Annotated in this window: 59 protein-coding genes and 2 tRNA genes (2 of these 61 only partly in view); 27 read left to right on the forward strand and 34 right to left on the reverse strand. The window is 68.5% G+C overall.

All coding sequences use genetic code 11. The features are described 5' to 3' along the window. The 4 genes from TSO221_RS04800 to TSO221_RS04815 form a co-directional block, all read left to right on the forward strand. A protein-coding gene (locus tag TSO221_RS04800) for an amino acid ABC transporter permease (RefSeq protein ID WP_109117334.1) crosses the window boundary here: on the forward strand, positions 1-634 show its 3' portion. Its footprint begins 473 nt before the window's first position; 634 of the gene's 1,107 nt are visible here — the last part of the coding sequence; its start codon lies off the left edge, out of view; it ends in the stop codon at positions 632-634. 16 nt (positions 635-650) lie between these two features. After that, complete coding sequence (locus tag TSO221_RS04805; RefSeq protein WP_109117335.1) at positions 651-1,424, forward strand: amino acid ABC transporter ATP-binding protein; 774 nt, start codon at positions 651-653, stop codon at positions 1,422-1,424. Between the two features lie 110 nt (positions 1,425-1,534). Continuing rightward, on the forward strand, positions 1,535-2,620 hold the full coding sequence (gene hisC, locus TSO221_RS04810) for a histidinol-phosphate transaminase (protein ID WP_109117336.1): 1,086 nt from the start codon (positions 1,535-1,537) through the stop codon (positions 2,618-2,620). Beyond that, the gene (locus TSO221_RS04815) at positions 2,617-2,937 is read left to right on the forward strand and encodes an antibiotic biosynthesis monooxygenase (RefSeq protein WP_109117337.1); all 321 of its coding nucleotides are present in this window, start codon (positions 2,617-2,619) and stop codon (positions 2,935-2,937) included. The genes hisC and TSO221_RS04815 overlap by 4 nt, the downstream gene beginning before the upstream one ends. On the opposite strand, the gene TSO221_RS04820 is transcribed toward TSO221_RS04815, so the two are convergent. From TSO221_RS04820 to TSO221_RS04855, 8 genes are all read right to left on the reverse strand, one after another. After that, the gene (locus TSO221_RS04820; protein ID WP_109117338.1) at positions 2,934-3,578 is read right to left on the reverse strand and encodes a glutathione S-transferase family protein; all 645 of its coding nucleotides are present in this window, start codon (positions 3,576-3,578) and stop codon (positions 2,934-2,936) included. The two genes, TSO221_RS04815 and TSO221_RS04820, sit on opposite strands and share 4 nt — an antisense overlap. 17 nt (positions 3,579-3,595) lie before the next feature. Continuing rightward, positions 3,596-4,219, reverse strand: a complete 624-nt coding sequence (locus TSO221_RS04825) for a GNAT family N-acetyltransferase (protein WP_109117339.1) — start codon at positions 4,217-4,219, stop codon at positions 3,596-3,598. Beyond that, the gene (locus TSO221_RS04830) at positions 4,198-4,626 is read right to left on the reverse strand and encodes a GNAT family acetyltransferase (RefSeq protein WP_109117340.1); all 429 of its coding nucleotides are present in this window, start codon (positions 4,624-4,626) and stop codon (positions 4,198-4,200) included. Before TSO221_RS04830 ends, TSO221_RS04825 begins: the two co-directional genes overlap by 22 nt. Beyond that, on the reverse strand, positions 4,623-5,486 hold the full coding sequence (locus TSO221_RS04835) for a rhodanese-like domain-containing protein (protein WP_109117341.1): 864 nt from the start codon (positions 5,484-5,486) through the stop codon (positions 4,623-4,625). The genes TSO221_RS04830 and TSO221_RS04835 overlap by 4 nt, the downstream gene beginning before the upstream one ends. An 11-nt stretch (positions 5,487-5,497) precedes the next feature. Then, positions 5,498-6,205 (reverse strand): alanyl-tRNA editing protein, encoded by a 708-nt coding sequence (locus TSO221_RS04840; RefSeq protein WP_109117342.1) that lies wholly within the window; start codon positions 6,203-6,205, stop codon positions 5,498-5,500. Between the two features lie 47 nt (positions 6,206-6,252). Then, the gene (locus tag TSO221_RS04845; protein WP_109117343.1) at positions 6,253-7,251 is read right to left on the reverse strand and encodes a cysteine synthase A; all 999 of its coding nucleotides are present in this window, start codon (positions 7,249-7,251) and stop codon (positions 6,253-6,255) included. 113 nt (positions 7,252-7,364) lie between these two features. After that, positions 7,365-7,973 carry an NUDIX domain-containing protein gene (locus TSO221_RS04850; RefSeq protein WP_109117344.1) on the reverse strand — a complete coding sequence of 203 codons (609 nt, stop codon included), beginning with the start codon at positions 7,971-7,973 and terminating at the stop codon, positions 7,365-7,367. 57 nt (positions 7,974-8,030) lie between these two features. Continuing rightward, the gene (locus TSO221_RS04855) at positions 8,031-9,029 is read right to left on the reverse strand and encodes a S1C family serine protease (RefSeq protein WP_109117345.1); all 999 of its coding nucleotides are present in this window, start codon (positions 9,027-9,029) and stop codon (positions 8,031-8,033) included. 123 nt (positions 9,030-9,152) lie between these two features. On the opposite strand from TSO221_RS04855, the gene TSO221_RS04860 reads away from it, so the two are divergent. Together TSO221_RS04860 and TSO221_RS04865 are read left to right on the forward strand one after the other, a co-directional pair. Continuing rightward, on the forward strand, positions 9,153-9,341 hold the full coding sequence (locus TSO221_RS04860) for a hypothetical protein (RefSeq protein ID WP_109117346.1): 189 nt from the start codon (positions 9,153-9,155) through the stop codon (positions 9,339-9,341). 69 nt (positions 9,342-9,410) lie between these two features. Beyond that, positions 9,411-9,647, forward strand: a complete 237-nt coding sequence (locus TSO221_RS04865) for a hypothetical protein (protein WP_109117347.1) — start codon at positions 9,411-9,413, stop codon at positions 9,645-9,647. Positions 9,648-9,654: 7 nt separating this feature from the next. Here TSO221_RS04865 and TSO221_RS04870 read toward each other — a convergent pair whose 3' ends face one another. The 3 genes from TSO221_RS04870 to TSO221_RS04880 form a co-directional block, all read right to left on the reverse strand. Beyond that, a complete protein-coding gene (locus tag TSO221_RS04870; RefSeq protein WP_109117348.1) occupies positions 9,655-9,846 on the reverse strand; it encodes a hypothetical protein in 192 nt (63 codons plus the stop codon). A gap of 197 nt (positions 9,847-10,043) precedes the next feature. After that, positions 10,044-10,118: transfer RNA gene (locus tag TSO221_RS04875), tRNA-Asn, on the reverse strand. 88 nt (positions 10,119-10,206) lie between these two features. Further along, positions 10,207-10,280, reverse strand: a tRNA-Cys gene (locus TSO221_RS04880). A 220-nt stretch (positions 10,281-10,500) separates the two neighbouring features. On the opposite strand from TSO221_RS04880, the gene TSO221_RS04885 reads away from it, so the two are divergent. The 13 genes from TSO221_RS04885 (at position 10,501) to TSO221_RS04945 (ending at position 24,918) form a co-directional block, all read left to right on the forward strand. Next, positions 10,501-11,157 (forward strand): protein-L-isoaspartate O-methyltransferase, encoded by a 657-nt coding sequence (locus TSO221_RS04885; RefSeq protein WP_109117349.1) that lies wholly within the window; start codon positions 10,501-10,503, stop codon positions 11,155-11,157. Between the two features lie 123 nt (positions 11,158-11,280). After that, positions 11,281-12,696, forward strand: coding sequence for a TolC family outer membrane protein (locus TSO221_RS04890; protein ID WP_247877912.1), 1,416 nt, complete (start codon positions 11,281-11,283; stop codon positions 12,694-12,696). A 327-nt stretch (positions 12,697-13,023) separates the two neighbouring features. Then, the gene (locus TSO221_RS04895; RefSeq protein ID WP_247877913.1) at positions 13,024-13,494 is read left to right on the forward strand and encodes a DUF2497 domain-containing protein; all 471 of its coding nucleotides are present in this window, start codon (positions 13,024-13,026) and stop codon (positions 13,492-13,494) included. 35 nt (positions 13,495-13,529) lie between these two features. Beyond that, positions 13,530-16,178 (forward strand): valine--tRNA ligase, encoded by a 2,649-nt coding sequence (locus tag TSO221_RS04900; protein WP_109117351.1) that lies wholly within the window; start codon positions 13,530-13,532, stop codon positions 16,176-16,178. Between the two features lie 219 nt (positions 16,179-16,397). Then, a complete protein-coding gene (locus TSO221_RS04905) occupies positions 16,398-17,204 on the forward strand; it encodes a YdcF family protein (RefSeq protein ID WP_247877914.1) in 807 nt (268 codons plus the stop codon). 107 nt (positions 17,205-17,311) lie between these two features. Then, on the forward strand, positions 17,312-18,253 hold the full coding sequence (locus tag TSO221_RS04910) for an SPOR domain-containing protein (RefSeq protein WP_247877915.1): 942 nt from the start codon (positions 17,312-17,314) through the stop codon (positions 18,251-18,253). Between the two features lie 46 nt (positions 18,254-18,299). Beyond that, on the forward strand, positions 18,300-19,454 hold the full coding sequence (locus tag TSO221_RS04915; protein WP_109117354.1) for a D-alanyl-D-alanine carboxypeptidase family protein: 1,155 nt from the start codon (positions 18,300-18,302) through the stop codon (positions 19,452-19,454). Then, entirely contained in the window at positions 19,454-20,089 is a 636-nt protein-coding gene (tmk, locus tag TSO221_RS04920; RefSeq protein ID WP_109117355.1) for a dTMP kinase, read from the forward strand. Before TSO221_RS04915 ends, tmk begins: the two co-directional genes overlap by 1 nt. A gap of 30 nt (positions 20,090-20,119) precedes the next feature. Beyond that, on the forward strand, positions 20,120-20,566 hold the full coding sequence (locus TSO221_RS04925; RefSeq protein WP_109117356.1) for a DUF2147 domain-containing protein: 447 nt from the start codon (positions 20,120-20,122) through the stop codon (positions 20,564-20,566). 85 nt (positions 20,567-20,651) lie between these two features. Next, positions 20,652-21,770: a DNA polymerase III subunit delta' gene (locus tag TSO221_RS04930; RefSeq protein WP_109117357.1), complete on the forward strand. Its 1,119-nt coding sequence runs from the start codon at positions 20,652-20,654 to the stop codon at positions 21,768-21,770. 33 nt (positions 21,771-21,803) lie between these two features. Beyond that, a complete protein-coding gene (metG, locus tag TSO221_RS04935) occupies positions 21,804-23,354 on the forward strand; it encodes a methionine--tRNA ligase (RefSeq protein WP_109117358.1) in 1,551 nt (516 codons plus the stop codon). Further along, positions 23,354-24,151 (forward strand): TatD family hydrolase, encoded by a 798-nt coding sequence (locus tag TSO221_RS04940; RefSeq protein ID WP_109117359.1) that lies wholly within the window; start codon positions 23,354-23,356, stop codon positions 24,149-24,151. Before metG ends, TSO221_RS04940 begins: the two co-directional genes overlap by 1 nt. Continuing rightward, complete coding sequence (locus TSO221_RS04945) at positions 24,151-24,918, forward strand: MBL fold metallo-hydrolase (RefSeq protein ID WP_109117360.1); 768 nt, start codon at positions 24,151-24,153, stop codon at positions 24,916-24,918. The genes TSO221_RS04940 and TSO221_RS04945 overlap by 1 nt, the downstream gene beginning before the upstream one ends. 3 nt (positions 24,919-24,921) lie before the next feature. On the opposite strand, the gene TSO221_RS04950 is transcribed toward TSO221_RS04945, so the two are convergent. Beyond that, on the reverse strand, positions 24,922-26,112 hold the full coding sequence (locus TSO221_RS04950; RefSeq protein WP_158283990.1) for a lysozyme inhibitor LprI family protein: 1,191 nt from the start codon (positions 26,110-26,112) through the stop codon (positions 24,922-24,924). Between the two features lie 203 nt (positions 26,113-26,315). Here TSO221_RS04950 and mazG point away from each other — a divergent pair, with 203 nt between their 5' ends. Continuing rightward, positions 26,316-27,122, forward strand: a complete 807-nt coding sequence (gene mazG, locus TSO221_RS04955) for a nucleoside triphosphate pyrophosphohydrolase (protein WP_109117362.1) — start codon at positions 26,316-26,318, stop codon at positions 27,120-27,122. A gap of 12 nt (positions 27,123-27,134) precedes the next feature. Continuing rightward, positions 27,135-27,464, forward strand: coding sequence for a YnfA family protein (locus tag TSO221_RS04960; protein ID WP_109117363.1), 330 nt, complete (start codon positions 27,135-27,137; stop codon positions 27,462-27,464). A gap of 5 nt (positions 27,465-27,469) precedes the next feature. On the opposite strand, the gene TSO221_RS04965 is transcribed toward TSO221_RS04960, so the two are convergent. From TSO221_RS04965 to ccsA, 12 genes are all read right to left on the reverse strand, one after another. Then, the gene (locus TSO221_RS04965) at positions 27,470-28,282 is read right to left on the reverse strand and encodes an inositol monophosphatase family protein (protein ID WP_109117364.1); all 813 of its coding nucleotides are present in this window, start codon (positions 28,280-28,282) and stop codon (positions 27,470-27,472) included. Beyond that, complete coding sequence (locus tag TSO221_RS04970) at positions 28,279-28,830, reverse strand: hypothetical protein (RefSeq protein ID WP_109117365.1); 552 nt, start codon at positions 28,828-28,830, stop codon at positions 28,279-28,281. Before TSO221_RS04970 ends, TSO221_RS04965 begins: the two co-directional genes overlap by 4 nt. 88 nt (positions 28,831-28,918) lie before the next feature. Then, a complete protein-coding gene (gene hflX / locus TSO221_RS04975; RefSeq protein ID WP_247877925.1) occupies positions 28,919-30,181 on the reverse strand; it encodes a GTPase HflX in 1,263 nt (420 codons plus the stop codon). Positions 30,182-30,245: 64 nt separating this feature from the next. Next, positions 30,246-30,494, reverse strand: a complete 249-nt coding sequence (hfq, locus tag TSO221_RS04980) for an RNA chaperone Hfq (protein WP_109117366.1) — start codon at positions 30,492-30,494, stop codon at positions 30,246-30,248. 72 nt (positions 30,495-30,566) lie between these two features. Further along, positions 30,567-31,280, reverse strand: a complete 714-nt coding sequence (locus TSO221_RS04985) for an HAD family hydrolase (RefSeq protein WP_109117367.1) — start codon at positions 31,278-31,280, stop codon at positions 30,567-30,569. After that, positions 31,277-32,137 (reverse strand): D-amino-acid transaminase, encoded by an 861-nt coding sequence (locus TSO221_RS04990; RefSeq protein WP_109117368.1) that lies wholly within the window; start codon positions 32,135-32,137, stop codon positions 31,277-31,279. Before TSO221_RS04990 ends, TSO221_RS04985 begins: the two co-directional genes overlap by 4 nt. Positions 32,138-32,266: 129 nt before the next feature. After that, positions 32,267-33,667: a sigma-54 dependent transcriptional regulator gene (locus TSO221_RS04995; protein ID WP_109117369.1), complete on the reverse strand. Its 1,401-nt coding sequence runs from the start codon at positions 33,665-33,667 to the stop codon at positions 32,267-32,269. Continuing rightward, positions 33,657-35,975, reverse strand: a complete 2,319-nt coding sequence (locus TSO221_RS05000; protein ID WP_247877916.1) for a PAS domain-containing sensor histidine kinase — start codon at positions 35,973-35,975, stop codon at positions 33,657-33,659. Before TSO221_RS05000 ends, TSO221_RS04995 begins: the two co-directional genes overlap by 11 nt. A 159-nt stretch (positions 35,976-36,134) precedes the next feature. Next, the gene (gene ntrC, locus TSO221_RS05005) at positions 36,135-37,577 is read right to left on the reverse strand and encodes a nitrogen regulation protein NR(I) (protein WP_109117370.1); all 1,443 of its coding nucleotides are present in this window, start codon (positions 37,575-37,577) and stop codon (positions 36,135-36,137) included. Continuing rightward, the gene (locus TSO221_RS05010; protein WP_109117371.1) at positions 37,577-38,758 is read right to left on the reverse strand and encodes an ATP-binding protein; all 1,182 of its coding nucleotides are present in this window, start codon (positions 38,756-38,758) and stop codon (positions 37,577-37,579) included. The genes ntrC and TSO221_RS05010 overlap by 1 nt, the downstream gene beginning before the upstream one ends. Further along, a complete protein-coding gene (gene dusB, locus TSO221_RS05015) occupies positions 38,758-39,744 on the reverse strand; it encodes a tRNA dihydrouridine synthase DusB (protein WP_109117372.1) in 987 nt (328 codons plus the stop codon). The genes TSO221_RS05010 and dusB overlap by 1 nt, the downstream gene beginning before the upstream one ends. A gap of 122 nt (positions 39,745-39,866) precedes the next feature. Continuing rightward, the gene (ccsA, locus tag TSO221_RS05020) at positions 39,867-40,682 is read right to left on the reverse strand and encodes a cytochrome c biogenesis protein CcsA (RefSeq protein ID WP_109117373.1); all 816 of its coding nucleotides are present in this window, start codon (positions 40,680-40,682) and stop codon (positions 39,867-39,869) included. Between the two features lie 98 nt (positions 40,683-40,780). Between ccsA and TSO221_RS05025 the strand changes: the two genes are divergently transcribed. Further along, entirely contained in the window at positions 40,781-41,929 is a 1,149-nt protein-coding gene (locus tag TSO221_RS05025) for a bifunctional 2-C-methyl-D-erythritol 4-phosphate cytidylyltransferase/2-C-methyl-D-erythritol 2,4-cyclodiphosphate synthase (RefSeq protein ID WP_109117374.1), read from the forward strand. Between the two features lie 28 nt (positions 41,930-41,957). After that, positions 41,958-42,455, forward strand: coding sequence for a CinA family protein (locus TSO221_RS05030; RefSeq protein WP_109117375.1), 498 nt, complete (start codon positions 41,958-41,960; stop codon positions 42,453-42,455). 1 nt (position 42,456) lies between these two features. On the opposite strand, the gene TSO221_RS05035 is transcribed toward TSO221_RS05030, so the two are convergent. From TSO221_RS05035 to TSO221_RS05075, 9 genes are all read right to left on the reverse strand, one after another. Then, positions 42,457-42,921: a type II toxin-antitoxin system RatA family toxin gene (locus tag TSO221_RS05035; protein WP_109117376.1), complete on the reverse strand. Its 465-nt coding sequence runs from the start codon at positions 42,919-42,921 to the stop codon at positions 42,457-42,459. 19 nt (positions 42,922-42,940) lie between these two features. Then, positions 42,941-43,897, reverse strand: coding sequence for a lipoyl synthase (gene lipA, locus TSO221_RS05040; protein WP_109117377.1), 957 nt, complete (start codon positions 43,895-43,897; stop codon positions 42,941-42,943). Positions 43,898-43,958: 61 nt separating this feature from the next. Then, positions 43,959-44,444: a DUF29 domain-containing protein gene (locus tag TSO221_RS05045; RefSeq protein ID WP_109117378.1), complete on the reverse strand. Its 486-nt coding sequence runs from the start codon at positions 44,442-44,444 to the stop codon at positions 43,959-43,961. A 36-nt stretch (positions 44,445-44,480) separates the two neighbouring features. Next, on the reverse strand, positions 44,481-45,881 hold the full coding sequence (lpdA, locus tag TSO221_RS05050) for a dihydrolipoyl dehydrogenase (protein ID WP_109117379.1): 1,401 nt from the start codon (positions 45,879-45,881) through the stop codon (positions 44,481-44,483). A 13-nt stretch (positions 45,882-45,894) separates the two neighbouring features. Next, positions 45,895-47,223 (reverse strand): pyruvate dehydrogenase complex dihydrolipoamide acetyltransferase, encoded by a 1,329-nt coding sequence (locus TSO221_RS05055; RefSeq protein ID WP_109117380.1) that lies wholly within the window; start codon positions 47,221-47,223, stop codon positions 45,895-45,897. Between the two features lie 16 nt (positions 47,224-47,239). Continuing rightward, on the reverse strand, positions 47,240-48,628 hold the full coding sequence (locus TSO221_RS05060) for a pyruvate dehydrogenase complex E1 component subunit beta (protein WP_109117381.1): 1,389 nt from the start codon (positions 48,626-48,628) through the stop codon (positions 47,240-47,242). Between the two features lie 82 nt (positions 48,629-48,710). Further along, positions 48,711-49,739: a pyruvate dehydrogenase (acetyl-transferring) E1 component subunit alpha gene (gene pdhA, locus TSO221_RS05065; RefSeq protein ID WP_109117382.1), complete on the reverse strand. Its 1,029-nt coding sequence runs from the start codon at positions 49,737-49,739 to the stop codon at positions 48,711-48,713. 151 nt (positions 49,740-49,890) lie between these two features. After that, positions 49,891-50,280: a septum formation initiator family protein gene (locus TSO221_RS05070; protein WP_109117383.1), complete on the reverse strand. Its 390-nt coding sequence runs from the start codon at positions 50,278-50,280 to the stop codon at positions 49,891-49,893. Between the two features lie 332 nt (positions 50,281-50,612). Next, positions 50,613-51,005, reverse strand: coding sequence for an acyl-CoA thioesterase (locus TSO221_RS05075; RefSeq protein WP_109117384.1), 393 nt, complete (start codon positions 51,003-51,005; stop codon positions 50,613-50,615). Between the two features lie 114 nt (positions 51,006-51,119). On the opposite strand from TSO221_RS05075, the gene parE reads away from it, so the two are divergent. From parE to TSO221_RS05090, 4 genes are all read left to right on the forward strand, one after another. Then, positions 51,120-53,108 (forward strand): DNA topoisomerase IV subunit B, encoded by a 1,989-nt coding sequence (parE, locus tag TSO221_RS05080; protein ID WP_109117385.1) that lies wholly within the window; start codon positions 51,120-51,122, stop codon positions 53,106-53,108. Between the two features lie 34 nt (positions 53,109-53,142). Next, entirely contained in the window at positions 53,143-53,883 is a 741-nt protein-coding gene (locus TSO221_RS05085) for a hypothetical protein (RefSeq protein ID WP_109117386.1), read from the forward strand. A gap of 15 nt (positions 53,884-53,898) precedes the next feature. Continuing rightward, positions 53,899-54,453 carry a hypothetical protein gene (locus TSO221_RS34845; protein ID WP_146208709.1) on the forward strand — a complete coding sequence of 185 codons (555 nt, stop codon included), beginning with the start codon at positions 53,899-53,901 and terminating at the stop codon, positions 54,451-54,453. Between the two features lie 74 nt (positions 54,454-54,527). Then, the gene (locus TSO221_RS05090) at positions 54,528-55,070 is read left to right on the forward strand and encodes a hypothetical protein (protein ID WP_109117387.1); all 543 of its coding nucleotides are present in this window, start codon (positions 54,528-54,530) and stop codon (positions 55,068-55,070) included. On the opposite strand, the gene TSO221_RS05095 is transcribed toward TSO221_RS05090, so the two are convergent. Further along, on the reverse strand, positions 55,067-55,256 hold the 3' end of the coding sequence (locus tag TSO221_RS05095) for an alpha/beta fold hydrolase (RefSeq protein WP_247877917.1). It continues 512 nt past the right edge of the window; the window shows 190 of its 702 coding nt (coding positions 513-702); the start codon falls outside the window, past its right edge; the stop codon is at positions 55,067-55,069. The two genes, TSO221_RS05090 and TSO221_RS05095, sit on opposite strands and share 4 nt — an antisense overlap.

Here is a 55,256-nt window from a genome sequence, read left to right on the forward strand (position 1 = left end):
GGGTGGCCTGCCGCTGACGCTGATCCTCAGCGTGATCGGCCTCTCCGTGGCGTTCCCCTTCTCGATCCTGCTGGCGCTCGGCCGGCGGTCGACCATGCCGGCGATCAAGGCGATCTGCGTCGCCTACATCGAGCTGATCCGCGGCGTGCCGCTGGTCAGCCTGCTGTTCATGGCGTCGGTGATGCTGCCGCTGTTCCTGCCCACCGGCGTGAACATCGACAAGCTGCTGCGCGCGCTGGTCGCCTTCATCCTGTTCGAGGCGGCCTACATGGCCGAGGCGATCCGCGGCGGCCTGCAGGCCATGCCGAAGGGGCAGTACGAGGCGGCGGACGCGCTCGGCCTGAACTATTGGCAGGCGATGCGCAAGATCATCCTGCCGCAGGCGCTGGCGATCTCCATCCCGCCGCTGGTCAACACCTTCATCAGCACCTTCAAGGACACCTCGCTGGTGATCATCATCGGCCTCTACGACCTGCTCGGCACCGCCAAGGCGGCGCTGTCCGACCCGGCGTGGCGCGGCTTCTACCGCGAGGCGTACTTGTTCATCGGCGTCATCTACTGGTGCTTCTGCTTCTCCATGTCCAAGTACAGCCGCTGGCTGGAGCAGGACCTCAATCGCGGTCACAAGCGCTAAGGGAGTTTTTCAGGCCATGGCCACCACCATTCCACAGGCGCGCACCGCCGCGGGCGAGGAGATCATCCAGTGCCTGGGCGTGCACAAGTGGTACGGCGAGTTCCACGTGCTGCGTGACATCAACCTGTCCGTCACCAAGGGCGAGCGCATCGTGATCTGCGGCCCGTCGGGGTCTGGCAAGTCGACGCTGATCCGCTGCCTCAACCGGCTGGAGGAGCACCAGAAGGGCTCAATCGTCATCGACGGCATCGAGCTGACCGGCAACCTCAAGAACATCGAGCTGGTCCGCCGCGAGGTCGGCATGGTGTTTCAGCACTTCAACCTGTTCCCGCACCTGACGGTGCTGGAGAACTGCACGCTGGCGCCGATCTGGGTGCGCAAGAAGCCGCGCGCCGAGGCCGAGGCCACCGCCATGAAGTACCTGGAGCGCGTGCGCATCGCCGACCAGGCGCGCAAGTATCCGGGCCAGCTGTCCGGCGGCCAGCAGCAACGCGTGGCGATCGCCCGTTCGCTATGCATGAGCCCGAAGATCATGCTGTTCGACGAGCCTACCTCGGCCCTCGACCCCGAGATGGTCAAGGAGGTGCTGGACGTCATGGTGACGCTGGCGCAGAGCGGCATGACCATGCTGTGCGTCACCCACGAGATGGGCTTCGCCAAGTCGGTGGCCGACCGCGTCATCTTCATGGACCGCGGCGAGATCGTCGAGCAGGCGCCGCCTGAGGAATTCTTCGCGAATCCGAAGTCGGACCGCACGAAGCTGTTCCTGAGCCAAATTCTCAACCACTAACCGATAATCGTCGCCTTTTGCCGCACCGCGTCAGGACTCTGGCGCGGCGCGGCGGATTGCGGTTGAATGGCGCGCGGCATCGCACTTCAGACCGTCTTCGGAGTGGTTCCATGGAGCTTCTGCTGCCCCGGCCCGGCCTCGGCCAGATCAAACCCTACCGGCCCGCCCAGCCGCTGGGCGAGGAGCGCCCCTGGATCGACCTGTCGCTGACGGTCAACCCGCTGGGGCCGAGCCCGAAGGCGCTGGCCGCCTACCGCAACGCCGCCGGCCAGATCCATCGCTATCCCGACTCCCGCCAGGAGAGCCTGCGCCGCGCCATCGCCCGCCGCTACGACCTGGACGCGACGCGAATCGTCTGCGCCGACGGCTCGGACGCGATGATCCAGCTGTTCTGTCAGGCCTACGCAGGGCCGGGCGACGAGGTGCTGTGCCACGAGCACGGCTACCAGGGCTTCCTCAAGGCGATCCGCGTCAGCGGCGCCACGCCGGTCGTCGCCAAGGAGCGCGACATGGTGGCGGATGTCGATGCGATGATCGATCGCGCCGGGGAGAGGACCAAGATCTGCTTCCTCGCCAACCCGAACAATCCCACCGGCACCTACATCCCGCTGGAGGCGGTGCAGCGTCTGCGCGCCGGGCTGCCGCCGCACGTGCTGCTGGTACTGGACGCCGCCTACGCCGAGTTCGTCCGCCGCAACAACTACGACTGCGGCGTGGAACTGGTTGAGAACACCGACAACACGGCGATGGTGCGCACCTTCTCGAAGATGTACGGGCTGGCCGGCCTGCGGGTGGGCTGGGCGTACGGGCCGCCGGCGGTGGTCGACGCGCTCAACCACGTGCGCGGCGCCTTCAACGTCAGCGTCCCGGCGCAGGCCGCCGCCATCGCCGCGGTCACCGACGTCGGGCACGAGGAGGCGACCTACGCCCACAACAGCCACTGGCTGCCCTGGCTGACGCATGAACTGGAGCAGTTGGGCGTGCGGGTCTACCCGTCGGTGTGCAACTTCATCCTGGCGCGCATCCCGGCGGACCCGTCGCTGGGCGTGCAGCAGGTAATGGACCATCTGGCCCGGTGCAACATCCTGGTCCGTCCGACGCAGGACTACGGCCTGCCGGACTGCCTGCGCATCACCGTCGGCAGCGAGGAGGAGAACCGCGCCCTCGTCCGCGCCCTGGCGGAGATTCTCGCGTGAGCATCGCCAACACGCCAGAGCCGCCCTACTACGCGGTGATCTTCACCTCACTGCGCACCGAGGGTGACGACGGCTACGGCGCCATGGCCGCGGCGATGGTCGAACTGGCGAAGCAGCAGCCCGGCTACCTCGGCGTGGAGTCGGCGCGCGATGGGCTGGGCATCACCGTGTCCTACTGGAAGGACCTGGAGTCGATCGCCGCCTGGAAAGCCGATGCCAAGCACCTCGCGGCCCAGCAGGCGGGCCGCGAGCGCTGGTATTCCAGCTTCAAGACCCGCATCGCGCGGGTGGAGCGGGACTACGGGTTCGAGCGTTAGGAGCCCGCCGGCGGACGCCGGTCGGCCGGCACCAACGCGTCGTCGATCTCCTTCGCCCGTGCCGCCGCCGGCCGCGTCATGCAGCGTGCGACATAGGCTTCGAACGCCGGCCGCTTGTCGATGATGCCGAAGCCCATGGTCCAGCCCAGCATGGAACCGACGAACAGGTCGGCCGCAGTGAACTGGTCGCCGGTCAGGAACGCGTCACAGCTGACGGCGACCTCCAGCGTGTTGAGCACGTCGTTCATGCAGCCATAGCTGACCATGACCTTCTTCTCCGGCGGCACCTCGACGCCCAGCGCCTTGCCAGTGACCGCGCTGTCGAAGGGACCCGCGGCGAAGAACAGCCAGCGGTAATAGGAGCCGCGCCGCGGATCGCCCGACGGCGGGGCCAGCCCGGCCTCCGGGAAGGCATCGGCGAGATAGGCGCAGATAGCGGCGTTCTCCGTCACCACCGTGTCGCCGTGACGGATCGCCGGAACCTTGCCCATCGGATTGATGGCGAGGTATTCCGGCGCCTTCATGGTCGTGCCGTACTCGAGGATCTCGGTGCGGTAGGGTTGTCCGACCTCCTCCAGCATCCAGCGGGCGACGCGCCCGCGCGACCAGGGGTTGGTGTAGAAGACCAGTTCGCGGCTCATGAATCCCTCCCGTTTCGTTATCGGATGACCATCGGTACGTGTGGCGCCGCCGTGCGCGGCAGAACGCCGTCGGCGCGCGGGTCGCGCACCACGCGCGTGACGTGGCGGTTCGGCACGAAGCCCATGGACTGGTAGAGCGGCAGCGCCTTCGGGTGGTCGAAGGTGCAGGTGTTGACGACCAGCTTCGACGCGCCGCCCTCCCACGCCATGCGGATGCCCCGGTCGAGCAGCCAGGGGCCGAGCTTCAGCCCGATGAAGTCCGGGATCAGCCCGAAATAGGCGATGTCCGTGGCCTGCGCCTCGCGCCGGTCGATCTCGACATAGCCGGCCGGCGTGCCGGAGACGTAGAGCACCTGCACCTCGACGCGCGGATCGGTGACCGCTTCGGTCAGTTCGGTGTCGGACAGGCGCCGGCGCTCGTGCCACAGCCAGGGCTCGCCCACCGTGTCGTAGAGGTAGCGGTAGAACGACACCGTCGGCGGCGCCGCGCGCACCAGCGCCAGTTCGCCGGATGGCTGGGGCAGGGAGGCGTGGGCGGGCGGAGCGGTCATCTCCAGGTAGGTGATGATGACCTGGAGTTCGCCGGGGCGCGGGCCGGCGGGCACGCCGGTCCACCGGTTCAGGCTGAATTTCGGAGCCATTTCTGCATCATGGTGACGGGGGAGCGGGCGTAGCCGAGCCGTTCGTAGAAGCCCTGCACGGCGGTGTTCGTCTCGCGGACCAGCAGTTGCACCTTGGGCATGCCCTGCGCGACCAGCCAGCCCTCGGCGGCGGCCACCATGGCGCGGCCGAAGCCCCGGCCGCGGCAGTCCGGATCGGTGGCGAGGTAGTAGAGCCAGCCGCGATGGCCGTCCTGCCCGACCATCACGCTGGCGACCACCCGGCCCTCCAGTTCACCGACCAGCAGGGCGGCGGTCGCCGGCTTGGAGCGGCACAGTGCGATGTCGGACTCCGGGTCGTTCCACGGCACCACGAGATTGGCGGCGCGCCACAGGGCGACGACCGCGCTGCGGTCGCCGTCCGCATAGGGGCGGATGGTCAGGCTCACGGCTTGGCCGGCCCGGTCTCGATGGGAAGGTCGTGACGCAGCCCCCACTCGGCCCAGGAGCCATCGTAGACCGCCACGTCCTCCTTGCCCGCCAACGCGAGGCCGAGCGCCACCACGCAGGCGGTGACGCCGCTGCCACACGATGCGACCACCGGGCGCAACAGGTCGATGCCGGCCGCCTTCGCCCGCTCTGCGATCACCGACGGGGGCAGCATCACCTTGGTCTCGGGATCGACCAGATCGGAGAAGGGCAGGTTGCGGCTGCCGGGAATGTGGCCGCCGCGGCCGTTCGCCCAGGGCTCCGGCGCGGTCGCCTCGAAGCGCGCCGTGGCGCGGGCGTCCACGACCTGCTCGGAGCGGCTGTCCAGGTTCGCCCTGACGTCGTCGAGGCGGCGCAGCAGGTACGGGCGCAGCGTGGCGGCGAAGGGTTTGGGGGCAGGGGCGGGCGGCGTGCCGGATTCGGTGGGGCGGCCCTCGGCCAACCACGCCGGCAGGCCGCCGTCCAGCACCGCCACCTTGTCGTGGCCGAACAGGCGGAACAGCCACCAGACGCGCACGGCGGCGCCGGCCACGCCGCTGGCGTCGTAGGCGACGACCATGGTGTCGTTGCCGATCCCCAGCGCCCCCACCTTTTCGGCGAAGCGCGCCGCGTCGGGCACCATGTGCGGCAGCGGTGCGGTATCGGGCTGGGCGACGTCGTCGATGTCGAAGAACTGGGCGCCGGGGATGTGCCGGGCCGCGTGCTCGGCGCGCTGGTCCTTGTTCTGGATCGGCATGTACCAGGTGGCGTCGACCACGCGCACCGCCGGGTCGTTCAGGCGCCCGGCCAGCCAGGCGCCGGTGACGATGTGCTCCGCCATGTCGGTCCCTCTCAGTCCTTCAGCGCGACGACGACGCGCCGGTTCTGCTTGCCCTTGTTTTCGATCTTCACCACCTCGACCGGGCCGATCTCGCCGGTGTGGGTGACGTGGGTGCCGCCGCAGGGTTGCAGATCCACCCCGTCGATGTCGAGCAGCCGCACGCGGCCGTAGCCCGCCGGCGGCTTCACCGTCATGGTGCGCACCAGCTCGGGCTGCGCCTCCAGTTCAGCGTCGGTGATCCAGCGCGGGGCGACCGCGTGGTCCGCCTCGATCAGCCGGTTGATGGCGGCGGCGATAGCCTCCTTGTCCAGGCTCTCGGTGGGAACGTTGAAGTCGACGCGGCTGCGGTCGAAGCCGATCTGCGCCCCGGTGATCGAGCCGGGCACCACCGCGCACACCAGATGCAGCAGCGTGTGCATGCGCATGAAGCGGTGGCGGCGCTCCCAGTCGATCTCGGCCTCGACCGGTGCGCCCTCAACCGGCAGCCGCGCGCCCTCGGCCGGGACGTGGATGATGTCGTCCGGGCCGGCGTCGCCCTTGATGGTATCGACGATGGTCACCGCCCCGCCGGGGTAGCGCAGCACGCCGGTGTCACCCGGCTGGCCGCCGCTGTTGGCATAGAACACCGTGCGATCCAGCCGGATGCCGCGTTCGTCCACCGAGGTGACGGTCGCCGTGCAGGACCGCGCATAGGCGTCGTCGCGGAAGATCAGTTCCAAGGTTGCCCCTCCCGTCTTTCGTCGGGAGAGGCTAGCACACCGCGCGGCTACATCCAGTCCGGAAGCGGCAGGTTCTTCTCGCGCAGGAACTCCGGGTTGAACAGCTTGGACTGATAGCGCTGGCCGCCGTCGCAGAGGATGGTGACGACGGTGTGGCCTGGCCCGAGATCGCGGGCGATGCGGATCGCCGCCGCGACGTTGATGCCGGACGAGCCGCCCAGCACCAAGCCCTGTGTCTTGATCAGATCGAAGAGGACCGGCAGCGCCTCCTCGTCGGTGATCTGCAGCGCGTCGTCCACCGGAGCGCCTTCCAGGTTGGCGGTGATGCGGCCCTGGCCGATGCCTTCGGTGATGGACGAGCCCTCGGCCTTCAGCTCGCCGTGCTTGTAGTGATGGTACAGCGCGGCGCCCATCGGGTCGGCCAGCACGATGCGCACGGTCGGGTCGCGCTCCTTCAGCGCCATGCCGACTCCAGCCAGCGTGCCGCCGGAGCCGACGGCACAGGTGAAGGCGTCGATGCGGCCGCCGGTCTGTTCCCAGATCTCCGGGCCGGTGGTCTCGTAGTGGCCCTGGCGGTTCGCGACGTTGTCGAACTGGTTGGCCCAGATCGCGCCGTTCGGCTCGGTCTGGGCCAGTTCCTCGGCGAGGCGGCCGGAATAGCGGACGTAGTTGTTCGGGTCCTTGTACGGCACCGCCGGAACGAGCCGGAGGTCGGCGCCGCACAGGCGCAGCATGTCCTTCTTCTCCTGGCTCTGGGTCTCCGGCATGACGATGACGGTGCGGTAGCCGAGCGCATTGCCGACCAGCGCCAGACCGATCCCGGTGTTGCCCGCCGTGCCCTCGACGATGGTGCCGCCGGGGCGCAGCAGGCCGCGCCTCTCCGCGTCGCGCACGATGGCGATGGCGGCGCGGTCCTTCACGGAACCGCCGGGGTTCAGGAACTCGGCCTTGCCGAGGATCTCGCAGCCGGTGGCCTTCGACGGCCCCTCCAGGCGGATGAGCGGCGTGTCGCCGATGGTCCCGATGAAGCCGTCGCGCACGTCCACGGCGCCTCTCCTTAGCTTGCTGTGTTGTGTTAGCAACAAAGAAGTATCGGGATTGCCGCGCGCGGATCAAGGTCGCGCTGTGAAATGCTGGATTTCACGTTGCTGGGGCGTGGTTATCGCGTCCGCCAGCGTTCCCGCAAGGCATCGCGGTGCCGCGCCAGCCAGCCCAGCGCGATGATGGCGACCGAGTTGGTCAGACGGTTCTCGTCGAGCAGCCTGACCGCCTCATCGGTCGGCACGACGGAGACGCGGATGTCCTCGTGCTCCTCGGCGAGCCCGCCGCTGGTCCCGACGTTCGAAGAATCGACGCGGCCGACGTAGAGAGTCACGAACTCCGACAGGATGCCGGGGCTGGGGTAGAAGTCGTAGATCTTCTCCAGATCCCGGATGGTGCAGCCGGCCTCCTCCTCGGATTCGCGGCGGGCGACGGCCTCGGGCGTCTCGTCGCCGTCCAGCATGCCGGCCACCACCTCGGTCAGCCAGGCCGGGCCGCGGGCCGCCGCCGCGCCGACGCGGAACTGCTCGATCAGCACCACCGCGTCGCGGTCGGGATCGTAGAGCAGGACGCCGACGGCGTGGCCGCGCACGCACACCTCGCGCCGGGGCAACTCGTCGGTCCAGGTCCCGTCGAACTTCTTGTGCTTCAGCCGGTAGACGTCGACCTGCAGGTAGCCCTGGTAGCCGGTCTTCCGTTCGATCACCTCGATGTCGGGGTGGTCCATGCGCCTGCTCCTCCGCGTGTGGTGCGGATTGGGATGTAGCGCATCCGGCGCCGCCGGTCAGTAAGTGGGGTTGAGGCGGAGGTGCCTCAGGCGGTCGGCCGAGGTGACGGTGACCGGCTGCACCTGGGCGCCGCGCATCACCTCCAGCGGTACCGCGACGCCCGCCGGACCCAATGCCCAGAGCTTACGGTAGAAGTCGGCCAGCGTGCTGAAGCGCTGTCCGCCGACGCCGACGATCTGGTCGCCGGGCTTGACGCCGGCCGATTCGGCGGGGCTGCGCGGGGTGACACGCTCGACCAGCAGGCGGCCCTGCTCCTCGCGCACGTTGACGCCCAGCCAGGGGCGCGGCGTGTCCTGGCGGCGACCGTAGGCCAGCAGATCGCCGAAGATCGGCTCCAGTGCCGACACGGGGACGAACATGTTGCCGGCCATCCGCTGCCCGGGCACGGCGTCGCCGACGATCAGCGAGCCGATGCCGACCAGCCGTCCCGTCCCGTCCACCAACGCTGCGCCGCCGAACGCCGGGTGCGGCGGGTTGGTGAAGATCGCCTCGTCCAGCAGGTATTCCCAATAACCGGCGAACTCGCGCCGATCGACGACGCGGACGGGCAGGGCGGTGCTGCCCCCGGCGCGGCTGAGCACCACCGCCACGTCGCCGGTCTTCAGTGCGCCGGCGTTGCCGAGTCGCAGCGGCGGTGCCTTGAAGCCGAAGCCGGCGCGCACCATCCCGAAGCCGCTGATCTGGTCGTAGGCGACGAACTCTGCCGGGTAGCTGCGTCCCTCGGAGTCGGTGACCTTCAGCTGCGCGCCCTCCATGATCAGGTAGCCGATGGTCAGGATCAGGCCGTTGCCGTCGATCACCGCGCCGGTGCCGGCGCGCTCGGCGCCCAATGTGCGGGCGCTCTGCGAATCCGGCGGGGTGGTGACGTCGATGCGGACGATGGCGCGCATCAGCGCCGCGGCGTCGGGCTTCGCCTCGCCATCGGCGGCGCGGGCGGGAAGGGCGGTCAGGACCAGCAGAAGGAACGCTCCGACAATCCGCTGCACATCGCGCATGTCGCCCTCCACGGCGGTCCGCGTTGCCCTATCCAGGAAAGATGATGATGACACGGCGCGCATCAAGCGGTGGAAACCTTCGGCGTCGCCGATCTGTTCAGGAAGGCGACAAGGAGGGGACATATGCCCATCACCAACGAACGCGAGCTGGAACGCGCCGTCGCCGAGTTCCAGCGCCTCAACGAGACCCCGGCCGATTCGCCGGAGGCGCGCCGCCGCCGCGAACTGGATGCCGACATCAAGGACTACTACCAGCGTTGCTCCAACGAGATGCGGCCCGGGCGCCCGGTCTCGGATCCCAAAGGACACTGATGCGCGAATAGGAATCGACGCGCCGGGCCGCGTGTCCGATGATGGCGCCGCAACGAGTGGTGCCCAACGATGAAGCGACCCGATTCCTGCTACACCTGCCGCTACTGGGAGGGGCACGGCGTGCGCCAGCGCGGCCCGAAGGGCACCTGCCGGCGCTTCCCCCCGGTGGTGACCCCGCGCGATCCCGAGGGCAAGTTTCCGATCACGCTGTCCACGGATTGGTGCGGCGAGTGGAAGCGCGACGGCGGCCAGCCCATTGGGGCCGAGGCCGAGCCGCGCACCATCTATGACGATTTCGAGGCCTGAGCGCCGCTCATTTCAGGTGCAGCGGCAAGATCACCAGCGGCCGGGTGTTGGCGCTGAGCGCCAACGTCTCGTTCTCGGTGGGGCGGTTCCAGTCCATGCCCAGCAGCAGCGTCGCCACCATCAGTCCCACGGCGAAGACGAGCGCCGCCGCAAACCACCCGTCGTGCCGGTCGAAGCCGAGGTCGTCACGCACCGACATGGCACCCTCCATGACCGTGGGCCAAGCCGTTGATGCGCCTGCACCAACGTGGTTTCCGTGTCGTTAAGAATAATCCCGGCGGCGTGAAAGCGCATTCGTTCCAAGGGCAGGGAGGCAGCGTTCTTTCGCCACATCCACCATTGACCGAGGAAATAACGAAAAAGGCCAGTTCCCCTGGGAACTGGCCTTTTCGCAATTGGCTCCGGCGGTAGGATTCGAACCTACGACCAACGGATTAACAGTCCGCTGCGCTACCGCTGCGCCACGCCGGATCAGCGTGTGGGCGGCTATATAGCGGAAGGCGCCCTGGCTGCCAAGGCTTTCCGCAAGATTTTTTAAGCCGGGGAATTTTCAAAAGGATGGAGGCACGGGCGGGAATCGAACCCACGTACACGGATTTGCAGTCCGCTGCATCACCACTCTGCCACCGCGCCATCCGGTGCCCGCTCGGACGGTGCCGTCCGCGTCGGGAGCCACCGTATAGTCTCCTTCGACGGCGCGGTCAAGCCGGCCGAAACCGTTTTCCGCTTCGGTGCGGCGTCGGCCTCCCCTCGGCGTTGTGTTCGGTGCTGGTTGCGGATATATAGCGGCAGGCAGCAAGCCGGCCGCCCGGTTTGGCGCTGTCCCGTTTCAACCGCTGCGATTGCGACCGCCATGTCCGACTTTGCCGCCGCCCGTTTCCACATGGTCGAGTGCCAGATCCGTCCGAACAAGGTGACCGACCATCGTCTGGTCGACGCCCTGATGGACGTCCCGCGCGAGGTCTTCGTGCCGCAGGCGCTGCGCGGCGTGGCCTATGTGGACGGCGACCTCGCCGTCGCCCGCGGCCGCTACCTGCTGGAGCCGATGCTCTTCGCCCGCATGCTGCAGGAAGCCGGCGTGGACGAGACGGCCAAGGTCCTGGATATCGGCTGCGCCACCGGCTACTCCACCGCCGTGCTGGCCCGCATGGCCGACAGCGTGGTGGGCGTCGAAGCCGACGCGGGGCTGGCGGCGGCGGCCAAGGACGCGCTGGCCCAGGCCGGCGCCAACAACGCCACGGTGATCAACGCGCCGCTGGGCGAGGGCTACGCCGCGGGCGCGCCGTACGACGTCATCATCTTCGAGGGCGCGGTGGCCGAGGTTCCGCAGGCGGTGTGCGGGCAACTGGCCGAGGGCGGTCGCCTGATCGCCACTGTGCTGGGCGAACGCGGGCTGGGCGAGGTTCGCCTCTACCAGCGGTACGGCCGCGCGGTTTCCAGCCGCGTGCTGTTCGAGGCTCAGCCGCACCTGCTGCCAGGCTTCGAGCCGAAGCCCAAGTTCGAGTTCTGATAGCATGCGCCGGACGGGGGCGTTCGGTGTACGCTGAAGTCAGCGCTTCGGCCGGGGCTGGCCGGTCGTGTACGTTCGATGCTGGGGAGCGTTGGACCCAAAAGAGAAAGAAGGTCTAGAGACATGACCGATCTCAGCCGTAAGGTTCCGCGGCGGCTGGCCACCATGGTCGCCGGCGGCGTGTTCGTCCTCAGCGTTGGGGCACTCGGCAGCGGGGGCGCTGCGGCGCAGACGCTTGAGGAGGCGCTGGCGCAGGCCTATTCGACCAATCCGACGCTGGCGTCGCAGCGCGCGGCCCTGCGCGCCGCCGACGAGCGCGTTTCGCAGGCGCTGTCCGGCTATCGGCCAACGGTGCAGGGTACCCTGAGCGCGGGCGGCACCCGCACCAATTCGGCCTTCGAAAGCGCCGGCGGCAACCGTTCGACCAGTGCGGCGACGCCGAAGAGCGCCGGCCTCTCGGTGACGCAGCCGATCTACGACGCCACGGTCGGCCCCAACGTCCGCCGCACCGAGCGTCTCGTCGAGGCGCAGCGCGCCACCGTGGTGAACACCGAGCAGCAGGTCCTGCTGAACGCCGCCACGGCCTATCTGGATCTGGTGCAGAACCAGGCGGTGCTGACGCTCAACACCAACAACGAGCAGGTGCTGCGTCGGCAGCTCGAAGCGGCCCGCGACCGCTTCCGCGTCGGCGAGTACACGCGCACCGACGTCAGCCAGTCCGAGTCGCGCCTCGCCGCCTCGATCGCCAACCGCATTTCGTCGGAAGGCACGGTGGCCGCGTCGCGCGCGGTGTACGAGCGCTTCATCGGCACCATGCCCGGCAAGAACCTGAAGGCGCCGAAGCCGACCTTCAAGCTGCCGGCGACGCTGGACGAGGTGGCGGAGATGGCGCGGGCCAACCACCCGTCCGTTCTTGCCGCCGCCTTCACCGAAGCGGCGCAGCGCGACGCGGTCGACCAGCAGTTCGGCCGCCTGCTGCCCTCCGCCCGTCTGACCGCACAGGGATCGCGCACCTATGACCCCGGCACCAGCAGCGGCCTGACCATCAACCGGCAGGACAGCGGCTCGTTCCAGGCCCAGGTGGTGATCCCGCTGTACTCCGCCGGCCAGCCGGAAGCGCTGGTGCGCGAGGCCAAGGAGACGGCGAATCAGGCGCGCATTCAGATCGACGAGACCCGGCGGCAGGTCGCCGCGGCGGCGATCAGTTCGTGGCAGGGCCTGATGACGGCGCGCGCCAGCATCGATTCCTTCCAGACGCAGATCAAGGCGGCGCAGATCGCCCTGGAAGGCGTGCGGCAGGAAGCGCAGGTCGGCTCGCGCACCGTCCTCGACGTGCTGAACCAGGAACAGGAACTGCTGAACGGCCGCGTCAATCTGGTGCGGGCGCAGCGCGACGAAATGGTGCAGGCCTTCACGGTACTGAGCGCGATCGGCCAGTTGACGGCGCAGCAGCTTCGCCTGCCGGTTCAGTATTACGATCTGGAAGCGCACTACCGGGCCACCCGCGACAAGTGGATCGGCACCGGCGTAGCCGACTGATCGCGGCATTCCACGCAAGCGGCCCGCCACGGCGGGCCGCTTTTGTCTTGTGGCTTTTTACCCAATCCTGCCCTAGGGTTGGGCGAGCTTGACGTCCCGGGTTTTGCCACGATGAGTGATAAAGGCCAGCAAGAACCGTCGATGGAGGAGATCCTCGCCTCCATTCGCCGAATCATTTCCGAGGATGGCGAGCCCGCGCCCAAGACCGAACAGCCAGCCCCGCCTCCCGCCGCCGCTGCTCCGCCTCCTCCGCCTCCGCCACCCCCGCCGCCGCCCCTTCCGCCGATGGAAGAGGAGCCGGAGGACGACGTCCTCGAGCTGACGGAAGTGGCCGATCCGCATCCGATGCCGATGGAGGAGGAAGAGGATCCCTGGGGCGCCGAGGAACCGGTGTTCCCCGAGCCGCCGGCGGAGATGGACGAGCCCCCGCCGCCTCCACCGCCGCCGCGCCGTCCGCCGCCCCCGCCACCGATGCCCGACTTCGACGACGTGACGGAGATGCCGCCGCCGCGTCCGCGTCCGGCGCCGCCGCGCATGCCGGCGTTCGACCAGGACGGCCTGATCTCCCGCCGCACCGCCGAGGACGCCTCGCAGCACTTCACCCACTTGGCGCGCGAGCTGGGCGACGACCTGTCCATCGGTCCGATGCCGGTCGGCATCCGCACCGTGGAGGAGGTGGTGCGTGAGCTGTTGAAGCCGTTGCTGAAGGAGTGGCTGGACGAGAACCTGCCCACCGTCGTCGAGCGGCTGGTCCAGCAGGAGATCGACCGCATGATCCGGCGGTCCCAGAAGTTCTGATTTTAAGTCAACGCGTTAGCGGAAGTTTTTCAGTGATGCTCGAGAAGACGTACAGCCCGGCCGCGGTCGAGGAGAAGCACTACCGTCAGTGGGAGGAGTCCGGCGCCTTCGCCGCGAACACCCAGTCGAACGGCACGCCCTACACCATCATGATGCCGCCGCCGAACGTCACCGGCAGCCTGCACATGGGCCACGCGCTGACCTTCACCCTGCAGGACGTGTTGACCCGCTACCACCGCATGCGCGGCAAGGACGCGCTGTGGCAGCCGGGCACCGACCACGCGGGCATCGCCACCCAGATGGTGGTGGAACGCAACCTGGCCGCCGAGGGCAAGACGCGCCACGACTTCGGCCGCGAGAAGTTCATCGACAAGGTGTGGGAGTGGAAGGCCGAGTCGGGCGGCACCATCACCCGCCAGCTCCGCCGCCTCGGCGCCTCGCCGGACTGGGCGAAGGAGCGCTTCACCATGGACGAGGGCCTCAGCGCCGCCGTCCGCAAGGTGTTCGTCGAGCTGTACCGCCAGGGCCTGCTCTACAAGGACAAGCGCCTCGTCAACTGGGACCCGAAGCTGCACACGGCGATCTCCGACCTGGAGGTCGAGCAGCGCGAGATCAAGGGCAACCTCTGGCACTTCCGCTACCCGATCGAAGGCGAGCCGGACCGCTTCATCGTCGTCGCCACCACGCGCCCGGAGACGATGCTGGGCGACACCGCGGTCGCCGTGCACCCGGAGGACGAGCGCTACAAGGACCTGATCGGCAAGAACGTCGTCCTGCCGCTGGTCGGCCGCCTGATCCCCATCGTCGGCGACGAGTACGCGGATCCGGAGACCGGCTCGGGCGCGGTGAAGATCACCCCGGCGCACGACTTCAACGACTTCGCGGTCGGCAAGCGGCACGGGCTCGAAGCCATCAACATCATGGACCGCGATGCGCGTCTCACCGACGCCGTGCCGGAGCCGTACCGCGGTCTCGACCGCTACGAGGCGCGCAAGAAGGTCGTCGTCGACCTGGAAGCCCTTGAGCTGCTGGAGAAGATCGAGCCGCACACCCACAAGGTGCCGCACGGCGACCGCTCCGGCGTCGCCATCGAGCCCTGGCTGACCGACCAGTGGTACGTGGACGCCGCGACGCTGGCCAAGCCGGCCATCGAGGCGGTGGAGACCGGCAAGACCGTGTTCGTGCCCAAGCAGTGGGAGAACACATACTTCGAGTGGATGCGCAACATCCAGCCCTGGTGCGTCAGCCGTCAGATCTGGTGGGGCCACCAGATCCCGGCGTGGTACGGGCCGGACGGCGCGGTGTTCGTCGAGGAGAGCGAGGAGTCCGCCAGGGCCGCCGCGGAAAAGCACTACGGCAAGCCGGCCGAGCTGACCCGCGACCCGGACGTGCTCGACACCTGGTTCTCCTCCGCGCTGTGGCCGTTCTCGACGCTCGGCTGGCCGGAGAAGACGCCGGAGCTGGAGCGCTACTACCCCACCGACGTGCTGGTGACCGGCTTCGACATCATCTTCTTCTGGGTCGCCCGAATGATGATGATGGGCCTGCACTTCATGGGCGACGTGCCGTTTCGCACCGTCTACATCCACGCCCTGGTCCGCGACGAGAAGGGCCAGAAGATGTCGAAGTCCAAGGGGAACGTCATTGACCCCCTAGAGTTGATCGACGAGTACGGCACCGACGCGCTGCGCTTCACCCTGTCGGCGATGGCGGCGCAGGGCCGCGATATCAAGCTGGCGGTGAACCGGGTCGAGGGCTACCGCAACTTCGCCACCAAGCTGTGGAACGCCGCGCGCTACTGCCAGATGAACGGCGCCGTGCCGGTGCCGGGCTTCACGCCCACCGGCCTGACGCAAACGGTGAACCGCTGGATCGTCGGCGAGCTGGCGGAGACGTCGACCCGCGTCGCCGGCGCCATCGAGGCGTACAAGTTCAACGAGGCGGCCAACGCGCTCTACCAGTTCATTTGGGGCACCTTCTGCGACTGGTACCTGGAGTTCACCAAGCCGATCCTCAACGGGTCGGATGAGGCCGCCAAGGCCGAGACGCGCGCAACCACCGCCTGGGTGCTGGACGAGGTGCTGCACCTGCTGCACCCGATCATGCCCTACATCACCGAGGAGCTGTGGGAGCAACTCGGCGAGGGGCGCGCCAACCGCCTGATCTCCGCCGCATGGCCGGAGTACGGGCCGGAGATCGTCGATCCCGCCGCCCGCGCCGAGATGGACTGGGTGGTGCGGCTGATCTCCGCGGTGCGCTCCATGCGCTCGGAGATGAACGTGCCGCCAGCCGCGCAGATCGAGCTGAAGCTGAAGGACGCCGGAGCGGAGAGCCTGAAGCGGCTCGCCACCCACCGCGACCTGATCCTGCGCATGGGCCGCCTTGCCTCGGCTGAGCCGCTTGTCGACGAGACGCCGAAGCAGTCGGCGCAGGCGGTGCTCGACGAGGCGACGCTGATCCTGCCGCTGGAAGGCATCGTCGACCTGGACAAGGAGCGGGCACGCCTGTCCAAGGAGATCGAGAAGCTGGCCGGCGAGATCAAGAAGATCGACGCCAAGCTCGGCAACGAGCAATTCGTCGCCAAGGCGCCGGAAGAGGTCATCGAGGAACAGCGCGACCGCCGCGAGGCCGCTGACCAAGCCCGCGGCAAGCTGCAGAAGGCGCTGGAGATGCTGGGGGCGTAAACATCCCTCTCCCGTCCCGGGAGAAGGATGGGCCCGCCCGAAGGGCGGAGGGGTGAGGGTCGCGCAAGGATCCTTGGTTTTGCCCTCACCCGGCGCCTACGGCTAACCCTCTCCCGGGGCGGGAGAGGGTTAGCCCATCGTCTTGCTGGGCAAAGGCATGCCATCTGCCTATTCTCACGCTCCGTGACCTTTATCCTCTCCAAAATCCTTTGGGGCCTTGTGCAGCCCGGCAACTTGCTGGCGCTGCTGCTGGCGTTCGGCGCGGCGCTGCTGTTCAGCCGGCGCGAGTCCCGCCGCCGCACCGGGCGGCGGATCGTGGCCGCCGTCGCGCTCGGCTTCCTCGCCCTCACCACGCTGCCGGTCGGCACCTGGGTGATCCGGCCGCTGGAGGAGCGCTTCCCGAAGCCCGCGCTGCCGAAGCATGTGGACGGTATCATCGTCCTGGGCGGCGCGCTCAACCCGCCGCTGGCCGCCGAACGCGACGAGCCCTCGGTGAACGAAGCGGCGGAGCGGGTGCTCGCCACCGCCGAGCTGGGCCTGCGCTATCCCAACGCCAGGATAGTCTTCACTGGCGGTTCCGGCTCGCTGTGGGGCGGCCGGTACCGGGAAGGGGAGGTGATGCGCGCCGCACTCGACCAGGTCGGCTTCGACACCGGGCGGGTGCTGTTTGAGAACGAGTCGCGTAACACCTGGGAGAACGCGCTGTTCAGCCGCGATCTTGCCGGGCCTAAACCCGGCGACACCTGGATCCTCGTCACCTCGGCGTGGCACATGCCGCGCTCGGTCGGCATCTTCCGGCGCGTCGGCTGGGAGGTGCTGCCCTATCCGGTGGACTACCGCAGCCGGCCGGGGCCGAAGCCCTATCTGATCTTCGAATTGGACGGCAACCTGGACAAGCTGAGCTGGGCGGTGCGCGAATGGATCGGCCTCGTGGCGTACCGGCTGATGGACCGCAGCGACGCGCTGTTCCCGGCGCCGAATCCGCCGCCCGCGCCGGCGGGCATGGCCGCAGTGCGACTTCCGTGAGGCAACGCCGCCCCGCCGCTTGGCGGCGCGTGGTAACTCGATTAGAGTGCGGCCACCAGATCTAGAGGGGTCGCGCGATGCGCCATGGGCACATGCTGAGAGGAACGATGGCGCTCGCCGTGGCGCTGTCGCTCGCGGCGTGCGCGGCGCCCGAGCCGCCGGCCTCTGGCCTGCCGACGAGCGGCGTCTACCGCGTCGGCAAGCCCTACCAGATCGCCGGCGTCTGGTACTACCCGTCCGAGGACTTCAAGTACGACGAGACCGGCATCGGTTCGGTGTACGGGGCCGGGGCGCAGGGCAAGCCGACCGTCAACGGCGAGATCCACGACCCGAACGAGATGACGGCGGCGCACCCCACGTTGCCGTTGCCGAGTCTCGCACGGGTGACCAACCTGGACACCGGCCGCTCGGTCGTCATCCGCGTCAACGAACGCGGGCCGGCGGCCAACAACCGCGTCATCATGCTGTCGCGCCGTGCCGCCCAACTGCTGGGCTACGAGCAGGCGGACACCGCCAAGCTGCGTGTGCAGATCCTCGCCGAGGAGAGCCGGCAGATCGCCGCCGCGGCGCGGGCCGGCACGCCGCCGCCGGTCCTCGCCGAGACCGACGGTACGGCACCCAAGGCAGCGCCGCGCTCCAAGATCGAGGTGGCGAGCCTGCCCGGCGCCGGGCCGCTCGCGCCGCTGCCGCCCGCCCCTAAGGGAGAGGGCCAAGTCGGCGCCGCCGATGTCCCGCCGCCGACCACGGTAGCCGGGACGGTGGTAGAGCGCCGCTTCCTGCCGGCTCCGGCTTCGGTCGACCTGCCGGTCCGCGGTGGCAGCCGGATCTACGTTCAGGTCGGGTCCTATGGCAACGCGCAAAACCTCGCCCGCGCCCGCGCGCAGGTGAGCACACTCGGCCAGCCGGCTCAGGTCAGCACGGCGATGCTGGGCAAGCAGCCGATGCAGCGTCTGCGCATCGGGCCGCTGGACAGCGTGGAGAGGGCGGACGCCGTGCTGGCCCAGGTGCTCCAGGCCGGCCTTACGGACGCCAAAATCATTGTGGATTGATCGTCCCGTTTCGGGAAAGACACGGAAGGTTGAGAGGGGAATACCGATGACCGCTGTCCGCATCCGCTTCGCCGCCACGATGGTGGCCGCGCTGGTCGCGGCCGGCCTCGCGCTGCCGGCGCGCGCCGCTACGATCGAGACGATCGGCAAGCAGGCCATCCTGCTCGACCTGTCGACCAACACGATCCTGTTCGAGAAGAACGCGGACGAGCGCATGCCGCCGTCGTCCATGAGCAAGCTGATGACCCTCTACATGGTCTTCGAGGCGCTCAAGGAAGGCCGCCTGTCGTTCGACCACACGCTGCCGGTCAGCGAGCGCGCGTGGCGCATGCAGGGCTCCAAGATGTTCGTGGAGCTGAACAACACCATCAAGGTGCTCGACCTCATCAAGGGCGTGATCATCCAGTCGGGCAACGACGCCTGCATCGTGCTGGCCGAGGGTCTGGCCGGTTCCGAGCAGGCCTTCGCCGAGAAGATGAACAAGCGCCTGAAGGAAATCGGGCTGAAGAACACCAACCTGATCAACGCCACCGGCTGGCCCGACCCGAACCACTACATGACCGCCCGCGATCTCTCGGTCCTGGCGGAGCATCTGATCCGCGACTTCCCCGAGTACTACTACCTGTTCTCGGAGAAGGAGTTCACCTACCACGGCATCAAGCAGGGCAACCGCAACCCGCTGCTGTACCGCAACAGCGCCGGCGTCGACGGCCTGAAGACCGGCCATACCGAGATCGCCGGCTACGGCCTCACCGCGTCGGGCGAGCGCGAGGGGCGCCGTCTGGTGCTGGTGATCAACGGCCTGCCGTCCATGCAGGCGCGCGCCGACGAGACCACCCGCCTGCTGGAGTGGGGCTTCCGCGAGTTCAACGCCTACGCCCTGTTCAAGGCCGGCGACGCCATCGAGGAGGTGCCGGTCTGGCTGGGCGAGCAGAAGACGGTGCCGGTGACCGTGCCGAAGGACCTCAAGGTCACCATGGCGCGCACCGACCGGGCGAACATGAAGGTGACGCTGGTCGCCAATCAGCCGGTCGCCGCGCCCATCAAGAAGGGTGACACGGTCGGCAAGCTGGTGATCTCCGCCCCCGGCGCGCCCAGCAAGGAGGTGCCGGTGGTCGCCGCGACCGACGTGGACAAGCTGGGCTTCGTCGGCCGCGCCTTCGCCGCGGCCAAGTATCTCGTGTTTGGCGCGGGCTCCTGATGGCTCGGGGCTGTTTCATCACGCTGGAAGGCGGGGAGGGGGCGGGCAAATCCACCCAACTCCGCCTGCTGGCGGATTCGCTGGCATCCTGCGGCATCGACGTGATGCTGACCCGCGAGCCCGGCGGCTCGCCGGGCGCGGAGGAGATCCGGCGCCTGCTGGTTTCCGGCGAGACCGGCCGCTGGGGAGGCATGACCGAGGCGCTGCTGCACACCGCCGCCCGCCGCGACCATCTGGAGCGCACGGTTTGGCCGGCGCTGGACTCCGGGCGCTGGGTGCTGTGCGACCGCTTCTTCGACAGCACCATGGCCTACCAGGGCTACGGCCTCGGCCTAGGGCGTGAGCCGATCGAGGCGCTGCAGCGTGTGGCGCTCGGCGATTTCCGCCCGGACCTGACGCTGATCCTGGATCTGCCGGTAGAAGTCGGTCTGGATCGCGCCAACGCCCGGCGCGGCGACGAGGACCGTTACGAGCGCATGGACCTGAGCTTCCACGCGCGCCTGCGTGACGGTTTCCTCGACATCGCGGCGCGCGAGCCCGAGCGCTGCGCGGTGATCGACGCCGCCCATCCGGTGGAGGTGGTGCAGGCCGCCATCCTGGATGCGGTGACGCGGCGGCTGACTCTCGCCGCCTGAGTCCCCACTTGTGGGCTCGGAGGTGAGCCCATGCGTGCAGCGATTCCGCTCGTCCTTACCGTCCTGACCGCAAGCCCGGCATCCGCCGCGCCGCAGGACGCCTTCGGCGTCTGGCTGACCGCGAACCGCGAGGCGGCCATCGAGGTACAGCCCTGCGGGGCCAAGGCCTGTGGCCGGCTGGTTTGGTATTTGGAAAAGCGCTCCGGCCCCGACGCCGGCCTCGACAGCAAGAACCCGTCGCCCGAGCAGCGAAGCCGCCGCCTGTGCGGCATCACCATGCTCGGCGGCTTCGCGCCGACCGCGACGGGCTGGGAGAGCGGTTGGGTCTACGACCCGGAGTCCGGCAACACCTACAGTGGCACTATGGAGCCGGACGGCCCCGACCGCCTGCGCCTGCGCGGCTACGTCGGCATCCCCCTGCTCGGCCGCACCGAGGTGTGGACCCGCGCGTCCGCCGACCAGCAGCGGTGCAAATAAACCCTCACCCTCTCCCAGGGGAGAGGGACTTGCGCCGCGCACCACGATTACGCCACTGTGCCGACATGTCTGAAGGAACGCTCCCGTGAGCCGCGCCACCAAAGCCGCCGAACCCGTCGAGGTCGACGGGCTCGCCCCGCGCCGCAATCCGGACCTGACCGGTCACGCGGAGGTGGAGCGCACGCTGCTGGCCGCCTGGAGCTCCGGTCGGTTGCCGCACGCCTGGCTGATCGGTGGGCCGCCGGGGATCGGCAAGGCGACGCTAGCCTTCCGCTTCGCGCGCTTCGTCCTGGCGCAGGGCGGGCAGGGCGGCGGCGCAGGCTTGTTCGGCGCGCCCGCGCAACCAGCCTCGCTCCACCTCGATCCACAGCACCCGGTGTTCCGCCGCGTCGCCAGCGCCGGCCACGCCGACCTGCTGACGGTCGAGCGGCAGATGGACGAGAAGCGCGATCGCATGAAGCGCGACATCGCCGTGGACGACGTGCGCAAGATCGCGCCGTTCCTGCGCAAGACCTCGGCGGAGGAGGGCTGGCGCGTCGCCGTCATCGACGGTGCCGACCGCATGAACACGGCCGGCCTCAACGCCATTCTGAAGATCCTGGAGGAGCCGCCACCCTACGCCCTGCTGCTGCTGGTCTCGGACAATCCCGGCGGGATGCTGCCGACCATCCGCTCGCGCTGCCGCAAGCTGGCGCTGAATCCGCTGGCCGAGGAAGCGGTGGTCGGCCTGCTGGCACAGCATCGCCCGGACGTGGCGGAGGACGACCGTCACGCCCTGGCACGACTGGCCGAGGGCTCTATTGGCCGTGCCGTCGCGCTGGCGGATGCCGGCGGACTCGGCCTCTACCGCGAGTTGGTCGGGCTGCTCGGCTCTCTGCCGAAATTGGACATCCCCGCCGCGCACGCCTTCGGCGACAAGCTGACCCGCAAACAGGACGACGGCCTCTACGAGACCGCCACCGACCTGCTGGTGTGGTGGCTGGCCCGCTTTGCCCGCGCACTGGCGCGCGGCGAATGGCCGGCGGAGGTGGTGCCGGGCGAGGCGGCGCTGATGACCCGCCTCGCCAACGCCCGCAGCCTTGATCGCTGGGTGGAGGTGTGGGAAAAGATCGGGCGCCTTTTCGCGCGCGCGGAATCCGCCAATCTGGATCGCAAGCAGGTGGTGCTGAACGCCTTGTCCACCATCGAGGCGACCGCCACCTAACCAGTGCTGAGCACATTCGGGAGTGCACCGACCATGGCCGGGTCGAAAACCTATTACCTGACGACGCCGATCTACTATGTGAACGACGTGCCGCACATCGGGCACGCGTACACGACGCTGGCCTGCGACGTGCTCGCCCGCTTCAAGCGGCTGGACGGCTTCGACGTCAAGTTCCTCACCGGCACCGACGAGCACGGCCAGAAGGTCGAGAAGTCGGCGCAGGCCGCCGGCATCGCGCCACAGGCCTTCACCGACAAGGTGTCGCAGAACTTTCGCGACCTCGTCGGGGTGATGAACTACTCCAACGACGACTTCATCCGCACCACCGAGCCGCGCCACGTCGCCTCGGTGCAGGCGCTGTGGACGAAGCTGCTGGATGCCGGCGAGATCTACCTGGGCTCTTACGCCGGCTGGTACTCGGTGCGCGACGAGGCGTTCTACGGCGAGGACGAGCTGACCACCACGCCCACCGGCAAGAAGATCGCCCCGACCGGCGCCGAGTGCGAGTGGGTGGAGGAGCCCAGCTACTTCTTCCGCCTGTCGGCGTGGCAGGAGCGGCTTCTGGAGTTCTACGACAAGAACCCCGACTTCATCCTGCCGCCGGGCAAGCGCAACGAGGTCATCTCCTTCGTCAAGTCCGGCCTGAAGGATCTGTCGGTCAGCCGCACGACCTTCAAGTGGGGCATTCCGGTGCCGGGCGACGACGCGCACATCATGTACGTCTGGCTGGACGCGCTGACCAACTACATCACGGCTGTCGGCTATCCCGACACCACCGGCGAGTACGCCGAGTACTGGCCGGCCGACCTGCACATGGTCGGCAAGGACATCCTGCGCTTCCACGCCGTCTACTGGCCGGCCTTCCTGATGGCCGCCGGGCTGCAGCCGCCCAAGCGCGTTTTCGCACACGGCTGGTGGACGATCGAGGGGCAGAAGATGTCCAAGTCGCTCGGCAACGTCATCGCGCCCGAGCAGCTGGTGACCACCTACGGCCTCGACCAGACCCGCTACTTCCTGCTGCGCGAGGTGCCGTTCGGCAACGACGGCGACTTCAGCCACGCCGCCATGGTGCAGCGGATCAACGGCAATCTCGCCAACGACTACGGCAATCTGGTCCAGCGCGTGCTGTCGATGATCAACAAGAACTGCGGCGCCCAGGTGCCGCAGCCCGGCCCCTTCACCGAGGCCGACAACAGGCTGCTGGGCGCTGCCCACGCGCTGCTGCCGGTGGTGCGGGCGGAGATCGACGTGCAGGCCTTCCACAAGGTGCTGGACGCCATCTGGGCCGTCGTCGGCGACGCCAACCGCTACGTGGATGAGCAGGCGCCCTGGGCGTTGAAGAAGACCGATCCGCCGCGCATGGGCACAGTGCTGTACGTGCTGGCCGAGACGATCCGCCACCTCGCCATCCTGACGCAGCCGGTGATGCCGGCGGCCTCGGCGAAGATCCTGGACCAGTTGGGGCAGGGCGAGAAGGTGCGCGGCTTCGGCAATCTCGGCCCCGCCGGCGCGCTGACGGGCGGTACGCCACTGCCGGCGCCGCAGGGCGTGTTCCCGCGCTTCGTCGAGGAGCCCAAGGCCTGATGCTGGTCGATAGCCACTGCCATCTCGACTTCCCGGATTTCGCCGAGGAACTGGACGCCGTCGTCGAGCGGGCGAGGGCGGCCGGAGTGGGGCGGATGGTCACCATCTGCACCTACTTGACCCGGTTCGAACGCGTGCTGGCCGTCGCCGAGCGTTTTCCGGACGTCTACTGCTCGCTCGGCGTCCACCCGCACCAAGCGCAGGAGGAGATCGCCGGCGTCTCGGTCGAGCGGCTGATCGAACTCGCCAAGCACCCCAAGGTGATCGGCATCGGCGAGACGGGCCTCGACTACTACTACGATATGAGCCCGCGCGACGTGCAGCAGGGGTGCTTCCGTCTGCACATCCGTGCGGCCATGGAAACCGGTCTGCCGCTGATCGTCCACACCCGCGACGCCGACGATGACATCATGCGCATCGTCCGCGAAGAGGCCGCCGGACAGCCGGTGAAGGGCTTGCTGCACTGCTTCAGTTCCGGCCGGCAAGTGGCTGAAGACGCTATTGATTTCGGTTTTTCTCTGTCGCTGTCGGGGATCGTCACCTTCAAGAAGTCGGACGACCTGCGCGCCATCGTCAGGGACGTGCCGCTCGATCGCATCCTGGTCGAGACCGATGCGCCCTACCTTGCCCCCATGCCCTACCGTGGCAAGCGGAACGAGCCGGCCTATGTCGCGCACACCGCCGCCGCGGTCGCCGCGGTGAAAGGAGTGTCAGCCGAGGAGATGGCGCGGATCACCACCGGCAACTTCTTCCGGCTGTTCGACCGCGTGCCCCAATCCGATCCGGGGCCGGATTGATGAGGGTCACGGTCCTCGGTTGCGGTGGTTCGTCGGGCGTGCCGGTCATCGGCAACCAGTGGGGCGACTGCGATTCGACAAACCCGAAGAACCGTCGCACGCGCGCGTCGATCCTGGTGGAGCAGGGCGGGGCCGGCATCCTGGTCGACACCTCGCCGGACCTGCGCCAGCAGCTTCTTGATGCCGACGTGCAGCGCCTGGACGCGGTGCTGTGGACGCACAACCACGCCGATCACGTGCACGGCCTGGATGAACTGCGCGAGATCTGCCGCCTCATGGACGCGCCGCTACCGGCCTTCGGCATGGCCAAACATCTGGCGGAGATCGCCCGCCGCTTTGACTACGCCTTTACGCCGCTGAATCCGGGCGATCCGATCTACCGGCCGGTCCTGGTGCCGCAGGCCGTCGAAGGGCCGTTCAAGGTGGCCGGCATGTCGGTGGTGCCCTTCGTGCAGGATCACGGCTGGATGCCCACTTTGGGCTTCCGCTTCGATCGCTTCGCTTACTCCACCGACGTGGTGCGCCTGGACGACGCGGCCTTCGCCGCACTGGAGGGCATCGAGGTGTGGATCGTCGACTGCGTGCGGGTCGAGCCGCCGCACCCCGTGCATTCGCACCTCGCGCAAACGCTGGAGTGGATCGAGCGCGTGAAGCCGAAGCGCGCCTACCTCACGCACATGAACCAGACCATGGACTACGAGGCGGTGCGGTGCATCCTGCCGCCGGGCGTCGAGCCGGCGTACGACGGTTTAGTCATCGACCTCTGATGCTCACTCGTCCTCCATCACGTCTTCGCCGACGAACAGAGCGATGCGGCCAGCGATGAAGCGGTCCGCCGCGGCGCGCGCGACTTGCTCGGCAATCTTCGCGGGAAGCTTGAAATTTTCCTGATAAAGCTTTGATGTGGCGGTGATCGCGGAGGGAAGGGCGGCGACGGCAGCCTTGTGCTGAGCCTCCGGCCACACCTGATAGTCCTTCCAGCCGCGGAAGGCGGCGACCGCCTTGTCGCGCGCCTCGGCGGCCTTCTTCGCCTCGGGCGAGCGTGGCGCCTCCAGCAGCGTTCCGGGCGCTATCGAAGCCTGCAGGATGTCGATGGCGAACTGCCGATCGTAGGCGCTCCGGATGGTGATTTCCGGCCCCGGCCCGCCGGCCGGTTCCATCAGCGCGGCTAGCTTCTTCCATTCCGGCAGGTCGTAAACGGAGTGTATGTCATGGCACAGTTCCGGCATGTCGTCGCGGCTGCCGCCCCAGAACGGGCCGAACGCCTCGAAGGCGGGTAGGCCGTGCTTGGCGAACAGGAAGCACGGGGCGTCCAACTCGGTGGTAGACAGCGCGTGGCGCAGGAACAGCAGAACGCCCGCGGTGTCCGCCCTCGTCACATCGCCGATAGCCCTCATCTCTTCAAGGAGTTCACGGTCATTTGCGAGATCCCGCTCGATGATTTCGCGCGCCAGTCGGCCAATCTCCACGTCCTTGTCGGGCACCGTCACCGTGCCAGTGTGGTACAGGTAGATCAGCCACGCCTTGGCCGCTGCGCCGTCGTAGCGTTGCAGTCCGGCTGCGGCGGCCTTCGGATCCTTGAGGATGCCAGCCGCCACGGCGGCCAGACGCTTCTGCGCCGCCTGGGACTGCATCGCCACGTCTTCGCTGCGCTTCTCGTAAAGCGCCGTGCAAGCCTTTGCCTTGGCTTTGTCGTCGCAGGTGCGGTCGCGCTCGGCCAGCCACGTCGACTGCGTCTGCTTGAGCGCGTCGCGCTCCGGGCGCGGCGTATAGGCGCCGAGTGTGCCCAACGCCTCGGCCAACTGCTCGTCGCGCGCGCGCAGGTCAGCATTGCCGCAGACCGCCCGCGCCACGACGCCCGACGGCTTGCGGCAGTCGAGACTCTGAGCATGCACTGGCGCTGCCACGGCGCAGAGCGTGAGAACGAGGCTTGGGAACCAACAGAGCGGTGAACGTGTCATGGAGGACGACCGCGCTTGCGGAGAAGGACGGCGGAGCTTAACCAACACTGGGCGCCACGGGAAGCGCACACCGCCCTGCCCACCCTTCACTTTTATTTCCATAATCACGCTTATGCGATCTTTGTTCGCATCGGGGCGGCGGGCTTTCCCATGGCAGGCCGGTCGGTTAAGGTCGGGGGCCCACTCCGTACCCAGAGCTGACCATGGCCCGCAACACAGACCGCCTGCTCGACATCATGGCCCGCCTGCGCGACCCGCAGAATGGCTGCCCCTGGGATCTCGAGCAGACCTACCGGACCATCGCGCCGCACACGATCGAAGAGGCCTACGAGGTTGCCGACGCCATCGAGAAAGGCGATATGGCGGCCCTGCGCGAGGAACTGGGCGATCTGCTGTTCCAGGTCGTCTACTACAGCCAGTTCGCGCGCGAGGAAGGCCTGTTCGACTTCGATGAGGTGGCCGGTGTGATCGCCGACAAGATGATCAGCCGCCACCCGCACGTCTTCGGCTCCGAGGAGATCCGTACGGCCGAGCACCAGACCTCCCGCTGGGAGGAGCACAAGGCGGCCGAGCGCGCCGCCAAGGCCGCGGCGCAAGGGCAGGCGCCGCCGTCGGCGCTGGACGGGGTGATCGCCGGCCTCCCTGCCCTCACCCGCGCGCTGAAGCTGCAGAAACGCGCCGCGCGCGTCGGCTTCGACTGGACCGATGCGCGCGACATCCTCGACAAGATCGAGGAGGAAGTCGGTGAATTGCGCGCCGAGATCGACGGCGGTGCCGCCCAGGAGCGCGTCGCCGACGAACTGGGTGACCTGCTGTTCGCCCTGGTCAACCTCGCCCGCCGGCTGGAGGTGGATCCGGAAAGTGCTCTGCGCGGCACCAACACCAAGTTCGAGCGCCGCTTCCACCGGATCGAGGACCTGCTCGGCGAACAGGGTCGCAAGCCGGCCGACGCCACGCTCGACGAGATGGAGGCGTTCTGGCAGCAAGCCAAGCGCGAAGAAGCGAAATAGCGGTTCGCTATCATGGCCGCCGCTCTCCTGATCTACGCGGGCGCCGCGCTGGCGGAGATCGCCGGGTGCTTCGCGTTCTGGGCGTGGCTGCGGCTGGGCAAGTCCGCGCTGTGGCTGCTGCCCGGACTGCTCAGCCTGACGCTGTTCGCGTGGCTGCTTACCCGCGTTGACGCAGCCTTCGCCGGACGGGCGTATGCGGCGTACGGCGGCGTCTACATCGCGGCGTCGCTGGCGTGGCTGTGGGCGGTCGAAGGCAGCCGGCCGGACCGCTGGGATCTGGCCGGCGCGGCCGTCTGCCTGCTCGGCGCCGCGGTGATCCTCTTCGCCCCACGCGGCGCCTGACGCGCTCAGCCGTAGAGCGTGTCGCGCAGGGTGGTCCAGCTGTCGCGGTCGGGGGCGATCATCACGCTGCCCTCCAAGACCGTGGGGGCGTAGGGGCGGCCGTCCACCAGCGCCGCGTAGCCGCCGGCCTCGGCGTGCAGCAGCATGCCGGCCGCGTGGTCCCACGGCATCAGCTTGTGGTACACCGAGAAGTGAGCCACGCCGTCCAGCAGGCGCAGGTATTCGTGCGCGGCGCAGGCGAGGCAGACGACCTCCTTCACGGCCGGCTTGCGGGCGTTCAGGCGGGCGGTGGTCGCCTCGCCGGCGTAGCGGACGGACAGCGCGCCGACCATGTCCGCCACCGGCACCGGGGCCGCCACACGGAGCCGGCGGCTGCCCAGCCAGGCGCCCTGCCCCTTCGCCCCGACCGCGGTGCGGCCCGTGCACGGGTCGTGGATCCAGCCGGCCAGCGTCTCGCCGCCCCGCACGTAGGCGACCATCACCGCGAAGGTCGGGTTGCCGCCGGCGAAGTTGATGGTGCCGTCGATGGGGTCGATGATCCACACCGGCTCCTCGCCGAACACCCGCTTCAGCACCGTCGGGTCGGCGGCCACCGCCTCCTCGCCGATCACGGTGCTGCCGGGCACGAGGTCGCGCAGCCGCGGGCTGAGCACGCGCTCGGCGGCCTCGTCGGCGACGGTCACCAGGTCGGTCGGGCCGGTCTTCTGGCGGATGTCCTCCGCCGAGAGCTGGCGGAAGCGCGGAAGGATCTCGCTCTCCGCGACTTCCCGGATGAGGGCGGAGACGCGGTCGAGGTCGGGCAGCGTGGTGCGGGTCACGGTTTGACCGGGGCCTTCTGTTTGGGGTCGGACTTGCCGGGGGGCGGTTTCGGGGCAACAGGCTTCGGCGGAGCCAGTTCCATGGTGGTGCTGCCGTCCTGCGGCGGGCCGGGCATCGGCACCTTGCCCTCCAGGCCGGCTTCCTTCATCGCCTTGACGAGCGCGTCGTAGGTGGCCTGATCGGCCGCCGGATTCGGCTCCGGCGGCGGGCCGACCAGCGGGCCGCCCACGGCGGGCTCGCGCGGCGCGTTGGGATCGGGAGGCGGCGGCGGTTCGGTCGCCTTTGCTTCCTTCTTCTCGGGCTCGGGCGGCGGTGCGGGAGGCGGTGGCGGGCGCCATTTCTTGAAGCACTCGACGAAGTCCCCGTCCTTGCATTGCTCGACCAGCAGTTCGCGCGGGTCGGGGCCGAGCACCACCGGACCGGCGGGCGCCAGCGGCATCTCCGGCGGCGCCTTGGGCAGGGGCGGCTCCGGCGAATCGTCGGCGTCCTGGGCGGACGCCGGCGCCGTGGCGAGCAGCAGAAGGAACAGAGCGACGAGCGCGCGCACGGGAGTCCGCGGGGTGGATGGAGCCTCAGCCAGCATTATGGAACCGGCGGGGCTCCGCCGCCACGGACAAATCCATGGCACCCTGCCCTCACGCGCTGGCCGAGAAGCGCTTCTCGAAGCGCGCCAGGTCGGCCGGGTCGAGCGCCACGTGCAGATGCGCGTGCGCCTCGTCGTCGCGGCGCTCCAGCACCTCGCCGCGGTCGTACAGCCACGCCAGCGCCGCCCCGTTGCCGAGGTCGATGGACAGGTCCACCACCTGACGGCCGAGGTTCATGCGCTGGTCGAGCAGCGCGTCCAGCGCCTCGATCCCCTGCCCCGTCAGCGCCGAGACGCAGACCTGCCGCGGGTCGCGCCGGGCCTGGGCGGCGAGCGCGTCGCGCTCCTCCGCGTCCAGGCAGTCGATCTTGTTCAGCACCTCGACGACGCGATCGTCGGTCTCCGGGTCGATGCCGATGTCGCGCAGCACCGCGGCCACGTCGTCGCGCTGCGCCTCGGTGTCGAGGTGCGAGATGTCGCGCACGTGCAGGATGATGTCGGCGCCGTCCACCTCCTCCAGCGTGGCGCGGAACGCCTCGACCAGATGGTGCGGCAGGTCGGAGATGAAGCCCACCGTGTCCGACAGGATCACCTTGCGGCCCGAGGGCAGCGTCACCTGCCGCATGGTCGGGTCCAGCGTGGCGAACAGCAGGTCCTTGGCGAACACGTCGGCGTTGGCCAGCCGATTGAACAGCGTGGACTTGCCGGCGTTGGTGTAGCCGACCAGCGCCACCACCGGGTACGGCACCTTGGCGCGCGCCTTGCGGTGCAGGCCGCGGGTGCGCCGGACGTCCTCGAGTTCCTTCTTGATCTTGATGATGCGGTCGCCGATCAGGCGGCGGTCCATCTCCAGCTGTGATTCGCCGGGGCCGCCCAGGAAGCCGAAGCCGCCGCGCTGGCGTTCCAGGTGGGTCCATGACCGAACGAGGCGCGACTTCTGGTAGGTCAGCGACGCCAGCTCGACCTGAAGCTGGCCTTCCCGGGTGCGGGCGCGGGCGCCGAAGATCTCCAGGATCAGGCCGGTGCGGTCGATGACCTTGGCCTTGACGCCCTTTTCCAGGTTGCGCTGCTGCACCGGGCTGAGCGCGTGGTCGATGACGACGAGCGACGCCTCGCTCTCCTCCACCACCTGGGCGAGGTGCTCGACGGTGCCCGAGCCGAGCAGCGTGGACGGGTGCGGCCGGCTGACGCGCGCGCACTCGGCGTACACGACCTCCAGCTCGATCGCCTGGGCGAGGCCGACAGCCTCCTCCAGGCAAGCCTCCGGCGCGCGCGGCGCCTCGTGGGCGTCGCGGAGCACCGGATGAACGACGATGGCTCGGCCGGAGCCGTGCGATTCGCGGGAGTCGCCGCCGGGCGGCGTACCGTTCGAGAAGCCGTTAATTGCCTTCACCTTCCTTGGGCGGTTCGAAGAGCTGGATCGGATGCGCCGGCATCACGGTGGAGATCGCGTGCTTGTAGACCAGCTGCGAATGCGCGTCCCGCCGCAGCAGGACAGAGAAGTTGTCGAACCAGGTGATGATGCCCTGAAGTTTGACGCCGTTCACCAGGAAGACCGTCACGGGAGTCTTGTTCTTTCGGACGTGGTTGAGAAAGACGTCCTGCACATTCTGGCTTTTTTCAGACATGTCGGTGTGCCCCCTTCTTCAATGTTTATTGGGGCTCCTCAAGAGCCCACTCCCCGCACCAGAGTTTATCGTTCAGTCTGCCGAACCCGTCCCATCCGGAGCTTGCACGGATATGGTATCACCGATACGCCGCACCAAGCCACTCAGCGTGTCACAGGTGTCGTATCGATGCGCTGGCGGGAAACGGCCGAAGCCCTCCCCCTCCGCGGCGCCCACCAGAACCGGCACGAGTCCGGCGGCATGGGCGCATTCCATGTCGATGTCGGCATCCCCGATGAACCACACCTCGCGCGACGGCGCAATCCCCGACGGTGCAAGGGCCATGTGCACGGGCGCGCAGTGCGGCTTGTCCGCCTCAGCGTCCTGGGCGCCGACGAGACGGCCGAAGAAGCGCGTCCAGCCCAGCTTGTCCGCCTCGGCGCGCAGGAACCGGCCGGTCTTGTTGGAGACTACCGCTTGGTAGACGCCGTGTGCGGCGAAGCTTTCCAGCAGGGCTTCGGCGCCGGGAATCGGGCGCAGGTGGTCCAGGTGGTGCGCCTCGAAATAGGCGTAGAACTGGTCGCGCGCCTCGGTCCAGCGCTCGCCGAAAATGCGGGGGAAGCTGTCGCGCAGCGACTGTTTGATCCGTTCGCGCGATTCCTCCTCGGTCCACGGCCGTTGGCCATGCTGCTCGAGGGCGTGGTTCAGCGCGGCGCGAATCGTGCCCCAGTTGTCGACCAGGGTGTTGTCCCAGTCGTACAGCACCGCGCGCGGCAGCGCCGGCGACTCGGTCGAGGTGTGGATCACAGGCTTCCCCGCAGAACGTCGTCGATGTAGGCCCGCCGTAGGCCGAGCGCAACCGGGCCCGGCTTGCCGGTGCCGACGGTGTGGCCATCGATGCGGGTGACCGGCAGTGCGAAGGTGCCGGCCGACGACACGAACGCCTCACGGGCCGCCAAAGCCTCGGCCACGGTGAACGGCCGCTCTTCGATCGGCAACTCAGCCGCGCGGGCCAGACGCAGCAGCGCCAGACGGGTGACACCGTTGAGGATCTTGTGGCTCGGCTCGCGGGTGACCAGCATGCCCTCGGCCGTGACGATCCAGGCGTTGGAGGAGCAACCCTCGGTCACCGTGCCGTCTGGATCGACCATCCACGCTTCGAAGGCGCCGGCTTCCGCCGCCTGCTGCTTGCCAAACACCTGGGCGAGCAGGCCGGTGGTCTTGATGTCGCGGCGGCCCCAGCGGATGTCGGGGATGGTGATGACCGGAACGCCGTCCTCCAGTTGCCCCGGCTGCGCCCAGCGCCGCACGCGCCGCGTGGTGATCACCAGCGACGACGGTCGCGGCGACGGGAAGCGGAAGTCGCGCGGCGCCACGCCGCGGCTCACCTGCATGTACACGGCGCCGTCGTGGATGCCGTTGCGGCGCGCCAGCTCACGTATGACCCGCTCCAGCACCCGGCGGCTGACCGGCCAGGGGATGCCCAACGCGGTCAGGCTGCGGTCCAGCCGGTCGAGGTGGCCGTCCATGTCGGCGAAGCGGCCGTCGAGAATGGTGACGACCTCATACACCCCGTCGGCGAGTTGGAAGCCGCGGTCCTCGATGTGGACCGCCGCACGGTCGTGCGGCAGATAGCGGCCGTTGACATATGCCCATCGAGCCATCGGTTTCTTCGTTCTTCTTCGTTCTCTGACCCGAGGAGGTAACAGCGTGTCTCAACCATCCGCGCCCCCAACGGGCGCGGATGGTTGACGTTAACATTAAGTTTCTGACACACCAAGCGCCGAGGCATCTCAGTCGATGAACGCCTTCCCCTTCTCATTGCCGTGCACGCCCAGGCTCTTCAGCTTGCGGTGCAGGGCGGAGCGTTCCATGCCGACAAAGGCGGCGGTGCGCGAGATGTTGCCGCCGAATCGGGTGACCTGGGCCAGCAGGTATTCGCGCTCGAACACCTCGCGCGCCTCGCGCAACGGCAGGCCCATGATCTCGCCGCCCTTGTCCCACTTCAGCACGGTGGGGGTGATGGCGCCGATCTCCGGCGGCAGCATGTCGGCGCGGATCGGCTCCTTGTGGTCGCCCTGCGCCATGATCAGCAGCCAATCCACCACGTTGCGCAGCTGGCGCACGTTGCCCGGCCAGTCGTAGGCCTGCAGCGCCGCCATGGCGTCCTCGCCGAACTCGCGCGCCGGCAGGCCGGCGGCCTCGGCCGAGCGGACCATGAAGTGCTTGGCCAGCAACGGGATGTCCTCGCGCCGCTCGGCCAGCGCCGGCACGCGGATCGGCACCACGGCGAGGCGGTAGAACAGATCCTGCCGGAAGCGCCCGTTCTCGATCTCGGCCTGGAGGTCGCGGTTGGAGGTGGCGATGACGCGCACGTCCACCTCGACCCGGTGGCCGCCGCCGACGCGCTCGAAGGTCTGTTCCTGGAGGGCCCGGACGATCTTACCCTGGGTTTCCAGCGGCATGTCGGCGACCTCGTCGAGCAGAAGCGTGCCGCCGTGCGCCTGCTCGAAGGTGCCGATCTTGCGGCCGCCGCCGTCGATGCCGCCCTCGGTGCCGAACAGCTCGATCTCCAGCCGGTCGGGGCGCATGGTGGCGCAGTTCAGCCCGACGAACGGGCCGGTGTTGCGGCGCGAGCGCTGGTGAAGCTGGCGCGCCACCACCTCCTTGCCAGAGCCGGCGGGGCCGGTGATCAACACGCGGCTGCCGGTCGGGGCGACCTTCTCGATGCTCTGGCGGACGTGGGTGATGGACGACGAGCGGCCGATCAGCTCCACTTCGCCGCCGGCGCGCAGACGCAGTTCCTCGTTCTCGCGCCGCAGACGGGCGGCCTCGATGGCGCGCTCGACCATCAGCAGCAGGCGGTCGGCCTTGAACGGCTTCTCGATGAAGTCGTAGGCGCCGATCTTGATGGCGCTGACCGCCGTCTCGATGGTGCCGTGGCCGGAGATCATGATGACCGGCAGGTTCGGGTGGTCCCGCATCAGCTGCTCGAGGATCTGCAAGCCATCAAGCCGGCTGCCCTGCAACCAGATATCGAGGATGACGAGGTTCGGCCGCCGCGCGGCGACCTGGGTGAACGCCTCGTCGGCGTTGGCCGCCTCTCGCGTCTTGATCCCTTCGTCGTTCAGGATGCCCGCGATGAGCATCCGGATGTCCGACTCGTCATCGACGATCAGAATGTCATGAGCCATTGGCTGTCCGCCTCTGTTCACCGCCGGTCTGCGCCGGCCTTTCCTCCGCGGTGGCGGGCTCCGCCGCCGCGGTGTTGCGTGGGATGACCAGGGCGACGCGCGCGCCGCCCTCCGGCCGGTCGTCGAGCGTCAGCTCGCCACCGTGGTCCTCCATGATCTTCTTGACGATCGCCAGCCCCAGCCCGGTGCCCTTGGCCCGGGTGGTAACGTACGGCTCGGTCAGCCGGTGCCGCTCGTCCTGGGGAAGGCCCTTGCCGTTGTCCTCGACGACCAGCGCGACACGCTCAGCGTCGGCTTCGATGCGCACGCCGACGTGACCGGGCGGCGGCCCCCCGCCGTTCTCCGGCGCCGGGCGCCCCTCGATGGCGTCCACCGCGTTCTGCAACAGGTTGGTCAGCGCCTGGCTGATCTGCCGGGAATCGCAGGCGACGGTCAGCGGGCCTTGCGGCAGTTGCACGTCAAACTTCACCTTGCCGGCGTGCGCGCTGGTCTGCAGGAACACCGCCTGCCGAACGAGGTCGTTGACGTTGACCGGCTTCATCACCGGCTGCGGCATGCGCGCGAAGGCCGAGAACTCGTCCACCATGCGCCGGATGTCGTCCACCTGCCGGACGATGGTGTCCGTGCACATGGTGAACACCTCGGTGTCGTCCGGGGTGATCTGCTTCAAATACTTGCGGCGCAGCCGCTCGGCCGACAGCTGGATGGGGGTGAGCGGGTTCTTGATCTCGTGCGCGATGCGACGGGCCACGTCGGCCCAGGCCGCCTTGCGCTGCGCGGAGACCAACTCGGTAATGTCGTCGAAGGTGACGACGTAGCCGCGGATCTCCCCTCCCCCGGCCTCGGCGCTGATGCGCACCAGCAAAGTCAGCGGCGCGGCGCCGGGGCGGCGGATCTGCACCTGCTCCTGCACCAGACGGCCGGGGCGGCGCGGCGCGTTGTCGAGCAACTCGCCCATCTCCGGCGACAGCTCGACGAGGCGGCGGCCGATCAGGGTCTCGGGGTCCTCGACGCCGAGCAGGCGGGCTGCCGAAAGGTTGGGCAGATTGATGATTCCGTCAGCATCCAGGCCGATCACACCGGCGGTGACGCCGCCCAGCACCGTCTCGGTGAAGCGGCGGCGCTGGTCGAGTTGGCTGTTGGCCTGGAGAAGCTCGCGCCGCTGGCTCTCGATCTCGGTGGTCATGCGGTTGAAGGCGCGCGACAGCAGCGCCAATTCGTCCTCGTCGCGCGGCTCCGAGACGCGGACCTGGAGGTCGCCAGCGCGCACCCGCTCGGCGGCGCCGATCAGGGCGGAGATTGGGCGGGCCAACCGCGTGGCAAAGTTCAGCCCCGCCCACACCGCCGCCATCAACAACAGCAGCGCCACGATGACGAAGATCGCCGTGAAGGTGATCTGCAGCGACCCGCGCTGCCCCTCCAGCTCGGTGTAGGAGGTCACCGCGCCCTTGGCGGCAGCGTAGTGCTGAAGCACCTTCGCCTCCACGACGCGGCCGACGTACAGATAGGTGTCGACGAAGCGGTCGAGGCGGATCAGCGCACGGACGCGGTCGTCGTTCTCGTGCACGATCAGCACGACCTCGCCGTTGCGCGCCTGCTCCAGGTTGGTGTCAGGGATCGGGTCGAACTCCAGCGCGAAGCTGAAGCCTGAGCGCGCCAGGATCCGCCCGGTCGTGCCGTGGAAGACGATGGCCTCGGACAGCGCGCGCAGCGCCGCCTGGGTGGAGACGACCTGATCGAAGCGTTCCGGGTCGATGGACAGCCGCACCGCCTCCTGGTTCAGGTCGTTGGCCATGGCCAGGGCGTCGGCGCGGATGTTCTGCTGGTGCTCGTGCAGGTAGGCGCTCGCCACCTGCAGGGACTCATGCACCGCCGTGCGCACCTTGTCGCTGAACCAGGACTGGACGCCGACGTAGAAGAAGATCGCCGAGAACGCCGCCACAACGATGGCCGGAGCCACCGCCAGCAGGCTGAACACCGCGACCAGCCGGACGTGCAGCCGCGAGCCCGCCATGCCGCGCCGGTGCCCCATCCAGATCTGCACGATGCGGCGCGCCACCAGCGCGGCCAGCAGCAGCAGCAGGACCATGTCGAGGATGAGCAGCAGCGTGACCGTACGCGGATTCGAGCCGCCGAACGCCGCTGTCTCGGTCAGCGCACCGTAGGTGGCAAAGCCGGCTGCGATCGCCGCCAGGCTGAGCGCCACCGCCAGCCGCTTGGCGAGGCCGACCCGGCTGGCCCACCGCGAGAGCTGGGGCCAGAAGGTTGACGGTCGGTCCGCCGTCTTGTCGTGCATCTGAAGCGCCATGGATACCGGCCAAGGATGTTGCCGGAAAGGTACACACCTGTGGCGGACCTGCCAAGCGCGTTCAAGGTCATACCGCGAACGGCTCCGTTGCAAGGGTGCAAAGGAGCCGTTCGGAAGAGTTCGCCTTTCGGCGGTGTCACATGATTATCACGGGCGATGCTACTTGAGGCCGCGAACCACCTGGATGTCGAGCTCGCGGATCTTCTTGCGCAGCGTGTTTCGGTTCAGTCCCAACAACTCCGCAGCCTTGATCTGATTGCCGCGGGTCGCCGACAGGCTGAGCGAGATCAACGGCCGTTCGACCTCCCGCAGAACGCGGTCGTACAGGCCAGCGGCCGGCACTCCATCCTTATGGGCGGCGAAGTAATCCTTCAGGTGGCGTTCGACGGCGGAACCCAGCCCCTCGCTCTGCGCTTCCTCGACGACCGGGGCGGCGGGCGTGGCGTCGGCCAGCTCCGCCTCGATGACGTCGACGCCGATCACCTCCTGGGAGTACAGGGCGGCCAAGCGGCGTACGAGGTTTTCCAGCTCGCGTACGTTGCCCGGCCAGCGGTAGCGCTTCAGGCGCTCCATGGCCCCCTGGTCGATGCTCTTGTTCGGCAGCCCCTGCGCCACCGCCTGGTTCAGGAAATGGCGGATCAGCAGCGGCACGTCCTCCGTGCGCTCACGCAGCGGCGGCAGGCGGATCGGCACGACGTTCAGGCGATAGAACAGGTCCTCGCGGAACAAGCCCTGGCGAGCCAGCGTACGGAGGTCGCGGTGGGTGGCGGCGATGATGCGTACGTCCGTCTTGATGGGCGTACGCCCACCGACGGTGGTGTACTCCCCCTCCTGCAGCACGCGCAGCAGGCGCGTCTGCGCCTCCAGCGGCATGTCGCCGATCTCGTCGAGGAACAGGGTGCCGCCCTGAGCCTGCTCGAACCGGCCGGTAGAGCGGTTGGTGGCGCCGGTGAAGGCTCCCTTCTCATGGCCGAACAGCTCGGACTCGATCAACTCGCGCGGGATGGCCGCCATGTTGATGGCGACGAAGGGGCCGTTGCGGCGCTTGCCGTAGTCGTGCAGCGCGCGCGCCACCAGCTCCTTGCCGGTGCCCGACTCACCGGTGATCATCACCGTCAGGTCGGTGCCCATCAAACGGGCAAGCACGCGGTAGATCTCCTGCATCGCCGGCGAACGGCCGATGACGGGGAGCTGCTCCTCCTCCAGGCTGTCGTTGGCCGGCTCGGCCTTGGTCTGGTGCGCGTTCAGCGCGCGCTCGACCACCGAGACCAATTCCTTCAGATCGAAGGGCTTGGGTAGGTACTCGAAGGCGCCGCGCTCGGCCGCCTTCACCGCGGTGATCAGGGTGTTCTGCGCGCTCATCACGATGACGCGCAGGTCGGGGCGCAGCTTCTTGATGCGCGGGATCAGGTCCAGCCCGTTCTCGTCGGGCATGACCACGTCGGTGATGACCAGGTCGCCCTGGCCGTCGGACACCCAGCGCCACAGGGTGGAGGCATTGCCGGTAGTGCGGACCTCGTGACCGAGACGCGCCAGCGCCTGCGTCAGGACGGTGCGGATCGCGCGGTCGTCGTCCGCGACCAGGATCGTCGCCGCGGCCATCAGCGGGATCCCCGCTCGGCCCGGCCCGCGACACCCTCCCCAGGAACTTGCGATTCATCGTACATGGGCAGCGACACCTTGAAGACGGTACGGCGCGGCTGGCTGTCGAATTCGATGACGCCGCCGTGATCGCCGATGATCTTCGCCACCAATGCAAGACCAAGGCCAGTTCCATTGACCTTTGTGGTCACGAACGCGTCGAACAGGTTGGTGCGCAGGTCCTCGGGGATTCCGTCGCCGTTGTCCTGCACGGAAACCAGCAACGGCAAGGGAAGCCGCGTGTCGCCGCCCGGCAACGCCATGCGCACGCCGTGCTGGTAGGCGGTGGACAGCACGATCTCGCCGCCCTGCTCCGGGCAGGCCTCTGCCGCATTTTTAATCAGGTTGAGGAAGACTTGGATCAGCTGATCGCGGTTGCCCAGCACCGGCGGTAGCGACGGGTCGTAGCGCTCGACGAAGCGGATGTTCCGGCCGAAGCCGTTCTGGGCGATCTTGCGGACATGCTCCAGCACCGTGTGGATGTTCACCGGTCCGCGCTCCAGCGGGCGGTCGGAGAACACCTCCATGCGGTTGACCAGCGCCACGATGCGGTCGGCTTCGTCGCAGATCAGGCGGGTCAGCACGCGGTCCTGCTCGTTGGCGTTCTCCTCCAGCAACTGGGCGGCGCCGCGGATGCCGGACAGCGGGTTCTTCACCTCGTGCGCCAGCATGGAGGCCATCGCCGTCACCGAGCGTGCGGCGTTCCGATGGGTCAGCGAGTTGTCGATCTTGCGGGCCAGCGAGCGCTCATGCAGCGTCACGATCATGTGGTCGGAGCCGTCGCCCATCGCCGCCACCTGCGCCGTCACCGTGTGCGGGCCGATGCGCGGGGTATCGATGGTGATCCCCTCCTGCGAAGCGCGCAGGCTGCCGCGTTGCGCCTGGGCCAGCAGCAGCAGGACCGGGCTGTCGGGGTTGAGCAGTTCGGCCAGCGACGTGCCTTCGATCATGCTGGCGCTGACGTCGAAGAACTCCTGCGCCTCGATGTTGACGAAGCGGATCTCGCCCGCGCCGTCCACCACCAGCACCGGGTCGGGCAGCGCGTTGAGCACCGCGTGCGGATCCACCGCGCCGGAGCCGCCGGAGCGGAGCGGAAGGCGCGGCGCACGCCGCGTTGCCGACGTGGCCATGCGCGACGACATCAGGCAGCCATCCTCTCGATCACGGGGGTGTAGAAGCGCCGGATCCGCTCGCGGACCGCGTCGGCGCCGTCGATCTGGTTGATTTCCTGGCGGAACTCGGCCGAGCCTTGCAGGCCCTTGGAGTACCAGGAAATGTGCTTGCGCGCGACGCGCACGCCCGGTTCGGTGCCGTAGTGGCTGAGCATGGCGTCGAAGTGCTCCAGGAGAGTGGCCAGCTGTGCATGCAGCGGCGGGTCGGGCCGGCGCTCGCCGGTGCGCAGGTAGTGCATGACCTGCGACGGAAACCAGGGGCGGCCGTAAGTGCCGCGGCCGATCATCACGCCGTCGGCGCCGGATTCGCCGAGCGCGCGGTCGACGTCCTCGAAGGTCTGGATGTCGCCGTTGACCAGCACGGGGATCGAGACGGCCTCCTTCACCTTGCGCACGAAGGCCCAGTCGGCGGTGCCGTTGTACATCTGGTTCCGCGTGCGGCCGTGGATGGTGATCATCCTGATTCCGGCCTCCTCGGCGATCTTCGCGAGGCGTGGCGCGTTGAGGTTGGCGTGATCCCAGCCCATGCGGGTCTTCAGCGTGACCGGGACGTCCACCGCCTTGACGGTCGCCTCCAGGATGCGGCCGGCCAGCGGCTCGTCGCGCATCAGCGCGGACCCGGCGTAGCCATTGACCACCTTCTTCACCGGGCAGCCGAAGTTGATGTCGATGACGGCGGCGCCGCGGTCCTGGTTCAGCCTAGCCGCCTCGGCCATCACCTGCGGCTCGCAGCCGGCAAGCTGCACCGCCATCGGGAACTCCTCCGGCACCGTCTCGACCATGCGCAGGGTTTGGCGGTTCTCGCGGATCATCGCCTGGCTGGCGACCATCTCGGACACGACGAGGCCGCACCCGGTGCGCTTGACCAGACGGCGGAACGGCAGGTCGGTGACGCCCGACATGGGGGCGAGGATCACCGGATCCGACAAGGTGAGGGAACCGATCTGAATGGCCATCTCATCTGCCCAATTCGTGGGCGCATCTATCATTTGCTGGGATTTTGGGCAAGATACACTTGGTCTGACCAGTTTGCAAGCGCGTGCGGCGCAGCAAAGCTGTCAGTCTTGACAATTGTTGATCAACTCAACAGTACGTCCGCGACGAACTTGACGCCTAAATAGGCAAGCGTGAGCAAAAGATAGGCAATTAGCACAAGCCTTGCGGCGGTGCGCCCTCTTACGCCCGTTCGTATGTGCGCGAACAGCAGGCCGCCGATGACCATGAAAGTGGCAAGCGAGAACAGCGTCTTGTGGTCGAAGCGCAGCGCGACGCCCTGCTCGTAATGCAGAACGGCCATGCCTGTGGCGAGTCCGGCGCCGAGCACCGCCTCCGACGCTCCCAACAGGCGGACCTGCAGGCGCTCGCTTTCCGCCATCGACGGCAGGAAGCGGGTCAGCGCGGTCGGCCGCTTGGCCTTCAACGCGCGCTCCTGCAGGAAGGCGGCGAGCGACGCGACCGCCGCCAGCGTCAACAGGGCGTAGGTGACCACCGAGACGGCGATGTGCACGTCGATCCAGATGCCCGGCGCACCGCCACGCAGCACCGGCGCCCGCGTCCCCTCCGCCAGAGTCGCCACCGCGGCGACGGCGACGAGGTAGGGCAGCAGCAGCGGCGACAGCCGCCACGCCGAGCGGGTCAGCGTGCACAGCGCGGCGAACAGTACCATGCAGGCGGCGATGGTCACCCACAGCGCGGTCGGCAGCCCGGTCGTCCAGGCGCCGCCTACGCGCACCGCGGCCCACACCACCGGACCGAACACCGCCAGCGCCAGCGCTCCCCAGAACATGGCCGAGCGCCCCTGCTCCCCCGCCCCGCCGATGGCGCGGTACGGGTAGAGCGAGGCCGGCAGCAGCGCCAGCAGAGCCGTCAGGCTGAAGACGAGGTTTTGAGACATCACCCTTCCCTGCCCCGACCCTTGGCGGAGCACCGGGGACAGGCTAGGCTCCGCCGCGTCGCCGTCAAGTCGCAAATCACCAGCGGATCCTTCCCGTCATGCCCACCTGCATTGCGCTGATCGTCGCCGGCGGTTCCGGCCAGCGCTTCGGCGCCGAACGCCCGAAACAGTACCACGACCTCGCCGGCCGGCCGGTGCTCCGCCGCACGGTGGAGGCGTTCCTGCGCCATCCCGCCGTCGCCGGCGTGCAGGTGGTGATCCAACCGGCGCACCGCGACCTCTACGACGCCGCGGTCGCCGGCCTGGACCTGCCGGAGCCGGTGGCTGGTGGCGCCACCCGGCAGGACTCGGTGCGCAACGGGCTGAAGGCCCTGCCCTCCCCCGACCTCGTGCTGATCCATGACGCCGCCCGGCCGCTGATCGACGCCGACACCATCCGGGCGGTGATCGATGCGCTTGCCGAGGTGCCGGGCGCGTTGGCCGCGGTGCCGGTGGCCGACACGCTGAAACGCGGCGATGGCGGGCATATCGCGGGAACGGTCGACCGCACCGCACTGTGGCGGGCGCAGACGCCGCAGGGCTTCCGCTACCCGGAGATCCTGGCGGCGCACCGCGACGCCGCCGGGCTCGACCTCACCGACGACGCGGCGGTGGCCGAGCGTGCGGGCTTGGCGGTGCGGCTGGTGACGGGCAAGGAGGAGAACTTCAAGGTGACCACCCAGGACGACTTGATCCGCGCCGAACGCCTCGTCCTGCAGTCGCTGTGGGACGTGCGCACCGGTACAGGCTTCGACGTGCACCGCTTCACCGAGGGCGACGCGGTCGTGCTGTGCGGCGTGCGGGTGCCGCACACACACCGGTTGGAGGGGCACTCGGACGCCGACGTTGGGCTGCACGCGCTGACCGACGCGATCCTCGGCGCCATCGGCGATGGCGACATCGGCAGCCACTTCCCGCCCAGCGACCCGCGCTGGCGCGGCTCCGACAGCGGCCGATTCCTCCAGCACGCCGCGGAGCTTGTCCACGAACGGGGCGGCGTCATCGCGCACGCCGACGTCACGCTGATCTGCGAGCGCCCGAAGGTCGGCCCGCACCGTGCGGCCATGGTGGCGCGGGTGGCCGAACTGCTGGGCATCGCCACTGAGCGCGTCAGCGTCAAGGCGACGACCACCGAGCGGCTGGGCTTTACCGGCCGCGGCGAGGGAATCGCCGCGCAAGCGGTAGCGACGGTGCGGCTTCCGGGATAGGATGAACGTTCCACAGCCGGGGAGTCCCATGTTCCCTGACCACATCCGCGATCTGGCCGCCAAGCTGCTGGCCGAGTACGGCCTGTCGGGGCGCATGGTCGCCGCCGCCGAGTCCTGTACCGGCGGCCTGATCGCTGGCGCGATCACCGATATCCCTGGCTCGTCCAAGGTCTTCGACCGCGGCTTCGTCACCTACACCAACGTCGCCAAGTCGGAGATGCTGGGCGTACCGCCGAGCCTCATCATGGCGCACGGGGCGGTCAGCGCCGAGGTGGCGGTGGCGATGGCAGTGGGCGCCCTGGCGAAGTCCAAGGCCGACGTGACGGTGGCGGTCACCGGCGTCGCCGGGCCGGACGGCGGCACCGAGGCGAAGCCGGTCGGGCGCGTCTACATCGCCACGGCGGTGCGCCGCGGCCCGGCGAAGGCGCGCGAGTACACCTTCTCCGGCGACCGCCATGAGGTGCGGATGCAGACCGTGGAGTGCGCACTGGAGCGCCTGCGCGCGGCGCGCCCCGTGCTGACCTGAGCTAGGCCGCGGTCGTGGCGCGCGCCGCGCCGTCGGCGCCATAGAGCTGGGCGGCACGCGTCTCGAACGCCTGCACCATGCGCTTGACCGCCTCGTTGAACAGCACGCCCATGATCTTCTGCAGGATCGCCGAGCGGAACTCGAAATCCACGAAGAAGTCGACGCACACGCCGCGTTCGTGCGGCGTGAAGATCCAGTGGTTGTTCAGGTACTGGAACGGCCCGTCGGTGTACTGGACGTCGATGCGCTTCGCCGCCTCGTTCAGCTCGACCCGAGAGGTGAAGCGCTCGCGCACCATCTTGAAGCCGATGACGAGGTCCGCGTACATGACGTTGCCTTCGCGCTTGCGGATGCGCGACGCCATGCACCAGGGCAAAAACTCCGGGTACTTGTCCACCTCGGCGACCAGACGGTACATCTGGTCGGGGGTGTAGGGCAGGACCTTCTTCTCCGCGTGCGTCGGCATTCCGTCGTTCCCCGCCTCCTCAGCCGGCCGCCGCGGCGAGCTTGGCCTCGCGGGCGGCGCGCAGGCGCTCGAAGTCGGCGCCCGCGTGGTAGGACGAGCGCGTCAGCGGGCTCGACGCCACCATCAGGAAGCCCTTGGCGCGGCCGAGGCGCGTGTAGCCCTCGAACTCCTCCGGCGTCACGAAACGGTCGACCGCGGCGTGCTTCGCCGTCGGCTGGAGGTACTGGCCGATGGTCATGAAGTCAACATCCGCGGCGCGCAGGTCGTCCATCACCTGCCCCACCTCCTCCTTCGTCTCGCCCAGGCCGACCATGACCCCCGACTTGGTGAAGATCGAGGGATCCAGATCCTTCACGCGGGACAACAGCTGCAGCGAAGTGAAGTAACGCGCCCCCGGGCGGATCGTCGGGTACAGGCGCGGCGCGGTCTCCAGGTTGTGGTTGAAGACGTCAGGCTTAGCCTCGACCACCACCTCCACCGCACCCTTCTTTTTCTGGAAGTCGGGGGTGAGGATCTCGATGGTCGTGCCGGGGGACGCGACGCGGATGGCGCGGATGGTGCGGGCGAAATGCCCGGCTCCGCCATCCTCCAGATCGTCACGGTCCACCGAGGTGACCACCACGTGGTGCAGCTTCAGCTCGGCCACCGCCTCGGCGACGTTCTCCGGCTCGTGCGGGTCGAGCAGATTGGGCTTGCCGGTCTCGACGTTGCAGAAGGCGCAGCCGCGCGTGCAGATCGAGCCGAGGATCATGAAGGTGGCGTGCTTGTGCTTCCAGCACTCGCCGATGTTCGGGCAGGCCGCCTCCTCGCACACCGTGTGGAGCTTGAGCCCGCGCATCAACTGGCGGGTCTCGTGGTACTCCTGGCTCATCGGCGCCTTGACGCGGATCCAGGCGGGCTTGCGCTGGATCGGGTTGTCGGGCTTGTGAGCCTTCTCCGGGTGGCGGAGCTTCTCGGTCTGGTCGGCCGCGGTCATGACGGTACAAACTCCCATCGGTCCGGCGGCTGGCCGGGCCGTTTCAAAGAGCGGACGGCGCTCAGGCGCGCCACTCCGGCGGAAACAGATCGGCCGGATAGGCCGGATCGAGCGCCTGGTCAAGGGTGAAGGCCGGATCGGCGGGGAAGCGGGCCGGTTCCACCTCGGCTTCGACAGCCGCGCGGCGGCGAGCCTTCTGGTAGGTTTCGCCGAAGACTTCCTGCGCATGGGGCCTGAGGCTCGGACTGCCCGTCAGTTCCTTCGACAGCTCGTCACGCTGTTCCAAGACTGTCAGCCTCCAGCCACGAGAGCACCTGTCCCGTAGTTCAGGGCAGTACAGCCACTTCAGCAGGTGGATTTCCAGAACGATCAACCGGCTCCAGATTTCCGACCGCTGGCTGCGTCCCATGCATTCGATCTCCTCGGCGACGTTCTCCCAGTCGATCGGGGCGTTGTTCCGCTCGGCGCCGGCACGGCGGATCTCCCGCGCCTGGTCTTGCGTCCAGGCGTAGAAGTCCTCGTCGTACGCGGCGCTGCTGCGGCTCATGCCCCTGACCGGAAAAACGTCACCTCGGCAATCTAGCTAGAAGTGGATCGCCCGGCCATAGGCATCAAGGACGGACTCGTGCATCATCTCCGACAGGGTCGGGTGTGGGAACACCGTGTGCATGAGTTCGGCCTCGGTGGTCTCCATGGTCTTGGCGACCGTGTAGCCCTGTATCAGCTCGGTCACTTCCGCGCCGATCATGTGGGCTCCGAGCAGTTCCCCGGTCTTGGCGTCGAACACCGTCTTGACCAGGCCCTCGGGCTCGCCGAGCGCGATGGCCTTGCCGTTGCCGATGAACGGGAAGCGGCCGACCTTGACGTCGTAGCCCTTTTCCTTGGCCTTCTTCTCGGTCAGCCCCACCGACGCGACCTGCGGATGCGAGTAGGTGCAGCCGGGGATCTTGCGAATGTCCAGCGGGTGGACGTCCTTCAGCCCGGCGATCTTCTCGATGCAGATCACGCCCTCGTGGCTGGCCTTGTGCGCCAGCCAGGGCGGCTGGGTGACGTCGCCGATGGCGTAGACGCCCGGCTCGTCGGTCCGGCACCACTCGTCGGTGACGATGTGGCCGCGGTCCAGCTTCACCTTGGTGCCTTCCAGGCCGAGGTTCTCGGTGTTCGGGCTGATGCCCACCGCGACGATGACGCGGTCCACCGTGATGTCCTCGGTCTTGCCGCCGGCCTCCACCGCCACCGTGACGCTGTCGGCGGCCTTGCGCAGGTTGCCGGCCTTGGCCCCGGTGATGATGCGCATGCCCTGCTTCTCGAAAGCCTTCTTGGCCATGCCCGAGATCTCCTCATCCTCCACGGGGAGGATGCGGTCCATCACCTCGACCACCGTCACCTTGGCGCCCAGCGCGTTGTAGAAGCTGGCGAACTCGATGCCGATGGCGCCCGAGCCGATGACCAGCAGCGACTTCGGCATGGTGTTCGGCGTCATCGCCTTGCGGTAGGTCCACACCAGCTTGCCGTCGTCCTCCAGCCCCGGGAGCGTGCGCGCCCGGGCGCCGGTGGCGACGATGATGTGCTTGGCGCCGAAGGTGCCGACCGCCGCTCCGCCCTTGGTGACGGCGACCAGGCCCTTGCCGGCCAGCTTGCCGTCGCCGTCGATGACGGTGACCTTGTTCTTCTTCAGCAGGTGCTTGACGCCGCCGTTGAGCTGGGCGGCGACCTTGCGCGAGCGCTGGACGATCTTGTCTAGATCGGCGGTCACGCCGCTGACGGACAGGCCGTAGTCGCCGGCGTGCTTGGCGAGGTGCATGACCTCGGCCGAGCGCAGCAGTGCCTTGGTGGGGATGCAGCCCCAGTTCAGGCAGATGCCGCCGAGGTTCTCGCGTTCGATGACGGCGGTGTGCAGCCCGAGCTGGGCGGCGCGGATCGCCGCCACGTAGCCGCCGGGGCCGGAGCCGATGACGATGACGTCGTAGTTCATGTCAGCCATGAGCCGTCCCCCCTTACAGCAGCATGCTCAGCGGATCCTCGATCAGCTTCTTGAAAGCCTGGAGGAATTCCGCACCCTGCGCGCCGTCGGCGACACGGTGGTCGACCGACACGGTGCAGGTCATCACGGTGGCGATCGCCAGCGCGCCGTTCTTCACCACCGGACGCTGCTCGCCGGCACCGACGGCCAGGATGCAGGCCTGCGGCGGGTTGATGATCGCGGCGAACTCGCGGATGCCGTACATGCCGAGGTTCGAGATCGAGAAGCTGCCGCCCTGGTACTCCTCGGGCTTCAGCTTGCCGTCGCGGGCGCGCTCGGCGAGGTCTTTCATCTCGTTGGAGATGTCGGCCAGACCCTTGGTCTCCGCCTTCTTGATGATCGGCGTGATCAGGCCGGTCGGGGTCGCCACGGCGACCGAGATGTCGGCATGGTCGTAGGTGAGGATCGCCTCGTCGGACCAGGCCGAGTTGATCAGCGGGAACTTCTTCAGCGTCAGCGCCGCGGCGCGGATGACGAAGTCGTTCACCGACAGCTTATAGGCCTTGGAGCGGCCGTTCAGCTCGGCGCGGACCTTCAGCAGCTCGTCCACCTCGCAGTCGATGGCGAGGAAGTAGTTCGGCACCGTCTGCTGCACCTCGGTGAGGCGCCGCGCGATGGTCTTGCGCATCGACGAGTTGGGCTTGGCCGTGTAGCGCATGCCCAGCTTGTCCGACAGGTCCTTGGCGTCGATGCCGGCCGGCTTGGCCGCGGCGGGCGCCGGAGCGGCCGGGACGGGAGCCGCGGACGGCGCCGCGGCGGCCTGCGGCGCGGCGGCGGGCTTGGCAGCCCCGCCGGACTTGGCGGCCTCGACGTCGGCCTTGACGATGCGGCCGTGCGGGCCGGTGCCCTTCACCGCCGACAGGTCGATGCCGGCCTGCTGGGCGATGCGGCGCGCCAGCGGGCTGGCGAACACGCGGTTGCCGCCGCCGTGTGACGCCGCCGGAACGGCCTGCGGCGCGGGGGCAGCGGCCGGAGCCGCGGCGGGGGCCGGAGCCGCCTCGGCCTTCGGCGCCGGGGCCGGAGCGCCGCCGCCGGCCTTGGCCAGCGCGCTGTCGTCCTCGCCCTCTTCCAGCAGGATGGCGATGGGGGTGTTCACCGCCACTCCCTGGCTGCCGCCCTGCACCAGGATCTTGCCGAGGCGGCCTTCGTCCACCGCCTCGACCTCCATGGTCGCCTTGTCGGTCTCGATCTCGGCCAGCACGTCGCCGGCCTTCACCGCGTCGCCTTCCTTCTTCAGCCACTTGGCGAGGTTGCCCTCGGTCATGGTGGGCGAGAGGGCGGGCATCAGGATCTGGATGGTCATGGTCCGTGCCCTCCCCTTACGAGCGATAGCAGGCGCGGCGCGCCGCCTCGGCGATGCCGTCCGGCTGCGGCAGGACCAGCTTCTCGAGGTTGGCGGCGTAGGGCATCGGCACGTCCTTGCCGTTCACCCGGATCACCGGCGCGTCGAGGTAGTCGAAGGCGTGCTCCATCATCAGCGCGCTGATTTCGGAGCCGATGCTGCAGGTCGGCCAAGCCTCCTCGACGGTGACGAGGCGGTTGGTCTTTTTGACGCTCTCGACGATGGTGTGCACGTCCAGCGGGCGGATGGTGCGCAGGTCGATGACCTCCGCCTCGATGCCGTCCTTGGCCAGCAGCTCGGCCGCCGCCAGCGCCTGGGCGACCATCAGCGAGTGGGCGGTGATGGTGACGTCCTTGCCGGCGCGCAGCACCTTGGCGCGGCCGATGGGAACGATGAAGTCCTCGCTCTCCGGCACGTCGAAGCTCTGGCCGTAGAGGATCTCGTTCTCCAGGAAGATGACCGGGTTCGGGTCGCGGATGGCGGACTTCATCAGGCCCTTGAAGTCGGCCGCCGAGTAGGGCGCGACCACCTTCAGACCCGGAACGCTGGCGTACCAGGGCGTGTAGTCCTGGGAGTGCTGGGCGGCGACGCGGGCGGCGGCGCCGTTCGGGCCGCGGAACACGATCGGGCAGCCCATCTGGCCGCCGGACATGTACAGCGTCTTGGCCGCCGAGTTGACGATGTGGTCGATCGCCTGCATGGCAAAGTTGAAGGTCATGAACTCGACGATCGGGCGCAGGCCGAGGAAGCCGGCGCCGACGCCCAGGCCGGCGAAGCCGTACTCGGTGATCGGCGTGTCGATGACGCGGTCGGGACCGAACTCCTGCAGCAGGCCCTGCGACACCTTGTAGGCGCCCTGGTACTGCGCGACCTCCTCGCCCATCAGGAAGACGTTGGCGTCGCGGCGCATCTCCTCGGCCATGGCGTCGCGCAGCGCCTCGCGCACGGTCTTCTTCACCGTGCGGTCGAAGAACTTGTCCTCGTCGGACGGCGGCGGCGCGGCCGGGCCGCTGATGACCTGGGCCGGCAGGGTGCTCGGCGCGGGCGCCTCGTCCTTGACCGCGGGCTGCGCAGCGGTCTTCGGCGTGCCTTCCTCCTTGGCGAGGCTGGCCGACGCGTCCTCGCCCTCGCCGAGGATCACGGCGATCGGCGTGTTCACCGCGACGTTCTCGGTCCCGGCGGCGACCAGGATCTTGCCGATGCGGCCTTCATCCACCGCCTCGACTTCCATGGTGGCCTTGTCGGTCTCGATCTCGGCGAGGACGTCGCCGGACTTGACCTCATCCCCTTCGTTCTTCAGCCATTTCGCCAGCTTGCCCTCGGTCATGGTGGGCGAGAGCGCCGGCATCAGCACTTCGATCGGCATTGGTTCCTCCGTCCGCGCGGGCGCTCGGCGGGCTTGTTCAGCCCCGGCGCTCCGGGCGCGGCTCCCCTTCTTGGCGTTGCGGTCAGGCGTCGAGCAGCACGTCCGTCCACAGCTCGGACGGATCGGGCTCGGGGCTCTGCTGGGCGAATTCGGCGCTCTCGGATACGATCGCCTTCACCTCGCGGTCGATCTCCTTCAGCGCCTCTTCCGTGGCGTGGCCCTCGTCGAGGAGCAGCTTCTTGAGCTGGTCGATGGGATCGGACTCCGTCCGCATCTTCTCGACCTCCTCCTTGGTGCGGTACTTGGCCGGGTCGGACATGGAGTGGCCGCGGTAGCGGTAGGTCTTCATCTCCAGGATGACCGGGCCGTTGCCCTCGCGCACCCAGTTGACCCACTCGTCGGCGGCGGCCTTCACGTCCAGGACGTTCATGCCGTTCACCTGGTAGCCGGGGATGCCGTAGGCGGCGCCGCGCTGGTGCAGCTCGCCGGCCGAGGCGCGTTCCTGGGCGGTGCCCATGGCGTACTTGTTGTTCTCGATGATGTAGACGACCGGCAGCTTCCACAGCGCCGCCATGTTAAAGCTCTCGTACACCTGGCCCTGGTTGACGGCGCCGTCGCCCAGGTAGGTGGTGCACACGCCACCGTCCTTCTTGTACTTGTGGGCGAAGGCGAGGCCGGTGCCCAGCGGCACCTGGCCGCCGACGATGCCGTGGCCGCCGAAGAAGCCCTTCTCGCGGCTGAACATGTGCATCGAGCCGCCCTTGCCCTTGGAGTAGCCGCCGCGGCGCCCCGTGAGCTCGGCCATGACGCCCTTGGCGTCCATGCCGCAGGCCAGCATGTGGCCGTGGTCGCGGTAGCTGGTGATGACGCTGTCGCCTTCGCGGAGCGCGGCCTGGACGCCGGTCACCACGGCCTCCTGGCCGATGTAGAGGTGGCAGAAGCCGCCGATCAGGCCCATGCCGTAGAGCTGGCCCGCCTTCTCCTCGAAGCGGCGGATCAGCAGCATCTCACGATAGTAGCGCAGAAGTTCCTGGGGCGATGCAGCCGGAGCGCGCTTGCTGGTAGCGGCGGTCTCGGGTTGCGCCTTAGCACGGCGTCGGGGCGCTGCCATAAGTCCTCCCTCGGGTTTAGCGGCAGGCCGCGAACGTGCGGCCGGCGCGCATCTTGTGGGAAGAGTTCTAGCGCCAGCGCCCGGGGCTGACAAGCGTCAGCTTCGCAACGTACTGGAATATAACACGAAATCGCGATTAACCCGATTTCGGTTAATTGACTGATCTGGGCCGCTTCTCAGCGCTAGCATCCTCCTGGTCGTACAAAGGCGGAAGCGAAAGAATCACGTCGTTGGGGTGCGTCAGGTTCAGCATCGCCCGTGCGCGCTCGTCGAGCATGTCGCGGTCGAGGTGGTCGGCGCGCAGCAGCGAGGCACGCCGCTCCATGCGCTCGCGCTCTCCGCGCACTTGGCTAAGCACCTGTTCCGCACGGGCGATTTCGCCCTCGATGTGCTTGAGCGCGATGAGCCCGCGGTCGCCCTGCACGGCGTAATAGACGAAATAGCCCACGATGCAGGCGCCGATCGCCGGGCCGATGGTCTGCCGCAGCGCGCTCTTGGCGGCGCGCTTTAGGGATTCGGTAATGTTGCTCGTCATGCTCATGGCCCGATGGAATCACACCGGTTTTTCAGGGTCAAACGAAAAAACCGGAAAAGGCAAGAACTTACCGGGCTGGGTTCTTGCTGCAACGGAGTAATGACTCTTTCGAGTCCTTGGCCCGAGTCGCTGCCGCAACGGTCGCGCCGCCGCGGTGTTGAGGTGGGTGGCACCGCGCGTCCACAGGGCCGGCACCGGACACGGCAAGGAGAACTTCGCTATGCGAAGCCCATTCCTGCTCGCAGCCCTACCGGCGTTGTCCTCGGCCTGGCGGCCGCAAGACCGGACCGCTTCAGGCGCGGCTCGGCCGGGTGTTGTTCCATGGCGGGTACCGCCGCTTACTCCGGCGGCACCTCCCGCGGCTTGCGGTCTTCGCCGATGGCGACGAAGGTAAACACTCCCTCCGTAACCTTCACCGCCTCGCCGGTGCGGTGCCGCTGCACCCATGTGTCCACGCGCACGCGGATGGAGGTGCGGCCGACCTTCTCGACGGTGGCGAAGCAGCATACCTCGTCGCCGACGTACACCGGCTTGTGGAAGGTCATGGCCTCGACACCGACGGTCGCCACACGCCCGGCGGCCCGTCGCACCGCGACCGTACCGCCGGCCAGGTCCATCTGCGACAGCAGCCAGCCGCCGAAGATGTCGCCGTTCGGGTTGGCGTCCTTCGGCATGGCGATGGTGCGCAGCGCCGGGCCGCAGTTGAGTTCCGGCGGGATGGTGACGCTCATGACTCCTCCGTTCGCGGGTGCCGAAAAGGTCGCTCACAAAATGTGGTGCTTAAGCTATGATAGGGCTACAGCATTCGCTTGCGCACCCCTGACCGAATTCCTATTATAGCCTCCATGAGCGACCTTTTCGAGAACACGGCCCGCAAGGCCGAGACCTACTCCGCCCAGGATATCGAGGTTCTGGAAGGGCTTGAGCCCGTCCGGAGGCGCCCGGGCATGTACATCGGCGGCACCGACGACCGGGCGCTGCACCACCTCGTCGCCGAGGTGCTGGACAACGCCATGGACGAGGCGGTGGCCGGCCACGCCAGCCGCATCGACCTGGAACTCGGCGCCGACGGCTCGGTGACGGTACGCGACAACGGCCGCGGCATCCCCATCGACGACCACCCGAAGTACCCGGGCAAGTCGGCGCTGGAGGTGATCCTCACCACGCTGCACTCGGGCGGCAAGTTCTCCAACAAGGTCTACCAGACCTCGGGCGGCCTGCACGGCGTCGGTCTCAGCGTGGTGAACGCGCTGTCCGACCAGCTCATCATCGAGGTGGCGCGCGAGCGGCAGCTGTTCATCCAGCACTACAGCCGCGGCACGCCGCTGGGCCCGCTGACCCGCCAAGGCGCCATCAACCGGCGCGGCACCACCGTGCGCTTCCACCCCGACGCCGAGATCTTCGGCGAGGCCGCGCATTTCGAGCCGCACCGGCTGTACCGCATGGCGCGCTCCAAGGCATACCTGTACCGCGGCGTCGAGATCCGCTGGAGCTGCGACCCGTCGCTGCTGTCGGCGGAATCCACCACGCCGGCGGCGGAGACGCTGCATTTCCCGAACGGCCTGCTCGACTACCTGACGACGGCGCTGAAGGACCGCAAGACGCTCACCCCCTCCCCCTTCACCGGCGAGGTGGCGCTGCCCAACGACCAGGGGCGCGTTGAGTGGGCGATTTCCTGGCCGGAGGACGAGGAAGGCTTCTCGCACACCTACTGCAACACCGTGCCGACGCCGCAGGGCGGCACGCACGAGACCGGCCTGCGTGCCGCCCTCACCCGCGGCCTCAAGGGCTACGGCGAGATGGTGAACAACAAGCGGGCCGGCCAGATCACCGCGGACGACGTGGTGGGCGAGGCGTGCATCCTGCTCTCCGTCTTCATCCGCGAGCCGCAGTTCCAGGGCCAGACCAAGGACAAGCTGGCGACGCCCGAGGCGCAACGCCTCGTGGAGGCGGCACTGAAGGACCGCTTCGACCACTGGCTGTCCGGCGATCCGGCCTCCTCCAACGGCCTGCTGGAGCGCCTGATCGAGAAGGCCGAGGATCGCGCCAAGCGCAAGCAGTCCAAGGACCTCGCTCGCAAGACCGCGACCCGGCGCCTGCGTCTGCCCGGCAAGCTGGCGGACTGCTCGCGCAACGCGCCGGAAGGTACGGAGATCTTCCTGGTCGAGGGTGACTCGGCGGGCGGTTCGGCCAAGCAGGCGCGCAACCGCGAGACCCAGGCCATTCTGCCGTTGCGCGGCAAGATCCTGAACGTCGCCAGCGCGTCCGCCGACAAGATGAAGGCCAACCAGGAGCTGAACGACCTCACCCAGGCGCTGGGTTGCGGCATTGGCAAGGACTTCTCCAGCGACAAGCTGCGCTACGAGCGGGTCATCATCATGACCGACGCCGATGTGGACGGCGCCCACATCGCCTCGCTGCTGATGACCTTCTTCTACCGGGAGATGGGCGGCCTGATCCAGAACGGCCACCTGTACCTGGCGTTGCCGCCGCTGTACCGCATCAGCCACGGCGGCAAGTCGGTGTACGCACGCGACGACGCCCACAAGGACGAGCTGATGGCCAAGACCTTCAAGAACAAGAAGGTGGAGATCAGCCGCTTCAAGGGCCTGGGCGAGATGATGCCGGCGCAGCTGCGCGACACCACCATGGACCCGGGCAAACGCACGCTGCTGCGCGTCGTGGTGCCGAACGCCGCCGACCCCGAGGAGCACGAGGACTTCGAGCGCACCAAGACCCTGGTCGAAAGCCTGATGGGCCGCCGCCCGGAGCTGCGCTTCCAGTTCATCCAGGAGAACGCGAAGTTCGTGCAGGAGGGGGACATCGACGTCTGATCTCCCCCTCTCCCGGCTTTCCATACGAGCGCCCATGCAGCCCCCTGCTGCCCCGCAGTTCTTTGAGACCGATCTGTTTGTTCCCACCTACCGCCCCTTCACCGGCGAGCGCTGGGAATTGCGCGTCGTGCCCGTGGGGATGAGCCCGAGCTTCTGGGGCGAGCCCAGGATCGTCCGCGACATGGCCGTTCTGCTCCGGCAGGGAAGCAAAGGCATGGACACCTGGATGTCCATGACCCCGTTCGAGACCGAGAGCCAGGAGATCGGCTGCCGCCTCGCCACCGGGCACACCGTGGTGATGGGGATGGGGATGGGCTGGGCGGCGGCCAACGCCGCGCTCCGGCCGGCGGTGAGCCGCGTCACCATCGTCGAGCGCGACCCGGAGGTCATCGGCCTGATCCGCGACACCGGCATCTTCGACCAACTCCTGACCGACGCCGCGGCGAAGATCGCCATCGTCCAGGCCGACGCGCTGGAGTGGCGCTCCGAGGCTCCGGTGGACACGTTGCTGGCCGACATCTGGCTGCGGCTGAACGGTGACGACCGCGTCGACCACGTGCGCACCATGCGCGCCAACACCGGCGCCCCGCGCGTCTATTTCTGGGGCCAGGAGATGGTGCTCGCCCGCCGCGCCCGCGACACCGGCCGGGTGCTGGACGACGCCTCGCTGACCGCCATCGTCGGCGAGATCGGCCTGCCATTGATCGGCCCGGAGTGGCCGAGCTACGCCGCCCTCGCCGCCCAGGCCGCAGCGCGGTGGCTGACTGACGAATAGAGACTGGAGCGCGTCATGCTCACGCTGATCCGGCATGGCCGTCCCAACTTGTTGCCGTGGCGCTGGGGCCGGCGGTCGGATTTCGTGAGTTTTCTCCAGGAATTCAACAGCGTTTCGATCGATCCGGCTTGGGCACCGCCAGACATCGTCGTCCGGCGCGTGAACGCGGCAGGTTCCGTCTTTTGCAGCACGGCGGCACGCGCCCACACCTCGGCCGAATGGCTGCTGGTCGACCGTCTCCCAATCATCGATGCGCGCTTTGCGGAAGCTCCGGTTGCCGTTCCGCCGCTACCGCTGGCCATGCCGTTGTCGGCCTGGATTGCCCTGGGGCGCCTTGCTTGGCTGGCTGGGCTCGGAATGGTTCCCGAAACACCAAGACAGGCCTGTGATCGGGCGGAAATCGCGGCCGATCTGCTCACTGCCGCCGCCCAGCGGCATGGAAGCGCGGCGCTGGTCGGACACGGATGGTTCAACCGGTTGATCGGAACGGCCTTGCTCAGTCGAGGCTGGCGTGCTGAACCGGCCGCGGGGCATGGCTACTGGGCGCACCGCGACTTCCTGCCACCGTAAAAGGCCTGTCTTGCCTGGCCCCCACTGCGCCACCATTGTTGCCGTAGGCACACCCGTCTTCCGCGGAGTTCCCGATGCTGCTCCGTCCCGCCGTCCTGTCCGTCTGTCTGGCGCTCGCCGCGTGCGGTGAACGCGTGGTTGCCGATGAGCCGGCGCCCGCCTACACGCTGGCGGAGGTGGCTTACGCTGCGTCCGACCGCGACCTGCGCGTGGTGGTGCAGGGCAACCCGTTCAGCGGCGACCCGCAGGCGTTCGGGCAGACGGTGACCGGGATGATGCAGAACCGCGTCATGGGCGTGAACACCAACTTCACCACCACGCCCGGCCCCTCCGCCCGGCCAGACTATCGCGTCGTGCTCGCCTTCAACGTGGCGCGCAACGAGCTGAATTCGGCGCTGTGCGCCAACCCGGCGCTGCCGACCAAGCCGCCCGGCGGCCCGATCATCGTGCAGGGCGCTTTCTGCCGCGGTGGCGGACCGCTGAGTTCGGCCACCGGCTGGCTCGACGAACCGAAGTCGGTGCAGGACCCGAAGTTCCGCGACTTGATCGCCGACATGACCTACAGCTTGTTTCCGACCCGCCGCGCGGACAGCGGCTGCGGCGGACCGGACTGCTAGGCATAGACCAGCCATTCGCGCAAAAGTGCGGTGACCGCCTGCGGGCGCTCCATCGGCGTCAGATGGCCGGCGTCCTCGACCGGAACGAATCGGGCACCGGGGATGGCGTCGGCCATCTCGACGTGCACCTCCGGCGGCGTGATGGCGTCCTGCCGACCACACAGCACCAGCGTCGGGCAGCGGATC

Source organism: Azospirillum sp. TSO22-1 (assembly GCF_003116015.1).
In the GTDB taxonomy this organism is placed as follows: Bacteria; Pseudomonadota; Alphaproteobacteria; order Azospirillales; family Azospirillaceae; genus Azospirillum.

Bases quoted from the DNA above. Each gene is read 5' to 3' on its own strand.
- lipA (WP_109117377.1), bottom strand. From the start codon at position 43,897: ATGACCGCGGCCGACCAGACCGAGAAGCTCCGCCACCCGGAGAAGGCT.
- TSO221_RS05085 (WP_109117386.1), top strand. From the start codon at position 53,143: ATGCAGCCCCCTGCTGCCCCGCAGTTCTTTGAGACCGATCTGTTTGTT.
- ntrC (WP_109117370.1), bottom strand. From the start codon at position 37,577: ATGGCCGCGGCGACGATCCTGGTCGCGGACGACGACCGCGCGATCCGC.
- TSO221_RS04820 (WP_109117338.1), bottom strand. From the start codon at position 3,578: ATGAGCCGCGAACTGGTCTTCTACACCAACCCCTGGTCGCGCGGGCGC.
- dusB (WP_109117372.1), bottom strand. From the start codon at position 39,744: ATGGCCATTCAGATCGGTTCCCTCACCTTGTCGGATCCGGTGATCCTC.
- ccsA (WP_109117373.1), bottom strand. From the start codon at position 40,682: ATGTCTCAAAACCTCGTCTTCAGCCTGACGGCTCTGCTGGCGCTGCTG.
- hfq (WP_109117366.1), bottom strand. From the start codon at position 30,494: ATGTCTGAAAAAAGCCAGAATGTGCAGGACGTCTTTCTCAACCACGTC.
- TSO221_RS04835 (WP_109117341.1), bottom strand. From the start codon at position 5,486: ATGGCGGAGCACATCGTCACCGGCGCCTGGCTGGCCGGGCGCCTGAAC.
- tmk (WP_109117355.1), top strand. From the start codon at position 19,454: ATGGCTCGGGGCTGTTTCATCACGCTGGAAGGCGGGGAGGGGGCGGGC.
- TSO221_RS04960 (WP_109117363.1), top strand. From the start codon at position 27,135: ATGGCCGCCGCTCTCCTGATCTACGCGGGCGCCGCGCTGGCGGAGATC.
- TSO221_RS04940 (WP_109117359.1), top strand. From the start codon at position 23,354: ATGCTGGTCGATAGCCACTGCCATCTCGACTTCCCGGATTTCGCCGAG.
- mazG (WP_109117362.1), top strand. From the start codon at position 26,316: ATGGCCCGCAACACAGACCGCCTGCTCGACATCATGGCCCGCCTGCGC.
- TSO221_RS05000 (WP_247877916.1), bottom strand. From the start codon at position 35,975: ATGGCGCTTCAGATGCACGACAAGACGGCGGACCGACCGTCAACCTTC.
- TSO221_RS04990 (WP_109117368.1), bottom strand. From the start codon at position 32,137: ATGGCTCGATGGGCATATGTCAACGGCCGCTATCTGCCGCACGACCGT.
- TSO221_RS04805 (WP_109117335.1), top strand. From the start codon at position 651: ATGGCCACCACCATTCCACAGGCGCGCACCGCCGCGGGCGAGGAGATC.
- TSO221_RS04925 (WP_109117356.1), top strand. From the start codon at position 20,120: ATGCGTGCAGCGATTCCGCTCGTCCTTACCGTCCTGACCGCAAGCCCG.
- TSO221_RS04910 (WP_247877915.1), top strand. From the start codon at position 17,312: ATGGCGCTCGCCGTGGCGCTGTCGCTCGCGGCGTGCGCGGCGCCCGAG.
- TSO221_RS04885 (WP_109117349.1), top strand. From the start codon at position 10,501: ATGTCCGACTTTGCCGCCGCCCGTTTCCACATGGTCGAGTGCCAGATC.
- TSO221_RS04860 (WP_109117346.1), top strand. From the start codon at position 9,153: ATGCCCATCACCAACGAACGCGAGCTGGAACGCGCCGTCGCCGAGTTC.
- TSO221_RS04825 (WP_109117339.1), bottom strand. From the start codon at position 4,219: ATGGCTCCGAAATTCAGCCTGAACCGGTGGACCGGCGTGCCCGCCGGC.
- hisC (WP_109117336.1), top strand. From the start codon at position 1,535: ATGGAGCTTCTGCTGCCCCGGCCCGGCCTCGGCCAGATCAAACCCTAC.
- parE (WP_109117385.1), top strand. From the start codon at position 51,120: ATGAGCGACCTTTTCGAGAACACGGCCCGCAAGGCCGAGACCTACTCC.
- TSO221_RS04945 (WP_109117360.1), top strand. From the start codon at position 24,151: ATGAGGGTCACGGTCCTCGGTTGCGGTGGTTCGTCGGGCGTGCCGGTC.
- TSO221_RS04950 (WP_158283990.1), bottom strand. From the start codon at position 26,112: ATGACACGTTCACCGCTCTGTTGGTTCCCAAGCCTCGTTCTCACGCTC.
- TSO221_RS04915 (WP_109117354.1), top strand. From the start codon at position 18,300: ATGACCGCTGTCCGCATCCGCTTCGCCGCCACGATGGTGGCCGCGCTG.
- pdhA (WP_109117382.1), bottom strand. From the start codon at position 49,739: ATGGCAGCGCCCCGACGCCGTGCTAAGGCGCAACCCGAGACCGCCGCT.
- TSO221_RS05025 (WP_109117374.1), top strand. From the start codon at position 40,781: ATGCCCACCTGCATTGCGCTGATCGTCGCCGGCGGTTCCGGCCAGCGC.
- TSO221_RS05055 (WP_109117380.1), bottom strand. From the start codon at position 47,223: ATGACCATCCAGATCCTGATGCCCGCCCTCTCGCCCACCATGACCGAG.
- TSO221_RS04995 (WP_109117369.1), bottom strand. From the start codon at position 33,667: ATGGCTCATGACATTCTGATCGTCGATGACGAGTCGGACATCCGGATG.
- TSO221_RS05070 (WP_109117383.1), bottom strand. From the start codon at position 50,280: ATGAGCATGACGAGCAACATTACCGAATCCCTAAAGCGCGCCGCCAAG.
- lpdA (WP_109117379.1), bottom strand. From the start codon at position 45,881: ATGGCTGACATGAACTACGACGTCATCGTCATCGGCTCCGGCCCCGGC.
- TSO221_RS04890 (WP_247877912.1), top strand. From the start codon at position 11,281: ATGACCGATCTCAGCCGTAAGGTTCCGCGGCGGCTGGCCACCATGGTC.
- TSO221_RS34845 (WP_146208709.1), top strand. From the start codon at position 53,899: ATGCTCACGCTGATCCGGCATGGCCGTCCCAACTTGTTGCCGTGGCGC.
- TSO221_RS04865 (WP_109117347.1), top strand. From the start codon at position 9,411: ATGAAGCGACCCGATTCCTGCTACACCTGCCGCTACTGGGAGGGGCAC.
- TSO221_RS05045 (WP_109117378.1), bottom strand. From the start codon at position 44,444: ATGAGCCGCAGCAGCGCCGCGTACGACGAGGACTTCTACGCCTGGACG.
- metG (WP_109117358.1), top strand. From the start codon at position 21,804: ATGGCCGGGTCGAAAACCTATTACCTGACGACGCCGATCTACTATGTG.
- TSO221_RS04855 (WP_109117345.1), bottom strand. From the start codon at position 9,029: ATGCGCGATGTGCAGCGGATTGTCGGAGCGTTCCTTCTGCTGGTCCTG.
- TSO221_RS05035 (WP_109117376.1), bottom strand. From the start codon at position 42,921: ATGCCGACGCACGCGGAGAAGAAGGTCCTGCCCTACACCCCCGACCAG.
- TSO221_RS04850 (WP_109117344.1), bottom strand. From the start codon at position 7,973: ATGGACCACCCCGACATCGAGGTGATCGAACGGAAGACCGGCTACCAG.
- TSO221_RS05075 (WP_109117384.1), bottom strand. From the start codon at position 51,005: ATGAGCGTCACCATCCCGCCGGAACTCAACTGCGGCCCGGCGCTGCGC.
- TSO221_RS05010 (WP_109117371.1), bottom strand. From the start codon at position 38,758: ATGTCGTCGCGCATGGCCACGTCGGCAACGCGGCGTGCGCCGCGCCTT.
- TSO221_RS05060 (WP_109117381.1), bottom strand. From the start codon at position 48,628: ATGCCGATCGAAGTGCTGATGCCGGCGCTCTCGCCCACCATGACCGAG.
- TSO221_RS05090 (WP_109117387.1), top strand. From the start codon at position 54,528: ATGCTGCTCCGTCCCGCCGTCCTGTCCGTCTGTCTGGCGCTCGCCGCG.
- TSO221_RS04870 (WP_109117348.1), bottom strand. From the start codon at position 9,846: ATGTCGGTGCGTGACGACCTCGGCTTCGACCGGCACGACGGGTGGTTT.
- TSO221_RS05030 (WP_109117375.1), top strand. From the start codon at position 41,958: ATGTTCCCTGACCACATCCGCGATCTGGCCGCCAAGCTGCTGGCCGAG.
- TSO221_RS04900 (WP_109117351.1), top strand. From the start codon at position 13,530: ATGCTCGAGAAGACGTACAGCCCGGCCGCGGTCGAGGAGAAGCACTAC.